The 46,708-nt window shown below is 68.6% G+C and carries 41 protein-coding genes and 1 tRNA gene (1 of these 42 cut by a window edge); 26 read left to right on the forward strand and 16 right to left on the reverse strand.

Annotation, left to right across the window (positions count from 1 at the left end; translation table 11 throughout):
• From OXR08_RS01310 to OXR08_RS01325, 4 genes are all read right to left on the reverse strand, one after another.
• Nucleotides 1-310, reverse strand: partial view of a polysaccharide biosynthesis tyrosine autokinase gene (locus tag OXR08_RS01310; RefSeq protein ID WP_267347270.1) — the beginning only. The gene continues 1,880 nt to the left of window position 1, outside the view; only the first 310 of its 2,190 coding nucleotides appear in the window; the start codon lies at nucleotides 308-310; its stop codon lies off the left edge, out of view.
• Nucleotides 311-316: 6 nt separating this feature from the next.
• The gene (locus OXR08_RS01315; protein WP_112381486.1) at nucleotides 317-1,177 is read right to left on the reverse strand and encodes a UTP--glucose-1-phosphate uridylyltransferase; all 861 of its coding nucleotides are present in this window, start codon (nucleotides 1,175-1,177) and stop codon (nucleotides 317-319) included.
• Nucleotides 1,178-1,421: 244 nt separating this feature from the next.
• Nucleotides 1,422-2,360, reverse strand: coding sequence for a hypothetical protein (locus OXR08_RS01320; RefSeq protein ID WP_267347271.1), 939 nt, complete (start codon nucleotides 2,358-2,360; stop codon nucleotides 1,422-1,424).
• 63 nt (nucleotides 2,361-2,423) lie between these two features.
• Entirely contained in the window at nucleotides 2,424-3,737 is a 1,314-nt protein-coding gene (locus OXR08_RS01325) for an aldehyde dehydrogenase family protein (protein WP_267347272.1), read from the reverse strand.
• A gap of 316 nt (nucleotides 3,738-4,053) precedes the next feature.
• Here OXR08_RS01325 and OXR08_RS01330 point away from each other — a divergent pair, with 316 nt between their 5' ends.
• From OXR08_RS01330 to OXR08_RS01345, 4 genes are all read left to right on the forward strand, one after another.
• Nucleotides 4,054-5,406 carry a UDP-glucose/GDP-mannose dehydrogenase family protein gene (locus tag OXR08_RS01330; RefSeq protein WP_112381483.1) on the forward strand — a complete coding sequence of 451 codons (1,353 nt, stop codon included), beginning with the start codon at nucleotides 4,054-4,056 and terminating at the stop codon, nucleotides 5,404-5,406.
• Entirely contained in the window at nucleotides 5,403-6,410 is a 1,008-nt protein-coding gene (locus tag OXR08_RS01335; protein ID WP_267347273.1) for an SDR family NAD(P)-dependent oxidoreductase, read from the forward strand. The genes OXR08_RS01330 and OXR08_RS01335 overlap by 4 nt, the downstream gene beginning before the upstream one ends.
• Before the next feature lie 63 nt (nucleotides 6,411-6,473).
• Nucleotides 6,474-7,676 (forward strand): glycosyltransferase family 4 protein, encoded by a 1,203-nt coding sequence (locus tag OXR08_RS01340; protein ID WP_267347274.1) that lies wholly within the window; start codon nucleotides 6,474-6,476, stop codon nucleotides 7,674-7,676.
• Between the two features lie 535 nt (nucleotides 7,677-8,211).
• A complete protein-coding gene (locus tag OXR08_RS01345; protein ID WP_267347302.1) occupies nucleotides 8,212-8,409 on the forward strand; it encodes a Flp family type IVb pilin in 198 nt (65 codons plus the stop codon).
• A 135-nt stretch (nucleotides 8,410-8,544) separates the two neighbouring features.
• Here the strand turns inward: OXR08_RS01345 and OXR08_RS01350 are convergent, their stop codons facing one another.
• Nucleotides 8,545-8,832: a hypothetical protein gene (locus OXR08_RS01350; RefSeq protein ID WP_267347275.1), complete on the reverse strand. Its 288-nt coding sequence runs from the start codon at nucleotides 8,830-8,832 to the stop codon at nucleotides 8,545-8,547.
• 249 nt (nucleotides 8,833-9,081) lie between these two features.
• On the opposite strand from OXR08_RS01350, the gene OXR08_RS01355 reads away from it, so the two are divergent.
• From OXR08_RS01355 to OXR08_RS01370, 4 genes are all read left to right on the forward strand, one after another.
• Complete coding sequence (locus tag OXR08_RS01355; RefSeq protein ID WP_267347276.1) at nucleotides 9,082-11,277, forward strand: calcium-binding protein; 2,196 nt, start codon at nucleotides 9,082-9,084, stop codon at nucleotides 11,275-11,277.
• Between the two features lie 144 nt (nucleotides 11,278-11,421).
• A complete protein-coding gene (locus tag OXR08_RS01360) occupies nucleotides 11,422-12,615 on the forward strand; it encodes a glycosyltransferase (protein ID WP_267347277.1) in 1,194 nt (397 codons plus the stop codon).
• Nucleotides 12,612-13,172 carry a polysaccharide biosynthesis/export family protein gene (locus OXR08_RS01365; RefSeq protein ID WP_112381478.1) on the forward strand — a complete coding sequence of 187 codons (561 nt, stop codon included), beginning with the start codon at nucleotides 12,612-12,614 and terminating at the stop codon, nucleotides 13,170-13,172. Before OXR08_RS01360 ends, OXR08_RS01365 begins: the two co-directional genes overlap by 4 nt.
• Nucleotides 13,172-13,891 (forward strand): hexapeptide transferase, encoded by a 720-nt coding sequence (locus OXR08_RS01370; protein WP_267347278.1) that lies wholly within the window; start codon nucleotides 13,172-13,174, stop codon nucleotides 13,889-13,891. The genes OXR08_RS01365 and OXR08_RS01370 overlap by 1 nt, the downstream gene beginning before the upstream one ends.
• A gap of 137 nt (nucleotides 13,892-14,028) precedes the next feature.
• On the opposite strand, the gene OXR08_RS01375 is transcribed toward OXR08_RS01370, so the two are convergent.
• The 5 genes from OXR08_RS01375 to OXR08_RS01395 are packed head-to-tail and all read right to left on the reverse strand — an operon-like array spanning nucleotide 14,029 to nucleotide 22,984.
• Complete coding sequence (locus OXR08_RS01375; protein ID WP_267347279.1) at nucleotides 14,029-18,954, reverse strand: calcium-binding protein; 4,926 nt, start codon at nucleotides 18,952-18,954, stop codon at nucleotides 14,029-14,031.
• A 13-nt stretch (nucleotides 18,955-18,967) separates the two neighbouring features.
• A complete protein-coding gene (locus OXR08_RS01380) occupies nucleotides 18,968-20,260 on the reverse strand; it encodes an outer membrane beta-barrel protein (protein ID WP_267347280.1) in 1,293 nt (430 codons plus the stop codon).
• Entirely contained in the window at nucleotides 20,257-21,150 is an 894-nt protein-coding gene (locus OXR08_RS01385) for an endonuclease/exonuclease/phosphatase family protein (RefSeq protein WP_267347303.1), read from the reverse strand. Before OXR08_RS01385 ends, OXR08_RS01380 begins: the two co-directional genes overlap by 4 nt.
• Nucleotides 21,151-21,155: 5 nt before the next feature.
• The gene (locus OXR08_RS01390; protein ID WP_346731883.1) at nucleotides 21,156-22,115 is read right to left on the reverse strand and encodes a glycosyltransferase family A protein; all 960 of its coding nucleotides are present in this window, start codon (nucleotides 22,113-22,115) and stop codon (nucleotides 21,156-21,158) included.
• Nucleotides 22,115-22,984: a glycosyltransferase family A protein gene (locus OXR08_RS01395; RefSeq protein WP_267347281.1), complete on the reverse strand. Its 870-nt coding sequence runs from the start codon at nucleotides 22,982-22,984 to the stop codon at nucleotides 22,115-22,117. Before OXR08_RS01395 ends, OXR08_RS01390 begins: the two co-directional genes overlap by 1 nt.
• Nucleotides 22,985-23,213: 229 nt before the next feature.
• Here OXR08_RS01395 and OXR08_RS01400 point away from each other — a divergent pair, with 229 nt between their 5' ends.
• The 4 genes from OXR08_RS01400 to OXR08_RS01415 all read left to right on the forward strand — a co-directional run bounded on the left by OXR08_RS01400 (nucleotide 23,214) and on the right by OXR08_RS01415 (nucleotide 28,342).
• Complete coding sequence (locus OXR08_RS01400; RefSeq protein ID WP_235903852.1) at nucleotides 23,214-23,972, forward strand: glycosyltransferase family 25 protein; 759 nt, start codon at nucleotides 23,214-23,216, stop codon at nucleotides 23,970-23,972.
• Nucleotides 23,962-25,455: an oligosaccharide flippase family protein gene (locus OXR08_RS01405; RefSeq protein WP_267347282.1), complete on the forward strand. Its 1,494-nt coding sequence runs from the start codon at nucleotides 23,962-23,964 to the stop codon at nucleotides 25,453-25,455. Before OXR08_RS01400 ends, OXR08_RS01405 begins: the two co-directional genes overlap by 11 nt.
• On the forward strand, nucleotides 25,452-26,468 hold the full coding sequence (locus OXR08_RS01410) for a polysaccharide pyruvyl transferase family protein (protein ID WP_267347283.1): 1,017 nt from the start codon (nucleotides 25,452-25,454) through the stop codon (nucleotides 26,466-26,468). The genes OXR08_RS01405 and OXR08_RS01410 overlap by 4 nt, the downstream gene beginning before the upstream one ends.
• A 92-nt stretch (nucleotides 26,469-26,560) precedes the next feature.
• On the forward strand, nucleotides 26,561-28,342 hold the full coding sequence (locus tag OXR08_RS01415; protein WP_267347284.1) for a methyl-accepting chemotaxis protein: 1,782 nt from the start codon (nucleotides 26,561-26,563) through the stop codon (nucleotides 28,340-28,342).
• A 51-nt stretch (nucleotides 28,343-28,393) separates the two neighbouring features.
• Here OXR08_RS01415 and OXR08_RS01420 read toward each other — a convergent pair whose 3' ends face one another.
• Nucleotides 28,394-29,128: a Crp/Fnr family transcriptional regulator gene (locus OXR08_RS01420; RefSeq protein WP_267347285.1), complete on the reverse strand. Its 735-nt coding sequence runs from the start codon at nucleotides 29,126-29,128 to the stop codon at nucleotides 28,394-28,396.
• A gap of 259 nt (nucleotides 29,129-29,387) precedes the next feature.
• Between OXR08_RS01420 and OXR08_RS01425 the strand changes: the two genes are divergently transcribed.
• From OXR08_RS01425 to OXR08_RS01480, 12 genes are all read left to right on the forward strand, one after another.
• Nucleotides 29,388-30,461 (forward strand): catalase family protein, encoded by a 1,074-nt coding sequence (locus OXR08_RS01425; RefSeq protein WP_267347286.1) that lies wholly within the window; start codon nucleotides 29,388-29,390, stop codon nucleotides 30,459-30,461.
• 164 nt (nucleotides 30,462-30,625) lie between these two features.
• On the forward strand, nucleotides 30,626-30,985 hold the full coding sequence (locus OXR08_RS01430) for a hypothetical protein (protein WP_267347287.1): 360 nt from the start codon (nucleotides 30,626-30,628) through the stop codon (nucleotides 30,983-30,985).
• Between the two features lie 331 nt (nucleotides 30,986-31,316).
• Nucleotides 31,317-32,693 (forward strand): methyl-accepting chemotaxis protein, encoded by a 1,377-nt coding sequence (locus OXR08_RS01435; RefSeq protein WP_267347288.1) that lies wholly within the window; start codon nucleotides 31,317-31,319, stop codon nucleotides 32,691-32,693.
• 47 nt (nucleotides 32,694-32,740) lie between these two features.
• Complete coding sequence (locus OXR08_RS01440) at nucleotides 32,741-33,001, forward strand: STAS domain-containing protein (protein ID WP_267347289.1); 261 nt, start codon at nucleotides 32,741-32,743, stop codon at nucleotides 32,999-33,001.
• A 16-nt stretch (nucleotides 33,002-33,017) separates the two neighbouring features.
• Nucleotides 33,018-35,219, forward strand: a complete 2,202-nt coding sequence (locus OXR08_RS01445; RefSeq protein ID WP_267347290.1) for a chemotaxis protein CheA — start codon at nucleotides 33,018-33,020, stop codon at nucleotides 35,217-35,219.
• Nucleotides 35,216-36,067 carry a protein-glutamate O-methyltransferase CheR gene (locus tag OXR08_RS01450; RefSeq protein WP_267347291.1) on the forward strand — a complete coding sequence of 284 codons (852 nt, stop codon included), beginning with the start codon at nucleotides 35,216-35,218 and terminating at the stop codon, nucleotides 36,065-36,067. Before OXR08_RS01445 ends, OXR08_RS01450 begins: the two co-directional genes overlap by 4 nt.
• Nucleotides 36,064-37,074 carry a chemotaxis response regulator protein-glutamate methylesterase gene (locus OXR08_RS01455; protein WP_276589293.1) on the forward strand — a complete coding sequence of 337 codons (1,011 nt, stop codon included), beginning with the start codon at nucleotides 36,064-36,066 and terminating at the stop codon, nucleotides 37,072-37,074. The genes OXR08_RS01450 and OXR08_RS01455 overlap by 4 nt, the downstream gene beginning before the upstream one ends.
• On the forward strand, nucleotides 37,071-37,646 hold the full coding sequence (locus OXR08_RS01460; RefSeq protein WP_240313378.1) for a chemotaxis protein CheD: 576 nt from the start codon (nucleotides 37,071-37,073) through the stop codon (nucleotides 37,644-37,646). Before OXR08_RS01455 ends, OXR08_RS01460 begins: the two co-directional genes overlap by 4 nt.
• 14 nt (nucleotides 37,647-37,660) lie before the next feature.
• Nucleotides 37,661-38,026, forward strand: a complete 366-nt coding sequence (locus tag OXR08_RS01465; RefSeq protein ID WP_112381462.1) for a response regulator — start codon at nucleotides 37,661-37,663, stop codon at nucleotides 38,024-38,026.
• A gap of 23 nt (nucleotides 38,027-38,049) precedes the next feature.
• Entirely contained in the window at nucleotides 38,050-38,484 is a 435-nt protein-coding gene (locus OXR08_RS01470; protein WP_112381461.1) for a chemotaxis protein CheW, read from the forward strand.
• A 44-nt stretch (nucleotides 38,485-38,528) separates the two neighbouring features.
• Nucleotides 38,529-39,548, forward strand: coding sequence for a chemotaxis protein CheB (locus OXR08_RS01475; protein WP_267347293.1), 1,020 nt, complete (start codon nucleotides 38,529-38,531; stop codon nucleotides 39,546-39,548).
• Entirely contained in the window at nucleotides 39,541-39,804 is a 264-nt protein-coding gene (locus OXR08_RS01480; protein ID WP_267347294.1) for a hypothetical protein, read from the forward strand. Before OXR08_RS01475 ends, OXR08_RS01480 begins: the two co-directional genes overlap by 8 nt.
• A 221-nt stretch (nucleotides 39,805-40,025) precedes the next feature.
• On the opposite strand, the gene gloA is transcribed toward OXR08_RS01480, so the two are convergent.
• The 5 genes from gloA to OXR08_RS01505 all read right to left on the reverse strand — a co-directional run bounded on the left by gloA (nucleotide 40,026) and on the right by OXR08_RS01505 (nucleotide 45,772).
• Nucleotides 40,026-40,541, reverse strand: a complete 516-nt coding sequence (gloA, locus tag OXR08_RS01485; protein WP_267347295.1) for a lactoylglutathione lyase — start codon at nucleotides 40,539-40,541, stop codon at nucleotides 40,026-40,028.
• A gap of 11 nt (nucleotides 40,542-40,552) precedes the next feature.
• On the reverse strand, nucleotides 40,553-41,935 hold the full coding sequence (locus tag OXR08_RS01490) for an efflux transporter outer membrane subunit (RefSeq protein WP_267347296.1): 1,383 nt from the start codon (nucleotides 41,933-41,935) through the stop codon (nucleotides 40,553-40,555).
• Entirely contained in the window at nucleotides 41,932-43,092 is a 1,161-nt protein-coding gene (locus tag OXR08_RS01495; RefSeq protein WP_149681147.1) for an HlyD family secretion protein, read from the reverse strand. The genes OXR08_RS01490 and OXR08_RS01495 overlap by 4 nt, the downstream gene beginning before the upstream one ends.
• Entirely contained in the window at nucleotides 43,089-44,750 is a 1,662-nt protein-coding gene (locus OXR08_RS01500) for an MFS transporter (RefSeq protein WP_112381455.1), read from the reverse strand. Before OXR08_RS01500 ends, OXR08_RS01495 begins: the two co-directional genes overlap by 4 nt.
• Before the next feature lie 128 nt (nucleotides 44,751-44,878).
• Entirely contained in the window at nucleotides 44,879-45,772 is an 894-nt protein-coding gene (locus OXR08_RS01505) for a peptidylprolyl isomerase (protein WP_346731884.1), read from the reverse strand.
• A gap of 56 nt (nucleotides 45,773-45,828) precedes the next feature.
• Here OXR08_RS01505 and OXR08_RS01510 point away from each other — a divergent pair.
• Nucleotides 45,829-45,919 (forward strand) — tRNA-Ser (locus OXR08_RS01510).
• Nucleotides 45,920-46,083: 164 nt separating this feature from the next.
• Nucleotides 46,084-46,708 (forward strand): FAD-dependent oxidoreductase (locus OXR08_RS01515; protein ID WP_267347297.1); only part of this gene is annotated, 625 nt, incomplete at its 3' end.

The raw sequence follows: 46,708 nt of genomic DNA on the forward strand, positions 1-46,708 counted from the left end.
GCAGGATCTGCACCTCGGTATCCACCGCCGCCGAGTCGGGATCGACCGTGGGGGTGATCGCATCGACGTTGATGACCTTTTCACGGCTGCGATCCAGCGCCACCTGCGCGGTGGCGGTGTAGCGCGGCTCCGCCGTCAGATAGGCGGCGGTGGCAAGGACGATGGCCGCCAGCACCGAGGCTGCGATCACCATCCAGCGGCGCCGGATGATGCCGAAGATGCGATGCAGGTCGATCAGCGCGGCCCGATCCACCTGCGGATCGGGGGCGTCGTGGCGGGGACCCTGGGGCCGGCGGACCATCGCGTCCATGGGGACTTACGCCGCCGTCGCCATGAAGGCGCGGACCGCAGGCGCGATATCCGGCCGCTGTAGTGCCAGCGCGATCGTCGCGGTCACGAAACCGGCCTTGTCGCCGCAGTCATAGCGCGTGCCGCGAAAGGTGACGCCGTGAAATGCCTGTTGCCCGATCAGGCGGGCGAGCGCGTCGGTCAGCTGGATCTCGCCGCCCGCACCCTCTTCCTGGCCGGCGAGGATGTCCATGACCTCGGGCTGGAGGATGTAGCGGCCGATGACGCCGAGATTGGAGGGCGCATCGGCGGGGGCGGGCTTTTCGACCAGCCCCTTCACCTCCGTCACCGCGCCGAAGCGCTCGCCCGGCGTGACGATGCCGTATTTGGCGGTATCCTGGGGTGCGACCTCCTCGGTGCAGATCAGGTTGCCGCCGCGTTCGTTATAGGCCTCCACCATCTGCTTCAGGCAGCCGGGGCGACCGACCATGAGATCGTCGGGGAGCAGCACCGCGAACGGCTCGTCGCCGACGACGCGGCGGGCGCACCAGACGGCGTGGCCGAGGCCGAGCGGTTCCTGTTGCCGGATGACGGTGATGTCGCCGGGCGAGATGCGGGTATCGTCCAGCACGCCAAGCGACTTGCCGCGGCGGCTCATCGTTTCCTCAAGCTCGAAGGCATGGTCGAAATGATCCTCGATCATCCCCTTGCCGCGGCTGGTGACGAAGATGAACTGTTCGATCCCCGCCTCGCGCGCCTCGTCCACCGCATATTGGATCAGCGGGCGATCGACGACGGGCAGCATCTCCTTGGGCATCGACTTGGTCGCGGGCAGGAAGCGCGTTCCCATTCCGCCGATCGGGAAGACCGCCTTGCGTAGCTTTCGCATGTTCCACCCTCTTCATGATTGCGCCGTGCCCGAGCGCGGGGGCGCGGGGGCACGGGCGGGAAACCAGCGTCGGAAACGGGGAGATGACTGACGCGGACACCGGGCCGGATCGGCGCGCGGCAACCGCTCTTCATGCCATGTCCTCGTCTGACACGGCCATGCTGCGCCGCTGCGCTGCATCGCAGCAAGATGCCGGCGTTGAACTGTGTGCAAAGCGCGCCCGGAAGAATAATCTTCAGGTAATTCAAAGGCGAGGCGGCGCACCGGCAAATTGAATGCCACCGGCGACACCGGCTTTACCCTGACGACGGACCAGTGGCGTGCCCTTTGGCACCTGGATATCATGCGTGCCGATGACGAGGCGGACCGGTCCGTCATGCACGTCGAAAATGGGGTACCCCGTCGTGCTGCGCACCACCAGATGGTCGATACGGATCACCGGCGGCTCGGCACCGGGCGACTTGGTGCCCATCAGCATGAAGTGGACGGTGTCGCCGATGCCGCCGGTCTTGCGCGGTTCGATGCTGGTCAGCCGGGTGGCATGGATGCTGGACCACAGCCGGTAGTTGCGCGCGTTGCGCCCGCTGACGCAGTCGTCGAGCAGGGTTTCGGTCGATTTCAGGTCGAAGCCGCCATCGCTATTGTCCCAGGCGGCGCATTTGCGGAAGATCAGCCGGGCATTGCCCCGTTCCGACGAGAAGCCGTCGCCGTTCCAGTAGCGCTTCTCGCCACGCTGCCAGCAGAAGCCGCGCATCGTGCAGCGTTCAAGCCGGAAATCATGCGCTTCGCCCATGAAGGCGATGCCGACGGGCAGGTCGTGCGCGCCGGTGGTGCGGATGCCGCTGGCCTGCACATCCTCGAACACGCCGTGATGGCTGTTGTAACGGATCCGCGCGAAGCTGCGCGTCAGGCCGGTGGCGCGGGCGCCGCGGACGTGGAGGCCGACGCAATCGGCGCGCGCATCGCGGCTGATGGCGCCGTTTTCGATGACGCGGTAGCCGCCGGTGACCGCGATATCCTCGATCCGGACATTGCTGACGGGATCGCGAAAGACGAACAGGCCGTTGCCGACATCGCTGGCGTGGGTGCCGACGAACCGCTGGCCGGAGCGGACGATATAAACGGGTTCGCCGTCCGCCATGATGCGGGGACCGGAGCTGCGGCGAAGGACCGGATCGGGCATGACTGGCGCCTCATCATGGCATAGCCGTGCGATGCCAGTGGCTTGCGCCGAGCCGTGGATGGATCAGGGCAGGGCGGGCTGGCCCCCGAACCCCATATCCTCGCGCGCGCGCGCGATATCCAGAAGCGGCGGGCGGCAGACGCGGCGGGTCTGGCTCATCCGGCGGAATGCCGCCTCGCCATGCTCGCCCGCCAGCGTCAGGCCGACGGCGGCAGCGACGCGGCCGGGCAGGGCGGGGCCGTTGATCGCGATCGCCGACGATATGGTGCGCGCGAGCACCTGCTGCCGCTCGGCGGCGTCGCGGCCGAAATAGCAGATGGCGAGGGGCTGGCGCCTTTGCGTCTCGGCGATCGCCTCGTCGATCGGGGCATAGTTGCGCATCGGCAGGACGGGGCCGGCAATCTCCTCGCGCAGGATCGCCATGTCGTCGCTGGCATGGCGGACGATGTGGAGCGGCGCGCGGCCCGCGCGGGGGGCGGGCACGGTCAGCACGTCGCCGCCGCGGGCGCGGGCGTCCGCCAGCAGCGCATCGATGCGGGCGTTCTCCGCCGGGGTGAGCCGGCTGTCGCCGGCCTGGTCGCCGATGCGCGGGAACAGGTGGGCGGCGGCCCGGAACAGCCAGTTGCCGACCATCTCCTCCTGTTCCGCCGGCACGAGCAGGTAATCGGGGGTGAGCGGCACGCGGCCGGCCCGGACCAGCTTGGCCGCGACGATGCGCTCGGCCGCGCGGGCGAAATCGGTGGAGCGGCCGAGGATCACCGGCGTCTTGCCCGACCGGTGGATGGTGACGGCGTCGGTGCCGTCATGCCCGGCGCCATGATCGTGCCGACTCGCCGGGCTGCTGACCACCAGCCGGTCGAAGCGCATCGCGGCAAAGGCGTCGGCACCGGCGGCAATGGTCAGTTCGGCCGGGTCGAAGGCGGTTGCGACCGCCGCCGCGACCCGTTGCGCCAGATGCGGCGTGGCCGGGTCGAACCGGATCACGACGCGGTTGCCCGCCGCCAGCGCACCGGCAAGCAGGCCCATGGTGCGGCTGAGCGGCAGCGTATGCGAGGCGGCGAGGCCGACCACCCCCAAAGGCTGATAGGCGATATAGTCGTCGCCGCGCGTCATCCGGCCAAGCCAGCCGCGGGCACGCGCGGGGCGCATCCAATCGCCGACCGAGCGTGCGGCATCCCGCAGCGTGGCGAGGGCGGGCGCGACATCGGCGTGCAGCGCGGCGGTGACGTCGGGGTGGCGGCCATCGGCGACCAGCGCATGGCACAAGGCCTCCGCCTGTCCCTCCACGATGGCGGCGGCACGGGCGAGCCGGTCCTGTCGCATGGCCAGCGACACGGGCAATTCGGCAAGAAATGCAGCACGTTGTGCAAGGGTCATGATGGAGGCCGACGAGAGTGCACGCTTCTTTTACCTTAACGGCCGAACGAGGCAACATCGGGACGAGCCGTTGCACATCCTTGCCATGTTGCGTCGCAACGTTCATCTTCCCGCAAGGATTACTCCGCCGGGTTGTTGCTGACCCGGAGGTCAATAGTGTGGTTGCGTTCTCAACATCTTGAGTAATTGAGTAAAAACTTCGTTTCGCCGCCGGATTCACTCGGCTCGAAGCTACTACGTTGACGGTACGGCCCGGCACGCCGACTGTTCGCAAGCGCAGCAGAGAATACCATCTCCGAACGAGGGAGCAGACGATATGCGGATCGTGATGATCGGATCGGGTTATGTGGGCCTGGTGTCCGGCGCGTGCTTTGCCGATTTCGGCCACGACGTGGTGTGCGTCGACAAGGACGCGGCCAAGATCATGAAGCTGAAGGCCGGTGGCATTCCCATCTACGAGCCCGGCCTGGAGGATCTGGTATCCAAGAACGTGGCGGCGGGCCGGTTGTCCTTCACCACCGAACTGGCCGCCCCGGTGGCGGCGGCGGACGTGGTGTTCATCGGTGTCGGCACCCCCAGCCGCCGCGGTGACGGCCATGCCGACCTGTCCTATGTCTATGCCGCGGCGCGCGAGATCGCCGGCGCGCTGGACGGCTTCACCGTGATCGTCACCAAGTCGACCGTGCCGGTCGGCACCGGCGACGAGGTGGAGCGGATCATCCGCGAGGTGAACCCGGTCGCCGAGTTCGCCGTCGCCTCCAACCCCGAATTCCTGCGCGAAGGTGCGGCGATCGAGGACTTCAAGCGGCCCGACCGCATCGTCATCGGCATCGAGGACGAGCGCGCACGCGGACCGATGGAGGAGGTGTACCGCCCCCTCTATCTGAACAAGGCACCGGTGCTGTTCACGCGTCGCCGGACCAGCGAACTGATCAAGTACGCCGCCAACGCGTTCCTGGCGATGAAGATCACCTTCATCAACGAGATCGCCGACCTGTGTGAAAAGGTCGGCGCGGACGTGCAGGACATCAGCCGCGGCATCGGGCTGGACAACCGGATCGGGTCCAAATTCCTCCATGCCGGCCCCGGCTATGGCGGATCGTGCTTCCCCAAGGATACACTGGCCCTGATGAAGACCGCGCAGGACCACGAATCGCCGGTGCGCCTGATCGAGGCGACGGTGGCGATCAACGACCGCCGCAAGCGGGCCATGGCGCGCAAGGTGCTGAACGCGCTGGACGGCGACGTGCGCGGCAAGACGATCGGCGTGCTGGGCCTGACCTTCAAGCCCAACACCGACGACATGCGCGATGCGCCGTCGCTGTCGATCATCCAGGCGCTGCAGGATGCCGGCGCCACGGTGCGCGCCTATGATCCCGAGGGGATGGAGGCCGCGGCGACGATGCTGACCGGCGTCGAATATGGCCGTTCCGCCTATGACGTGGCCGAAGGCGCGTCGGCGGTGGTGCTGGTGACCGAATGGGACGCGTTTCGCGCGCTCGACTTCAAGCGGCTGAAGGAGGTCATGGCCGAGCCGGTGCTGGTCGACCTGCGCAACGTCTATCCGCCCAAGCAGATGGAGGCGCTCGGCATCCGCTATTCCAGCGTCGGGCGGCCGAGCGACAGCGAACTGGCCCGCGACGCCGAAGAGACGCTGGCAGCGGCATGACGAACCCCATCCTCGTCACGGGCGCGGCAGGCTTTGTCGGCCACGCGGTCTGCGAACGCCTCCTCGCACGCGGCGAGGCGGTGATCGGCCTCGACAATTTCAACAGCTATTACGAGGTCGCGCTGAAACAGGCGCGGGCCGCGCGGCTGGAGGGCCGTGCAGGGTTCGAAATGGTGCGCGGCGACGTGTCCGACCCGGACACGGTGTCGGCGCTCGTCAGGCGGCACGGCATCCGCCGCATCGTCCACCTGGCGGCACAGGCGGGCGTCCGGTACAGCCTGGAGAACCCGTTCGCCTATGAACAGAGCAACCTGAAGGGGCATCTGGCGATCCTGGAGGCGGCGCGCCATGCGCCGGATTTCGAGCATCTCGTCTATGCCTCGTCCAGCTCAGTTTACGGCGACCGGCCGATCGGCGGCGAGGGTTTCCGCGAGGATGAGCCGTGCACCGCGCCCGTCTCGCTCTATGCCGCGACCAAGCGGTCGTGCGAACTGATGAGCCAGTCCTACGCCAAGCTTTACGGTTTTCCGCAGAGCGGGTTGCGCTTCTTCACCGTCTATGGCCCCTGGGGCCGGCCGGACATGGCCTATTTCGGCTTTACCCGAAAGATATTGGCGGGCGAGCCGATCGAGGTGTTCGGCGAGGGGAAGATGGCACGCGACTTCACCTATATCGACGACATCGTCGACGGGGTGGTGGGCGTGCTGGACCGGCCGGCGGCGCGCGGTGAGAACCGGCTGCTCAACATCGGCGACTGCAATCCGGTCGGCCTGATGGAGATGATCGCCACGCTGGAGAATGCGCTCGGCGTGCCGGCGATCAAGCAGATGCGGCCGATGCAGCCGGGCGACGTGACCGCGACCTATGCCGACATCTCGGCGATCGCGGCGCTGACCGGGTACAGTCCCAAGGTGCCGCTGGCGCAAGGGATCGCCCGCTTCGCCGACTGGTATCTGAACACCTATGATCGTTGGGAAAGGCCGCCGGTGGCTGCCGTCGCCTGATCCCCGAACAATGCAATCTGGGGGCAGGTGCGATGGGGCGGGAACCGATGCAGGAGTTTGACCATGGTGCAGCGTGCAAGCGCGCATAGCGGTGATGCGACCGAACCGACGATCTGCGTGACGGGCCTGCGTGGCTTCCCGAACGTGATGGGCGGGGTGGAAAGCCATTGCGAGGAATTGCTGCCGCGGATCAAGGCGTTGTGGCCGGCGCACACCTCCGTCGTGCTGGGGCGCGCCGGATATCTGCCCGAGAAGCGCAGCGTGTTCAAAGGCGTGGAGATGGTCGGCGTGCCGTGCCCGCGCCAGAAGCATCTCGAAGCGATATTGGCGACGCTGGTCGCGGTCGTCATGGCATGGCGGCAGGGTGCCAGCCTCGTGCATATCCATGCGATCGGGCCGGGGCTGATGGCGCCGCTGGCGCGCCTGCTGGGCCTGCGCGTGGTGGTGACGCATCACGGCACCGATTATCACCGGGCCAAATGGGGCATCGTCGCCAAAACGGCCTTGCGTTTCGGCGAGTGGCTGGCGCTGACCTTTGCGCACCGGATCATCGCGGTGTCGCCGTCGCTGGCGCGGCAGTTGCGCGAAACCTTTCCGGCGCGGGCCGACGACATCCATTATATCCCCAACGGCGCGCCCGAACTGCCGCGTGATGCGGACCCGAAGCTGGTGCTGGAGCGGCTGGGCATCGACGGGCCGTTCCTGCTGGCGGTGGGCAGGCTGGTGCCCGAAAAGGGGCTGCACGACCTGATCGAGGCGTTCGAGCGGTCGTCCTGTACGGCCAAGCTGGTGATCGTCGGCGCGGCGGATCATCAGGACCAGTATGCGAAGTCGCTGCTGGCCCGCGCGGGCGAGCGGGTGGTGTTCGCCGGCGTCCAGTCTCGCGCCACGCTGCGATGCCTGTACGAGCGGTGCACCCTGTTCGTCATGCCCTCCTATCACGAAGGCCTGCCGATCGCCGCGCTGGAGGCGGCGAGTTGCGGGGCCAAGATGCTGCTGAGCGATATTCCGGCGTGCCGGGATATCGAGCTGTCGGCGCGCAACTATTTCCCGACCGGCGACGTGGATGTGCTGACCGAGCGGCTGAGCGAGGATTGCGGTCCGCTGGCGATCGACCATGGCCAGATCCGGCGCCGCTTTTCATGGGACAAGGCGGCGCAGGAGACGATGACGGTATACCGGGCCGCGCTGAGCGCCGATGCCGAGCCGAACGCAGCCCCCGAGGCGGCGCGGGCCGAATGGGATGAGCGCCCCGCACGGACCTGAGTATCGGCGCGGTGTGGTCTTGGGCGTGACTATCGCATGCCCTTTTTTAATCGTGCCGGAATGCCGGAGATTGCTCGGCTCTAGCCGAGGCGGTTGATATTCGGGCAGGCGGTCAAGATACGGCCGTATAATGTCATGCCATTGCAGGCACATGGTTTGCCCGCACGACGATCACGCATAAATATTTGCGGTAAATGCAGAAATTCATCGGATTTAATAGCTCCGGCCTCGACCCTGAAGTCGAGACCGGAGCCTGTGATGTTTCCCGCTTTGGAAGCAAGGGAGAATCGATGCTATGCAAGCAGTCCATGGCTGGCAAGGCTGGTCGTGCCTAGAAAAGAAAAATATAGTTTTGCAAGATAATAGCTAGTCTTATCAGCAAATTGTACTCAACGTAAAAGAGCTAAGTATTCCAAATAAATGCCGTGTCCTGTGCTTTTATGTTTCTCTTAACTGGCCGGGAATAGACGAGTCATCGCTTTCCGGGGGTTTCCGGCCAAGCTGAATGCTGATGATCTTGAAACTGGAGCCAGACATGCAAGCACTTCGTGCTATTCTGAATAACAACAAGGGTGCGACGGCTATCGAATATGGCCTGATTGCTGCCCTGATTGCCGTTGCCGCGATCGCCGCGATGACGTCACTGGGTACCAATCTCAATAATACCTTCAACAAGGTGAGCACCAACCTTGTTGCAAACCCCGCGTCAACCACGCCTGCGAAGAAGCCCTAACTTATCTAGCCTAATCCTAAACAAGGATAGATATACTTGGTTCGGGCGCCGGGTGAAAACATCACGGCGCCCGTATTGCTTGGTTATGATATAGTTGGTTTGCCCTTTTGACAGCGCGAACGGCCGTGGCGGTATTCATTGCCAACGATGCTGGGATTTAAAATATTGGCATATCATCTCGTGATCGCCCGGGTTCATCGGCCCTTCGATACGCAGCTCGTCCGCGACGATCACAACGCGTGCAATTCTGGGCCGCCATGCATTTTCCGCTAATACCCAACTGCGTACGCGCCATCCCCCCTGATCTGGCATGATATCGAACGGCGGGCGTGCGTCCGTGATCGCTGCGGTCGCATCAGTATCGAGCGTCACACTACCGGTGAGCGCAACGCTGCCGGCGAGCAGCGTACGGCGGTTCATCATTGCGGCCTCCACGATCCATATAGGTTAACGCGTTGAAATCCATGCGCATATACTCGCCCGAAAGAGCTATGATCTAGATCAGGCTTCGGGGGTGGGCAGCAGTGTCATCGCGCATCGGCAACGAGCGCGCCATGGGGCCGCGGCTGACCGGCTTGTCCGCGCGACCGATCGCCAGAACAGAACAGCAGCATCGAGCGGCGGCGGGACGAGCCTTTCATGTCTCATGCACGCACGGGGTCTGTTGAAGTCATGGCTAATTTCTACGTCTCGCCGACCGGGGCCGGCGACAGGAGCGGCAAGGATATCGCCAACGCCGCATCGATCGGATCGATGAACACGCTGATCGGCAAGGCCGGCCCGGGCGGGCAGGTGCTGATGATCGCGGACCAGGGGGCCTATAAGCCCGCCGGCATCATCGGCATTTCCAAGGGAGGCGCCGATGGTGCGCCGGTGACGATCCGCGGGATCGATTCCAAGGGCGCGGCGATGGAAGCGCATATCGTGGGTACGCGCGATACGAGCTGGACCGCAGGCGATGCGCAAGGGGCCGAGATCTTCAAGCTGGGCGCCGGTGCCAGCCATCTGGTGTTCGAGGATCTGCAGATCGACCATGCCGGCACCGCATTCCGGGTGACCGCGGATATCGCGAACCTGACCATCCAGCGGGTGGACGCGGCCAATGTCGGTCGCTTCTTCGAAAATCTGGCGAGCGGATCGAGCGCGACCGCGACGATCGCGGGGCTGACGATTCGCGATGTCGATGTGACGGGCTTCTCGCGCACCGCGATCCGCCTGCAATATGACACGCATGACGTGGACGTGGCGGGCGTCACCATCGATATGGCCGGGCAGACGGGGGACGGCATGCCGGCCGGCATCCATCTGGACGGCACCGTGCACGGGGTGACGGTGCGCGGGGTGACGGTGGAGAATGTGCTGAGCACCACCGGCGGCTATCTGAACGGCGACGGCTTTGCGTCGGAGCGCGGCGTGTACGACGTGGCGTTCATCGACACGGTGGCGCGCGGCAACAGCGATGGCGGCTATGATCTGAAGTCGGAGAACACCACGCTGCTGCGTACCCTGTCGGAGGAGAATGGGCGCAACTACCGGCTATGGGGATCGGCGACGCTGACCGATGCGGTGGGGCGCAATCCGGTGTGGCGCGGGGGATCGTCGGAGCAGAACCAGCTGTGGCTGGACAGCGCGGCCAAGGTGACGGTGAACGGCGGCAGTTTCGAGGATGCGGGATCGCGCACCAAGGTGATCTCGTCCACCGGGCAACTGGTGCTGAAGGACGTGGCGATCACGCATTCGGATCTGGCGACGGTGATGACCAAGGCGAGCGAGGCGGGGCTGTCCGGCTGGGACAGCGTGACCGAGAGGGTGGTCGCCGATGCCGGCCCTGCCTCGGCGGGGCGGACGACCTTCGAGCCGGCGCACGGCGCGGTGGTCGCGCCGCCGCCCCCGGTTGCTGACGCTCTGGTCGGCACGCTGGGCGGCGATGTGTTCCGGATCGATCATGATGGCGACCGCATCACCGAAGGGGCCGGTGGCGGGCATGACCGGGTGGAGGTGACGCTAAATGCCTACACACTGGGCGCGAATCTGGAGGATATGGCGCGGATTGGCGGGGGGGCGTTTGCGGGTACGGGCAATGCGCTGGCCAATGTGCTGACCGGGGGAGCGGGCGACGACCGGTTGAGCGGGCTGGACGGCAATGATGTGCTGGAAGGGGGCGAGGGACGGGACACGTTGCTGGGCGGCAATGGGGTCGACGTACTGAACGGGGGGAGAGGCGACGATGTGCTGACCGGCGGGTGGCAGGGGGATACGCTGGCCGGCGGGGCGGATGACGACGTGCTGATCGGCGATGTCGACTGGGTGAACGGCAAGGGGGCGAACGACGCGCTGGACGGCGGAACGGGAGACGACCGGGTGATGGGCGATGCCGTGACGCTGTATGGCAGCGGCAAGGGGGGTAATGATCAGGTGGAGGGCGGCGCAGGGAACGACGTGCTGTTCGGCGATGCGGTCACGATGAAGGACAAGGCGGCGGGCGGCGCGGACGTGCTGAGCGGTGGCGACGGCGACGACTGGCTGTACGGCGACGCGCAGTTCTGGACGGCGGGCACGAAGGGCGGCGCGGACCGGCTGGACGGCGGCGCCGGTGACGATCACCTGATCGGCGGGGGCGGCGACGACCGGCTGACCGGCGGCGCGGGGGCGGACTGGTTCGTCTTCGCGCCGGGATCGGGCAAGGACGTGGTGACCGACTTCGTGCACGGCGATGGCGACCGCATCGACCTGGCGGCGTTCCACACCGGTTTCGACCGGTTGCATTGGACCGATACCGCCGATGGCGTGCGCCTGACCCTGGGCGGCGACACCGTGCTGTTGCAGGGGGTGCACACGCTGACCGCTGGAGACCTGTTCTTCGGTTGAGCTGCAACCCCTTGGGATCGATGGCGATTAGGTGAACCGCCCCGTTGCGGCGGTGGAACGGGTTGGCCGTGGTGCACCGCAGCATCGGCGCGTGATAGGCTTGCAAGATCGGCGGCCCCGGGGCCCCGCTTGCGAGGAGGCACGATGCCGGAAAAGAAACGGGTCCTGTTCGTCATCAACTCGCTGGCCGGGGGCGGGGCGGAGCGGGTGCTGACCACGCTGCTTGCCGGGTCGACCGCCTGGGCGGAACGCTACGACCTGCATCTGGCGCTGCTGGATGACGATCCGCGTGTGTACGGCGTGCCCGACTGGGTGCGGGTGACGCAGCTCGATGCGCGGCATGGATTGAAGGCGAGCCTGACGCAGCTTCGTGCGGCGGTGGGGCGGATCGATCCGGCGGTGTCGTTGAGCTTCCTGACCCGCGCCAACGTCGCCAACGCCTTTGCGATGGCGGGCCGGCGGCGGCCATGGCTGATCAGCGAGCGGGTGAATACCTCGGCCCATCTGGGGCGGGGCGCGGGCGCGCTGGCGGCGCGGGCGATGGTGCGGCTGTCCTATCCGCGGGCGCAGCATGTGATCGCGGTGTCCGACGGAGTGGCGGACGATCTGGTCGCCAACTTCGGGGTGAGGCGCGACCGGGTATCGGCGATCGCCAACCCGGTGGATCACGACACGATCCTGGCGCGCGCAGGCGAGGCGCCGGGCTTCGTCCCCGCCGGGCCCTATGTGGTCGCGGTCGGGCGGCTGATGCCGAACAAGAATTTCGCGATGCTGCTGGAGGCCTATGCCCGCGCCGCCATTCCGGCACGGCTGGTGATCCTGGGCGAAGGGCCGGAGCGCGCGGCCCTGGAGGCACAGGCCGCGCGGCTGGGCATCGCCGACCGGGTGGACATGCCCGGCTTCGTCGACAATCCGTTCGCGATCCTGGCGCGCGCAGAGATGTTCGCGTTGCCGTCCAATGCGGAAGGGTTCCCCAACGGGCTGGTCGAGGCGATGGCGTGCGGGTTGCCCGTGGTGGCGACCAACTGCGCGTCCGGGCCGTCCGAGATCCTGGCGAACCGCGCGCGGAGCGCGGTGACGGGGCCAATGGACGTGCCCGCCGGCGCGCTGGTGCCGACCGACGATGCGGCGGCCTTCGGTGCGGCCTTGCAGGCGGTGTTCGCCGAGCCGCGGCGGCGTGCGGCGGGTGCGGCGGCGCGGACGCGGTCGCAGGATTACGGCGTGGCGCAGGCGACGGCGCGCTACTGGGCGCGGATCGAGGCGGCACTGGTGCCGCGCGGACGGCCGGTGCCCGCCCCCTCTGGAGAAATGATCTTGCGTTCGGGAGTGTCGCGATGACGCGTGCGATGGTGATGATGGCGGCGGCGCTGATGATGCTGCCGGCCTGTTCGGGACAGCGGCCGGTGGCGGGGGCGGGCACCGCGCCGCCGCCCGCAACCGCCTTCACCCTGTCGCCGGGCGACAAGGTGAAGATCGCCACCTATGGCGAGGCGTCGCTGACCGGGGATTACGAGGTTTCGCCGGCGGGCACGATCGCCTTTCCATTGATCGGCGACGTGAAGGCCGCGGGGCTGGGGCCGGAGGCCCTGTCGCAGGCGATCCAGGCGCGATTGAAGGCGGGATACCTGCTGGAGCCCAAGGTGTCGGTGCAGGTCGCCAGCTATCGCCCGATCTACATCCTGGGCGAGGTGAAGAAGCCGGGCGAATATCCCTTCACCCAGGGGCTGACGATCCGTGGCGCCGTCGCCAAGGCGGACGGCTTCACCTACCGCGCGAACGAGAAGCGCGTGTTCCTGAAGCGCGCGGGTGACGCCGGGGAGACCATCTATCCGCTGTCCGCCGACTTCCCCGTGTTGCCGGGCGACACCATCCGTTTTGCAGAAAGGTATTTCTGATGAACGCGACGATAGGCACGCTGGACCGCGATGTCGTGCTGGGTACGCCAGCCGGGGCGGTGGACAGCAACGAGACGGGCAAGCCGCACAATCGCGGGTGCATCGTCAGCTTCGCCAAGCTGCGCGCGGTGCTGGCCGCGGACCTGTACCGCTATGCGGGGCGCACGTCGGCGGGCGCGTTCGCGAAGCATTACCTGTTCACGCCGGGGTTCAAATATACCGTGCTGATGCGCACCGCCGGCTGGCTGCGGCTGAAGCCGGCCAAGGCGCTGGGCCTGTATCCGCTGGCCAAGCTGATGCTGCTGCGCGCGCGGTACAAATACGGCTTTGCGATTCCCGAATATACCGAGATCGGGCCGGGGCTGTTCCTGAACCGGTTCGGCGGCTTCTACTTTCACGGCGACGCGAAGGTGGGCAGCAACGTCAACGTGACGCACGGCGTGGTGCTGGGCTTCATGAACCGGGGGCGCGGCGCGGGCGCGCCGGTGGTGGGTGACCGGACATTCATCGGGTCGGGCGCCAAGATCATCGGCGGACTGGCGATCGGCGCGGATGCCGCGGTCGGCGCGAATGCGGTGGTGACCAAGGACGTGCCGGAGCGCGGCGTGGTCGGCGGGATACCGGCCAAGCTTTTGTCTGATCAGGGGTCGGAGGGGTATATCAACCGGATGGCGCCCGCCGCGATGCTGGCGCGGTGCGAGGGGGCGTTTCGGGGGTAGGGGCGGCCAAGCAGCGTTGCACTGTTTGGCGGCCCCTCACCCGCCAGCATCAGGTCGTCCATGCTCCCGGCATGGACTAAACAGCGCGGGGCGCTGTTTACCTGATGCTCCCCGTAGGGGAGAGGGGCTTTACAGGCTTACCCAAAGAAGAGGTCGCCCTGAGTCAGCGTCGATACGCCGCGCAGGAAGATGGTGTCGGTGTCGCTTAGCGATATCGTCAGGCCGGCAGACGATACGGTGTAGTTCAAGGTATCGAAGCTCAAGCCGTGGCCGCTGAGGTCGATCACGTCGCCATCGCTGCGCGTGAAGTCGGTGATCGTGTCGCGGCCGAAGCTGCCGGCGAAGACGAAGCGGTCGGCCCCGGTGCCGCCGGTCAGCGTATCGGCGCCGCCGCGCGATCCCGCCGCCATGGTGACCGCGTCGCCATACAGGATGTCGTCGCCCGCGCCGCCGTCGAGCGTGTCCCCGCCACCGATCGCGCCGGTGGCAAAGGTCTCGCCATCGCCGATCAGCACGTCGTTGCCCGCACCTCCCGTCAACCGGTCGTCCGCGCCGCGGCCCGAGGCGGTAAAGGCGGTGCCGTCGCCGACCAGCCAGTCGTCGCCGTCGCCACCGTCCAGCACGTCCTTGGCGGCCAGCGAGGATATCCAGTCGGTATCGCCGATCAGCCGGTCGTTGCCCGCGCCCCCATAGAGACGATCGGCCTGCTGGCCGCCCATCAGCCAGTCGTCGCCGGCGTCGCCGTATAGCGCATCCTCGTTCTTGCCGCCGTCGAGCCGGTCCTGGCCGTCGCCGCCGTACAACGTATCATTGCCATCGTCGCCGAACAGCGTGTCGTTGCCGGCCGCGCCCGACAGGATGTTGGCGGCGGCGCTGCCGTTCAGCATGTCGGACTGCGCGCCGCCGGTGGCGTTTTCGATGCTGACCAGCCGGTCCCCCTCCGCATCGCCGCCGCTGGCGGTGGCATAGCGCAGGTTGATCGTGACGGCACCGAGCGAGCCGGTATAGTCGGCGGTGTCGAGGCCGGTGCCGCCGTCGAGCAGGTCGGCACCGGCCGCGCCGCGCAGGATGTCGTTGCCGGCGCCACCGGACAGCGTATCGCCGCCGGTACGGCCGACGATCAGGTTGTTTTCGGCGTTGCCGGTCAGGGTGGCCGCGACGGTGCCGGTATAGACCAGCTCCTCGACATGGTCGGGGAGCAGATAGGTGGCCGCCGCCGTGCGCACCCGGTCGGTGCCGCCGCCGGCCAGTTCGATCACCTGATCGCCGGCCTCGTAGACGACATATTGGTCGTTGCCGGCGCCGCCGGTCATGATGTCGTTGCCCGCACCGCCATCGAGCAGGTCGTCGCCGGCGCCGCCGACCAGCGTGTCGTTGCCGCCGCGCCCGTAGAGCGTGTCGGCGACCAGCGGATCGTCGTTGCCGGTGATGGCGTCGGCATAGTTGGAGCCGACCACGGTTTCGATGCCAAAGAGCCGGTCGCCCTCCGCCTCGCCGCCGGTGTTGACATTGGTCTGCAGGTTGACGGTGATCGCGGACGACTTGGTGTAATCCGCCTGGTCGCGACCGCCGCCGCCGACGAGCAGGTCCGCGCCGAGGCCGCCGACCAGCTTGTCGTCCCCGTCCAGCCCATACAGCGCATCGTCGCCGGTGCTGCCATAGATCGCATTGTCGAGGGCGTTGCCGATGCCGGTGAAGCTGCCCCATGCGGTGTAGCTGAGATCCTCGACATGGTCGGCCAGCGTCAGCGCGTTGAGCGTGGTGCGGACGATATCGGTGCCGCCGCCCTCTGCCTCCATCACCTGGTCTTCGGGTGCATCGACGACATAGGCGTCGTTGCCGGCGCCGCCGATCATGACATCGGCACCCGCCCCGCCATCCAGCGTGTCGTTGCCGGCGCCGCCCTCCAGTCGGTTGGCGCCCGCGTCGCCGACCAGCGTGTCGGCAAGGGCGCTGCCGATCACCGCCTCCATTCCGGTCAGGCTGTCGCCGGCCGCGTCGCCGCCCATGTGGACGTTGGTGGCGAGATTGATGCGCACCGCCGCCGTGCTGGCGCTGTAATCGGCGGTGTCGAAGCCGGCGCCCCCGTTCAGCAGGTCGGCGCCGCCGCCGCCGGTGAACCACTGGTCGTTGGCATCGCCGGTCAGCGTGTCGGCGAACTGCGTGCCGATGAAGCGTTCGATGCCGGAGAAGCGGTCGCCTGCCGCCTCGCCACCGGTACTGGTGCCGGTGGCGAGGTCGATGGCGATGGCGACGGCGTTGCGCGAATAGTCGACGGTATCGAAGCCGGCGCCGCCGATCAGCGTGTCCGCGCCGGCGCCGCCATCCAGCAGGTCGTCGCCGTCGCGCCCGTCGATCAGGTCGTCGCCGTCGCCACCGTGCAGCGCGTCGGCGCCGAGGCCGCCCGCCAGCGCGTCGGCGAAGACCGAGCCGCGGACCGCCTCGATACCGACCAGCCGGTCGCCCTGCGCATCGCCGCCGCCTTGCGTGTCGAGCGCGAGGTCGATCTGCACCGCGGTGGCGGCGGTGCCGTAATCGGCGGTGTCGAAGCCGTCGCCGCCGTCGAGCAGATCGGCACCGGCGCCGCCGGTCAGCGTGTTGGCACCGGCATCGCCGTAGAGCGCGTCGTCGTGCGCGGAACCGATCAGGTCCTCGATCCCGACCAGCGTATCGCCATCCGAGGCGGTGCCGGTGCGCAGGTCGACGGTCATGCCGGCGGCGCTGTCCGAATAGTCGGCGGTGTCGCGGCCGGCACCGCCATCCAGCCGGTCGGCGCCGCCGCGCCCGGCAAGGCGATCGTCGCCCCCGCCGCCGAACAGCGCATTGTCGAACGCGTCGCCGGCCAGCAGATCGGTGCCGGCGGTGCCGATCACATTCTCGATGCCCGCAAGCGTGTCGCCATCGCCGCCGGTGCCGGTGGCGAGATCGACGGTGACGGCGGCATCGCTGCTGTAATCCACCGTGTCGATGCCGTCGCCACCGGTGATCCTGTCCGCGCCGGCGCCGCCGACAAACCAGTTGGCGCCCGCGTCGCCGGTGAGCGTGTCGGCGAAGGCGGAGCCGACAAGCCGCTCGATGCCAAGGAGACGGTCGCCTTCGGCATCGCCGCCAAGGCCGGTGCCGGCGGACAGGTCGACGGCGACGCCGGTCAAGCTGTCTGAATAGTCGGCGGTGTCGAGGCCGTCGCCGCCGATCAGCGTGTCGGCGCCGGCCCCGCCGACCAGCATGTCGTCGCCGCCGCGCCCGTCGATCAGGTCGTCGCCACCCGCGCCGTCCAGCGTGTCGCCGCCGGCCCCGCCGAGCAGCGCATCGCCAAAGGCGGAGCCGGCGATCGCCTCGATCCCCAGAAGCGTGTCGCCGGCCGCATCGCCGCCGGTGGCGGTGCCGGTGGCAAGGTCGATCGCGATGGCGGCCGCGCTGTCGCGGTATTCCGCCAGGTCGTAGCCGGCACCCCCGTCCAGAAGGTCGGCGCCGGCACCGCCAGCCAGGATGTCGTCCCCTGCGCCGCCCGACAGCCGGTCGTCGCCGGCGTTGCCATGGAGGCGGTTGGCGGCGGCGTCGCCAGTCAGGGTGTCGGCGAATGCGGAGCCCTCCACATCCTCGAACCCGTCATACAGGTCGCCGTAAGCATCGCCGCCGCGGGCCGACAGGTGCGACAGGTCGATAATTACGCCGGCCGCGCTGCCAGCATAGCTCAGCCGATCGCGGCCGGCGCCGCCGACCAGAATGTCCTCGCCCGCGCCACCCTCGATCACGTCGTCGCCGGCATCGCCGACCAGCATGTCGTCGCCCGCGCCGCCGTCGATCCGGTCGTCTCCTGCCCCACCCAGTGCCATGTCGTCGCCGTCGCCGGTGGACAGGGTGTCGGCGGTGGCGGTGCCGGTGACGAGGTCGGCAGCGGGGGTGCCGGTAGCGGCCGGGGCGCGGGAGTCGGTTTGGGTCAGGGTGGCGCCGGTGCCGCGCTTGACCAGGGTGGAGCCGGGGCCCGTGGAGAGGCCGGCATCGAGGACGGTCAGGCGGCCGCCCCGCTCGGCGAGGTTGAAGACGGTGGGGGAGCCGGGATCGCCGATCAGCGCGCCGTCGATGGAGGCGCTGGCGTTCGCGCCGAGCCAGACATGCTCGCGATTGCCGCCGGGGGTGGGGGCGCCGGCGTCGAGGCTGACGATGTCGCTTAGTTGCGCATTCGTGCCCCAGAGGCGGATGTTGCGCCCGTTGCCCGAGACGATCGCGCCGTCGACGACGATGTTGTCGGTCTTGAGGTCGAGGCCGCCGTCGGAGTTGCCGGTGGCGATGATGTCGCGAAGGGAGATGTTGTAGGTGCCGCGTTCGGTGGCGAAGCCGTCGCCGTTGCGATAGTCGTTCACCGTGTCGAGGGCGTTGCGCATCGCGACGCGCTCCACCGTCACGTCGTGCGCGGTTCCGTCGAGATGGAGGCCGATGGCGAAATTGTCGCCGTCCTGAAACCCGCTGTCGGCGCGGACATCCTGGATGAGGATGTTGGAACTGTCATACTGGACGCGGATCGCGCCCTTGGAATAGCCGGCGATGTCGACGTCGCGGATGGTGAGCGTATCGATCGTCGCGCTGGTGTTCGCGCCCGAGGCGATGTCGTCGAAGAAGCGCGCGACGTTGGTGGCGGCGATCCCCTGCACGGTCAGGTCGGCGATGTCAGCACCGACGCGAAAGGCGGTACCGACATTGTCGAAGGCGAGGTCGCGGAAGACGAGATGGTCGGCTCCGTCCAGCAGGCGCATCACCTCCTCGCCACTGGGGTTGGCGGGGTCGAAGGGGGCGGGGCGGCTGCCGGTGATGGTGGCGTCCATCGGATTGCCCGCCGAGTCGACGCCGCGAATGGTGACGGGCAGCCCTTCGCGGCCGCCCGCGACGATGGACAGCGCATCGGCGGGCGCGGTGTAGGCGCCCTGGTCCGCGATCAGCCGCACCTCGCCACCGGGGCCGGCGGCGGCGATCAGCTTGGGCAGGTCGGCGAGCGTGGCGGCGTCGGCGGCGCTCGATCCGTTGCCCGAACCGCTGCCCGTGGGCGAGATGTAGAGTACCGGCATGCCCGTTATCCTCTTATAATCCCAGGAAGGTTACCCCCACGGAGATGCGATTGTCGGCGAAGTTGCGGCCGGCGTTGAGGCCGCTGCTCGATTGGGTGCGGCGTTGCACGTCGGCACGCAGTTGCAGGCGGTGGTTGACCGAATAGGTGGCGCTGGTGCGCAGCGTCCAGCGGTCGTCGTCCCGCTCGATGCCCGAAAAGTCGCGCTTTTCCAGCTCGGCCCCGGCGGACAGGATCAGGCTGCGCAGCAATTCGTAATCGGCGCGCAGCGACGAGGTGGTCTTCAGATAGGCGGTGGCGCCGATGATCCCCGTCTCGCTGACGCTGCGATCGACCGCGCCGGTAATCGTAACCAGCGAGGACAGGAAATAGGCCAGCTCGCCGCGGATCAGGAAGCCCGAGACGTCCTGGAAGAAGGGATCGTCGTAATCCTGTTGCAGATAGCCGGCGCGCAGCGAGCCGCGCATCTTGCGGCCCAGTTCGAAGCTGGAGCCGGCGGCGAGTTCCCAGCCGGTGGAGCTGCGCGCAGGCACGGGGCCGAGGCGGGTGCGGTAATCGCGGACATTGTACGATCCGGCGATGAACAGCGCGACGCTGGGGTTCAGCGCATATTCGCCGATGCCGGTGCCGGTATAGGTGGTGCGGTCGCGGAAATCCTGGTCGACCACGTCGCCCAGCGTGTTCACCTCGTCGCGGTAGTCGCGCCGCTCGATGCTGCCGATCCCCTGGAGGCGCAGGCGGTTGAAGCTGCGGGTATAGGCGGCGGTCCCCTCCGTCACGGTGAAGCGGACGGGGCGGATCACCTGTTCGGGACTGTCGGGCGAGACGCGTTCCTGAAGAAAACGGCCATGCGCCAGCGACAGGTTCAGCCGGTTGTCGCGGCTGATCGTGTAGTTCGCCGAGGCGCCGAGATTATACTGGGTGGCGTTTTCGGTGGTGCGGTCGGCGTAGCGGAGCAGGTCGAGCTCGCCCGACAGGTTGAGGCGCAGCGTTTCCGATGGCCGCGTGACCGAGACGCGCGGGCGGATGCGGACATAGGCGTCGCCGATCTCGCGCCCGGACGGCTGCGCGTAGATATTGTCGTCATAGCCCGCGCCGATCGCGACGCGGGGCAGCACCTCCAGCGCGCCGATGCGCGCGGGCTGGGGCGTATATTCGGGGTGATTGCGCTCCAGCACGCTGGTGTTGCGATCACGGCCGAAGGGATTTTCGGCGGCGACCGAGCCGAGCCCGTCGGTGGCGTCGGACTGCTGCGCGTGCGCGGGCACCGCGACCGCGATGCAGGATAGGGCGAGCCAGCGCTTCATCGGCGGCCGATCCGAACCAGCAGGGGATAATGGTCCGAGCCGGTGGCGGGCAGGCGGCGGGCATCGGCGAGGCCCCAGTCGGGCCCGGCATAAAGATGGTCGATGGCCAGCACCGGCACCGGGCGGCGCCAGCTCGCCAGGCTGCGGGTGAAGCGGGTGAGGGGGGCCAGCGCGGCATCCTGTTCCCGCATCGCGGCGGCCCAGGGGGTGAGGTTCATGTCGCCCGCGACGATCCAGTCGTCATGCGGCACCCCGGCCAGGGCCAGCGCGAGTTCGGCGCGGCGCTTCGCCTGTTCGGGGCCGGGATGCACGTAATGGAGGGTGGCGACGGTGAAGGCGGGGGCGCCCGGCGGCTGGATGCGCGCCCAGAGCAGCGGCGGGCCGAAGCTGTGGCCGGCATGATCCTTCAGGAAATAGTCGCGTTCGCCGATCGGCCAGCGCGACAGGATGGCGAGTTCGCAATCGGCCGGGCAATCGGTGGCGTAGGGCAGGCTCTGGCGCAGGGCGGCGAGCATCGGGCGGAAGGTGCCGTTCGCCTCCTGCAACAGCACCACGTCCGGATGCGCATCGAGGATCGTCTGCGCGGTTTCGGCCGGATCGGGATTGTCGTGCCAGACATTGTGGGTGACGATGCGGACCTGTGCCGCGCGGGCCGCGGGGATGGGGCGCGTCCATTCGGGCAGCACTGCGACCCCGACCGGGATCAGCGCCAGTACCGACAGGGCAAGGGCGGCGCGGGTGCGGGCCAGCAGCAGGCCGAGCAGCACCGCCACCCCGAAGAGCGGCATGAACGACGCGAAGGTGTCGAGCGCGACCACCCAACGGCCGGCAAAGGCGATGCAGGCGGCCAGCAGGCCAGCCGCGACCAGCAGCAGCCCGATCAAACGCATGATCCTCACGCGCGGGCGAGCAACCGGTTGCGCAGCGCATGGCCGCCCTGGCGAAGTCCGGCGGGCAGGTGGCGCGCCGCCAGCACCAGTCCGGCGGTCCTCCACCCCTCCGGCAGGCAAAGGTCGCCAAGTCCGATGTCGATCCGGCCGGGCGTCTTCATCGCATAACGCGCGTAATGGGCGATTTCCTGATTCACCAGGCGGCGGAGCAGCGCGACCTCATGCGCGGGGGCCATGCGCATCAGGCGGTGCGCGGTTTCCACCAGACAGGGAACGCCCAGGGTGGTGGTCGACTTGCTGACCTTGTTTTCCGAATCGCGGTGGAAGGTCGCGCTGGGGGTGGGATCGTAGCGCAGGGGGCCACGCGCGACGACGCGCAGCCACAGATCCTTGTCGCCGCCGCGGACCGCCCGCCCGTCCGGGAACAGCCCGGCGGCGATCAGCGCGTCGCGGCGGATGGCGATCGCCCCGGTCCACATCGGACATTCGCGCACCGCCAGCCAGGCCGACAGGAAGCCGGCGAGATCGAGCGTCACGGGCGCATGGAGCGCGGGGGCGATCTTCTGCGGCTGGCTGCGCGTGTCGAAGACATGGTCGAAGCGGGTGGCGGCGGCATGCGCCTCCGGCGCGTCGGCGATGCAGGTGGCGAGCGACGCCAGGTGGTTCGGCGCCCACAGGTCGTCGGCATCGAGAAAGGCGATCCAGTCGCCGGTCGCCGCCTCTATGCCCATGTTGCGGCCGGCATAGCCGCCGGGGCCGGGGCGGGCGAGATCGAGCAGGCGGATGCGCGGATCGGCAATGGCGGCGACGATGCCGCGGCCGCCGTCGGTCGATCCGTTGTCGACGACGATCACTTCGTGCGGGGCATGAGCCTGCGCGAACACGCTGTCGATCGAGGCGCGGACATGGCTGGCCTTATTGAACAAGGGCATGACCACAGAAAAGCGGGGGGAGGGCATGGTCATCAGTCGCGCGCCGCCTTGCGACCGGCGGCGAGCGCCAGATATTCGCTGGTGGCGATGCCGGCCAGTTCCAGCGTCAATTTCATCACCGCGGCGCGGCGCTTCAGCGACAGGCCGGGCGAGATCGCGGCGCGGCGCAGGCGGCGGGCGGTATCGACCGCGGTGACGCCGAGCACGCGGGCAAGACGCGGGGTTGCGCGGGTACGGTCCCAGCGGCCGCCGCTGAGGCGCTGGCGCTTGCGCACCAGTTCGGCGCGGCTGGCGCGCACCGGATGGCGCACGATCATCGCGGGGGTGTAGATGAGCGGGCGCCCGGCGGCCTTGATGCGCAGCGCCATCTGGCGGTCGCCGCCCGACTTCACCCCGGCATCGAAGCCGCCGAGTTCGCGCAGCAGCGCGGTTTCGCTCGCCCAGTTGGCGGTGGCGCAATTGCCGCGCGCGGCATGCGCCTGCGGGAAGCTGAACAGGCGTTCGTAGTCGCCGAACACCTCGCCCTCCTGCTCGCCTTCGTCGAACAGTTCGATCCGGCCGGCGAGGACGCCAAAGCCGGGATTGGCGGCGGCGGCCTCCAGCACGCGGACCAGCCAGTCGGGATCGGGAACGCAATCGGCATCGGTAAAGGCGGTGATGGGTGCCCGCACATGGGCCAGCGCGGTGTTGCGCGCGGCATAGGAACCGGGGGTCGGCTCCTCCAGCACGGTGACGTTCGCATAACCGCGCGCGATGTCGGCGGTGCCGTCGGTCGAGCCATTGTCGACGACGATGATGTCGAAGCGCTCGCGCGGCAGCGTCTGGCGCTCCAGCGCGTCCAGGCAGCGGCCGAGGATGGTGCGGCCGTTCCAAACGGGAATGACAACAGCGACTTGGGACATGCGGATGGGTGCCTTGTTTCGCAATCGTTCCGTCGCACCATCCGCCGCTGGCGTCGCGCGTCAACCTTATGCTGCGACTGCGAAGACGAAGCGCCCGACGATCGCGGTGACCCGAACGGGCACGGACTTCGCGGCCGCATCATTCGCAGCTACCAAGAAAAGGCCAACCAATCCCGCGTGTTGCAAGGACGTGAACCTTGCACCGCCCAAGAGCAGGAGGTGCCGGACCTTGGGCCAAGCCTTGCCCGAATCGGCCAACACGGCCGAGATCGTCGTGGTATCTCTGGCATCGGCCGATGTTCGGCGTGCCGGCTTTGCCGCGCGTGCCGATACATGTTTGCCGTGGCGCTTCTTCGATGCGTGCACCGGGCTTGCGCCGGGCATGACGCTGGACGAACTGGCGGTCGCGCGCGCCAAGGGGCGGGCGATGACCGGCGGCGAAATCGGTTGCTATGCCAGCCACTGGTCGATCTGGCAGGACATGGTGGCGCGTGGCGTACACCAAGCCATCGTGCTGGAGGACGATGTGGTGGTCGACTGGCGCTATCTGGAGCGGCTGGCGGCGACCGACCTGCATGCACAGGGCATCGATTATCTGCGGCTCTACGCCAAGCGGCCGACCTGGAGCCGGCCGGTGCACAAGGATTTCCTGCAACATTCGCGCACCGTGGTGGAGCTGATCGGGCTGGCCTACGGTACGCAGGGCTATGCGATCACGCTGGCGGGCGCGAAGCGGCTGGTGGAGCATTGCCGCACCGTGCGTCGGCCGATCGACGATGCGATGGACCGGTCCTGGGCGCATGGCCTGCCCAATCTGGCGCTGTTCCCGGCCCCGATCCTGGAGGCGACGGTGGCGTCCGACATCGGCGCGGCGCGGTTCCAGCCGAAAATGGACCCGGCCTATCACTCGCTGCGCCAGAAGACGTGGCGGCATGTCGAGCGGGCGCGGATGCGGCTGCTGAAGGCGAGGCGCGGTCTTGGCCAGTGATGGCGCCAGCCAGGGGGGCGTCCGCTTCGACGCGACGCTGCGCAAGCGCAGTCGCAGTTCCATTTCGTGGACGGTCACGCGCTTCCTGTCGGATCAGGTCTTCTCGTTCATCGTCTTCGTCGCGCTGGCGCGGCTGTTGTCGCGCGCGGATATCGGCGCCTTCTCGGTCATGGCGTTCACCGCCGAGGCGTTCCGGATCGTCGCCACCGCCGGGCTGGTCCAGACGATCGCGCGGCGGGGCGATCTGTCACCGGGGTTTCTGGACACCATCTACCGCTCGCAACAGGCATTTTCCTTTGCGTCGGCGGTAACGATCGCGCTGCTGGCGCGGCCGATCGCCGAGTGGATGGACGCGCCGGGGATCGCGCTGCCGCTGGCGGTGATGAGCCTGGTGCTGCCGATCTCGTCGTTCGGGGGGACGCACATGGCGTTGCGGCTGCGCGAGTTCGGGCATCGCACCACCGCGATCCGCTCGGTGATCGGCGGGCTGCTGGGGGGCGGGTGCGCGATCGTGGCGGCGCTGATGGGCGCGGGGCTGTGGGCGCTGGTGATCCAGCGGCTGGTGACCGAGATGGTCGGCGTGGTGCTGGCGCGCACCTCCTATGACTGGAAACCGGGCTGGGCGTTCGAGTGGCCCGAGTTGCGCGCCAATCTCGCGCTGAACGGCAGTCTGATCTATGTGCAGCTCGTCTTTCTCGCCACCGTGCGGGTGCAGGAGATGGCGATCGGCGCGGGGATCGGGCTGGCGGCGGTCGGCATCTATCGCACCGCGTGGCGGACGGTGGAGCTGATCGGGCGCGGGGCGATCCAGCCGTTCACGCAGGTGGCGGTGCAGACGCTGTCGCGGGTCCGGCACGATCCCGTCGAACTGCGCCGTGCCTACCAATGGATGATCGGGCAGGCCTCCGCGCTGTCCTTTCCCGCGCTGGTCGGCTTCGGGTCGCTGGCGCCGCTGGCGGTGCCCACCGTATTCGGCGACAAATGGGTGGAGGCGGGGCAACTGGCGCAGATCTTCGCGTTCATGGCCTTGCCCTTCACGCTCAACTTCTTCGCCTCGCCGTCGCTCAGCGCGCTGGGCCAGTCGCGCAGCCTGATCTGGCTGTCGACGACGCAACTGGTGCTGGGGCTGGTGCTGACGCTGATGGCGCTGCCCTTCGGCCTGTTCGCGGTTGCCGTCTCCTATGTGGTGCGCGCCTATCTGACCGTGCCGCTCCAGGTGTGGCTGCTGGCGCGGGCGTCGGGCATCCGGCCGGCGCACAGCATCCGGGCGATCGCGGCGCCGCTGGCCGCGTCCACCATCATGGGGCTGTTGCTTGCCATCGTGATGCGGATGACGGCCGGGCTGCTGCACGGCTGGGCGGCGCTCCTGTTTCTCACCGCACTCGGCGCGCTCGTCTATGCCGCCGTGCTGATCGGCCTGTCGCCCCTGTGGCGCGGGCGTCTTCAATCCACCGTTCACCGCTTGCGAAAGGGCCGGGCATGACCGTTTCCCCCCAATCTGCCGATCACATCGTCGCCGAACTCGGCCGCCGCTTTGCCGGGACGGTGGACGCCATACTGCCGCCGGGCGACATCGCGCTGGTCGATTATCCCGACCATAGCAATGTCGGCGACAGCGCGATCTGGCTGGGCGAGATGGCGTATCTGCGCGAGCGGAACCGGCTGCCGGCCTATTATTCGGCGATGAACGACCTGGACGATGCGGCGCTGGCCCGCGCGATCGGCGACGGGCCGATCCTGATCCATGGCGGCGGCAATCTGGGCACGTTGTGGCCCAAGCACGAGCAACTGCGCATCCATCTGCTCAACACGCATCGCAACCGGCCGATCGTGCAGATGCCGCAGTCGATCCATTATGCCGATCCCGCCGCGGCCAAGCCGCTGGCCGATGCGATCCGCGCGCATGGCCGCTTCACGCTGCTGGTGCGCGACCAGAAGTCGCTGGCGTTCGCGCGCGCGCATTTCGACTGCCCGGTGCATCTGTGCCCGGATGCCGCGCTGATGCTGGGGCGGCAGCGGCGGGCGGCGGCCAAGGTGCCGGTCTTCGGCCTGTTGCGGACCGATCACGAGCGCGCGGCAGGCGCGGATGCAGCGCCGGCGGGAGCAATGATCGACGACTGGTTGATCGAGGACCCGGCACAGCTGCGCTACCTGCGCCTGTCGCTGAAACTGTCGCGGCTGGTGATGCGCGATCCGATGGCGATGCGCGCGCTGCGCCAGCGGCGGCTGGCGGAATGGCGGCTGAAGCGCGGGCTGGCGATGCTGGCGCAGGGGCAGGTGGTGGTGACCGACCGGCTGCACGCGCATATCCTGTCGCTGCTGCTGGATATCCCGCATGTCCTGCTCGACAACAGCTATGGCAAGGTCGCCGGGTTCGCCGACCAGTGGACGGCCGGCTATGCCGGGTTGATGCGTGCCGAAACGCGCGCCGCCGCGTTCGACCGCGCCTTTGCCCATGAACAGGCACCCGCAGGACGCCGCGTCGCGGGCGGATGACGCCGGTCATGCAATTTTAACGACGTTCGGACGGCAAGCCTTAAACCTCCTCACCGCAGTCGTGAAAACGATTTCAGTGAGGTGATTCCGCCGTGTTCAATCATTTGCGTATTCCCGGCAAGCTGCTTGCCTGTTTTTCCGTGCTGGTCCTGGCGATGCTGTGCCTGGCCGGATTGTCGATGAGCAGGCTGAGCACGATGAACGCGGTTGCGCAGGAGATGGGCGGCGACCGGCGCGAGCAACTGGATGCGATCGCGGTCATCAACGCCTCGACCGCCACCTACCGCGCCAATGTGTCGCAGCATCTGCTCGCGCGCAGTGCCGCGGACAAGGCGCAGGCGCAGGAGCGGCTCGACGGGCTGAAGGCCAAGGTGCAGGACCGGCTGGACTGGCTGCGCCCGCGCATGGCGACACCCGAACTCCGCCGCGCGCTGGATCATTTCGCGGACCGGTGGGAGGCATATCGGACGCGGGCCGAGCGCACCGCAGTGGCGTCGAACGCCGACAACTATGATGCGGCGCTGGCCTTTTTCCGGGCGGCGGGGCCGTATTTCGTGACCGCGAACGCGGCGGCGGATGCGATGCGGCAGGAGCAGGTGCGGGTGATCGATGCGCGTCTGGCGGAGGCGGCGCAGACCTATGCGACGAGCCGGGCGATCATGGTGGGCACGGTGGTGGCGGTGCTGGCGCTGACGCTGGTGATGCTGCTGGCGCTGGTGCGGTCGATCGCGCGGCCGGTGGCGGCGATGACCGGCACGCTGGCGCGGCTGGCGGCGGGCGACCGGTCGGTGGAGATCCCGGCCACGACGGCGCGCGACGAGATCGGCGACATGACGCAGGCGGCGGCGACGCTGAGGGATCAGCTGGCGGCGGCGGACCGGGCGCGCGAAAGCCAGGCGCAGGAGATCGTCGGAAGTATCGGCGCGGGGCTGGAATCGCTGGCGGGCGGCGACCTGACGGCGCGGGTGTCCGCCGAGCTGACCGGTCCGTTTGCCAAGTTGAAGATCGATTTCAACCGGGCGATGGAGGCGGTGGAGGAGACGGTGTGCGCGCTGGGGCGTGTGTCGGGGGGCGTGCGGGTGGCGTCGGGGGAGATCCGGTCGGCGTCGGAAAACCTGTCGCAACGCACGGAGCAGCAGGCGGCGAGCCTGGAGCAGACGGCGGCGTCTATGGACGAGATCACTGTTACGGTGCGGGCGACGGCCGAGGGGGCGGCGCGGGTACGGGCCGAGGTGGAGGATGCGCAGCGCGCCGCCGAGCAGGGCGGCGAGGTGGTGCGCGAGGCGGTCACCGCGATGGGCGGGATCGAGCGGGCCAGCCACGAGATTTCCGAGATCATCTCGGTCATCGACGGGATCGCGTTCCAGACCAACCTTTTGGCGCTGAACGCCGGTGTGGAGGCGGCGCGCGCGGGTGACGCCGGCAAGGGCTTTGCCGTGGTCGCATCCGAGGTACGCGCGCTGGCGCAGCGATCGGCGGATGCGGCCAAGGACGTGAAGACGCGGATCGGGGCGAGCGGCGAGCAGGTGGAGGCCGGGGTGGCACTGGTCCGCTCCTCCGGTCAGTCGCTGGTGCAGATCATCGAGCGGATCGGCACGATCAGCACGCTGACCGAGACGATCGCGGCATCCGCGCAGCAGCAGGCGCTGGGTCTGGCGCAGGTGAACACCGCGGTCGGCGAGATGGACAGCATGACGCAGCAGAATGCCGCGATGGTGGAGGAAAGCACCGCCGCCGCGCGCAGCCTGGCGGCGGAGGCGGACGAGCTGGCGCATCATGTCGGGCGGTTCCAGACGCGCAGCGAGCCGGGCGCGGAGATCGCCGTGTTGGCGGAGCGTGCGACCCCGCGGCTGCGCGTCGCCGCCCGTCGCTGAGGGGCGGTGCCGCCCCGGAATCCGCCCCGGCGGATTTCGGGGGGAGGCCGTTCAGTCCTGTGACGCGCCCAGGACGAGGCGGCGATATTCGCGTTCGGGCGGGCCATAGGTGTCGCCGGCCAGTTCGGCGAGCTTGGCCCGGTCGCGCACCACGACGCGGCCGCGCAGGCCGCGTACCGCCTGTTCGGCCTCCAGCCGGTGCAGCGCGTCGGTCACGCTGGACCGGCGCACGCCGAGCATCAGGCGAAACTCCTCATGCGTCAGGCAGATCTCGTCACCGCTGACCCGGTCGTGATAAAGCAGGATCCAGCGTGCCATGCGACGCTCGACCGGATGGATGAGCGAGGACACGATGGTCCGGCCCATCTGCGTCATGAACACGGTGACGAAGCGGAGCAGGGCGGCGCGCAGCGAAGGGTGATCCTCGATCGCGGCAAGGAGGCGATCGGCGTCGATGCGCAACGCCGTGCCCTTTTCGGCGCGCATCACGACATCGTGCAGCCAGCGGTCGTCGCCCAGGAGAAGCGGCCAGCCGACAAACCCCTCCGCCCCGACAAGGCCGACGGCGAGGCGACGATCCCCCTCCGTCCGGTCGAGCACCGCGGCGATCCCCGCCTCCGGAAACCAGATCGTGTCGATCGACGTGCCCGCGTCGGCAACGTCGTCGTCCACCGCGAAGGATACGCGTTCCAGATAGGGCGCGATCGCCATGAAATCGGATGGGTCGAGCGAACGCAGAAGCGTATTGCCAACCTGATCCTGCTGCATCGCGCGTTCCGCGAACATATTCGTCGCGTGCGCAAAACCGTCTGTCGTCCCCCGGTGCATGATCCCTGCCTATGACCTGTCGCGGATGCAAATCCAGAGAATGAACGCACGACTTGGCATTTCGACCGATACCGTACCGAAACTAGGCCGATATTCCGCCGGTTTGCGAGAACACAACAACACTTGGGCGTCGGCTGCGACGGCAGACCCGCCTGTGTTGCAAACGACACGGCGACGCCCGGTGGCGGAACCGTTCCGTTGTTGCAGGAGAACCGCCATGACTGCCGCCGCCATCCGCTACACCCCCGACATCGAAGACGTGCAGCCCGACGAGCGCGAGACGATCGCGCAATTGAACGACACGTTCGACGTGATCCTGGAGCGGACCGCCGAGGATTATGGCCATGCGGTGCGGTCGGTGCATGCCAAGTCGCACGGCATCCTGGAGGGTGAGCTGATCGTCGACGACGGCCTGCCGCCCGAACTGGCGCAAGGGCTGTTCGCGACGCCGGGGCGCCACAAGGCATGGCTTCGCATGTCGACCAACGCCGGCGACATCCTGCCCGATGCGATCAGCCTGCCCCGCGGGCTGGCGGTGAAGATCACGGGCGTGGAGGGCGAGCGCCTGCCGGGGGCCGAGGGCGACACGCAGGATTTCGTGATGGTCAACGGCACGGTGTTCCAGGCGAAGACCGCCGACAAGTTCCTGGGCAATCTGAAGATGCTGGCCAAGACCACCGACCGGATGGAGGGCACCAAGAAGGTGATGTCCGCCGTGCTGCGCGGTGTGCACAACGCGCTGGAAGCGGTGGGCATCGAGAGCCCGGCGGTCGACTCGCTGGGCGGCGCGCCCAATGTCGATCCGCTGGGCGAGACCTATTACAGCGTCACCCCGTTCCGCTACGGCGACCATGTCGCCAAGTTCAGCATTGCCCCGGTCGCGCCCGCGCTGACCAGCCGGACGGGTGCGATTATCCCGGTCGACGGGCGCGAGGATGCGATCCGCGAGGATGTGCAGGCCGAGATGTGGGACATCGATGCCGAATGGGAGTTCCGGGTCCAGTTGTGCCGCGACCTGGAGCGCCAGCCGATCGAAGATCCGACGGTGGAATGGGACGAAAGCGAGGCGCCCTTCATGCGCGTCGGCGTCATCCGTGCCGCACCGCAGGACAGTTGGGATGCGGGCCGGGTCCAGGCGGTGAACGAGGAAATGCGTTTCAGCGTGTGGACCGGCATCACCGCGCACCAGCCGCTGGGCAACATCAACCGTGCCCGGCGCGAACCATATCGCCACTCGGCGGATTTCCGGGCGCGCTCCAATGGCTGTCCCTATCACGAACCGACCGCGTGATCGGAGGCCCCATGCGCAGGACGGCGGCGACGTGCGCGCCGTCCCGCATGGCGGGCCGTTCGTCGTATCGGTGGATCGGCGCTCCGCTCGATAGCCAAAGGCGCGTTGACGGGGCGGTTGACGGCTGTTACTGACAATCATTCTCATAAAGAGAGCGATTGCGCATGTACGATCTGATCGACCGTCCCGTCCGCGAACTGCCGGCCTTTGAAGCGGCCGTGCTGGCCCGGACCCGCCGCTGGGTCCATGCCCTGACGGTGGCCGGTGCCGTGATCGAGCCCGAGGACGACGCCTTCGGCATGGCGATGCGGGCGCTGGATAGCGGATCGCAGGACATGCTGGTCATCGAGCGTCCCTGCCACGACATGGTGAGCGAGACAGAGGCGGTGCTGCTCGGCCTGTGGCGGCTGGTGCGGGCCGACCGCATCGGCATTGCCGGCGCGGTCGCCACGGGGCTGACCGATGTCCATGCCGGGCGGGTGATGGTGGCGGCCATGGCACGGGCGATTCCCGCAATCGGGTGATTCGCGAAAACGGGGGCTGTTTCAGGGGCTTGTAAGAATCCGACCGATTTTTTTCAGAAATATTTCGCTGCGCGCGAAGAGCCGCATGCTGACCCCGGGCACCCAATCAACCCCATTTCGGTACGTTTTCCAACATTTATAGCCGGAATGTCGATAATTCCGATCCGGCCGCGTTAACGAACCATGTACGGCCGATAGGGTCGATCTTTACCATCCAAGCCTAATTCCGACGGGCAACGCGCTCGGCTCGGGGAGGGAACGGTCAGCGCTCCTTTAAGGAGTTACCCTAATGATTGGATGGTTTACCACGAATGCCCCGATCCGAACAAAGATGCGGATCCTTACCATCATCTACGGTACCCTGGCGGCAACCTCGCTGGCGCTGATCGCATTTCGCGACGCGCTGGGCGCGCCGACCGCGATCGCGATGGGCGCCGGCGTCACCGCGCTGACCCTGTTGATCGCGTGGGTGACGGGCCGGGCGGTCGTGGTCCCCTATGTCGCGACCGTGGTGCGCATGGAGGGGCTGGCCGCCGGCGATCTGGATGCGCCGATCGCCTATACCGACCACCGCGACTGCGTCGGCCGGATGACGAAGGCGATGGCGGTGTTTCGCGACAATGCGGTGGCGGTCTCCGAAGCGCGCGCCGCGCAGGAGATCGTGGTCACCGCGCTCGGCACCGGGCTGGAGAACCTGGCGGCCGGCGACCTGAGCCGGCCGATCCCGACCGTCTTTCCGGCGGATTACGAGAAGCTGCGCCGGGATTATAACAACGCGCTGCATGCGCTGAGCGGAACGCTGAGCGCCGTTACCCGGTCGATGGACGGTATCCGCACCGCATCGTCCGAGGTCAGCACCGCCTCCGACGACCTGTCGCACCGCACCGAGCAGCAGGCGGCCAGCCTGGAGGAAACCGCAGCGTCGATGGAGGAGATCACCACCACCGTGCGCGAGGCCGCCGATGGTGCGTCGCGGGTCAACGGGGTGGTCGATGCCGCCAAGTCCGAAGCCGAGGAAAGCGGCCGCATCGTGCGCGAGGCGGTGTCGGCGATGGGCGGGATCGAGCGGGCCAGCCAGGAAATCTCGGAGATCATCTCGGTCATCGACGGCATCGCGTTCCAGACCAACCTGCTGGCGCTGAACGCCGGCGTGGAAGCGGCGCGCGCGGGCGACGCCGGCAAGGGTTTCGCGGTGGTCGCCTCCGAAGTGCGTGCGCTGGCGCAGCGCTCCGCCGATGCGGCCAAGGACGTGAAGACCCGCATCCTGACCAGTTCGGAGCAGGTGGGCAACGGCGTGACGCTGGTCAACCGCACCGGCCAGTCGCTGGAGCGCATCGTCGCGCGCATCGGCGAGATCAGCACGCTCGTGTCGCAGATCGCCGCATCGGCGGCGCAGCAGGCGCTGGGGCTGTCGCAGGTGAACACCGCGGTCGGCGAGATGGACAATGTGACGCAGCAGAATGCGGCGATGGTGGAGCAGTCGAGCGCGGCGGCGCGCTCGCTGGCGAACGAGGCGGACGAACTGGCGCGGCAGGTGGCGCGGTTCCGCCTCTCCGACACCGGCGAGGCGGAGGCGCCGCGCATGCCGGTAAGCGCCCCGGCGCCGCGTGCCCCGGCACCGACGCGGGTGGTGGCGCGCCGTGCGGCCACCCATGGATCGCTGGCGCTGGCGGTCGAGCCGGACGCGGACGACTGGTCGAATTTTTAACGCCTGCCGCCGTACATCGTCTCGCTCGTTAAAGGAAAACCCCTCGCATGACGCGTCTTGCGCTGCCCTCTACCCTGGACCTCGCCGCCGCCACGTCGTTGCTCGACACGCTGCGCAGCGCGACGGACGACATCGTGCTGGACGCCGGCGGGGTGGAGCGCATCGGCGTCGCCGGCATCCAGTTGCTGTTGAGTGCGCAAGGGACCGCCGATGGCGGGGGCCACATGCTGACCATCGAGGCGCCGAGCGAAGCCTTTTGCACCGCCATCCGCATCGCGGGCGCCGACGCGCTCCTTGCCGACCGCTGATCCAGGACCCGTTTCCATGCAGCTCGACGAAATCCAGGCCATCTTCTTCCAGGAATGCGAGGAAGGACTGGCCGTCATCGAAACCGACCTGGCCGACCTGCGCGACGGTGCGCCGTCGGACGAGACGATCAACACCATCTTTCGCGCGGTGCACTCGATCAAGGGTGGCGCGGGGGCGTTCGGTTTCGACGCCCTGCAGGGCTTTTCGCACCAGCTGGAGACGGTACTGGACCTGTTGCGCACCGGCGAGTTGACGCCGGAGCCGGACCTGGTCGCGTTGCTGTTCGCGGCGTTCGACGGGCTGACCGATCACGTATCCTGTGCGCAAGGCGGCGGCGGCGCGCCCGACGATGCGGCGTTGATCGCGCGCCTGACCGCGGCGGCCGGCCGCGCGGGTACGGCCCATGATGTCGCCGAACCGGAGGCGGCGCCGGAGCCGGTGGTGGTCGCGGAGGTGGTGGGCGATGCCTTCGACCTGGACGCGCTGCTCGCCGATATCGGGCTGGGCGATCCGCCGGCGGCGGCGACGGCGGGGGGGGCGATCCCGTGGCGGGTACGCTTCGTGCCGGGGCGCGGGGCGTTCGACAATGGCGGCGACCCGCTGCCGTTGCTGCGCGAACTGGATGCGCTGGGCGGCCGGGTGGTGGCGATCGACCGGAGCGGCCTGCCGTCGCTGGACAGCCTGAGCGTCGACGAATGCTATCTGGGCTGGACGCTGAGCGTGCCGGGCGAGGTGGCGCGCGACGATATCGCCGCGATCTTCGACTTCGTGTCGGACCAGGCCGAACTGGAGATCGTGGCCGAAGGGGACGATGCGCCGCTGCTGATCGCGGAACCGGTGGCCGAGCCGGTGGAGGAGGATCTGCTGGCCGCCGTGCTGGCGATGGTCGAGCCGGCCCAGATAGCCGAACTCCCGCAGGCGGAGCCGCAGCCGGTGGTGGTGCCGCCCGTCGTCGCCGAGGAGCCGGTCGTGATCGCGGCGGTGGTGGAGGATGGTGCCAACCGTCCCGCCGCCGGCGCGGCGGCTGCCGCCGCCGCCGGGGGGGCGACGATCCGGGTGGAGCTGGAGAAGCTGGACCGGCTGGTCAATCTGGTCGGCGAGCTGGTGATCACCCAGGCGATGCTGGCGCAGCGGCTGTCGATCCACGGCGTCGGCGCGATCGACGAGCTGTCCGACCTGGATCACCTGACCCGCGAATTGCAGGACAGCGCGATGTCGATCCGCGCGCAGCCGGTCAAGTCGGTGTTCAGCCGCGTGCCGCGCATCATCCGCGAACTGGAGGCGAGCACGGGCAAGCGCGTCCGCCTGGAGGTGGAGGGCGAGATGACCGAGGTCGACAAGACCGTGGTCGAGCGCATCGGCGAGCCCCTGACCCACATGATCCGCAATGCGGTCGACCACGGGCTGGAGACGCCCGACGAGCGCGTCGCGGCGGGCAAGCCGGCGGAAGGCGTGGTGCGGCTGGCGGCCGAGCATCGGTCGGGGCGGATCGTGATCTCGGTATCCGACGACGGGCGCGGGATCGACCGCGCGCGGGTGCGGGCCAAGGCGGTGGAGCGCGGCATCGTCGCGGCCGACGCCAACCTGTCCGACGAGGAGATCGAGAATTTGATCTTCGCCCCCGGATTTTCCACGGCCGCGACGATTTCGAACATTTCCGGGCGCGGTGTCGGCATGGATGTGGTGCGCCGCAACGTGCAGGCGCTGGGCGGGCGGATCGGGATCAGCTCGAAATTCGGGCTGGGATCGACCTTCACGCTGACGCTGCCGCTGACGCTGGCGATCCTGGACGGGATGGTGGTGAGCGTGGGCGGGCAGACCTATGTCATACCGCTGGCGCATGTGGTGGAGAGCCTGCGCCCGCGCGACGGCGAGGTGCGCGGCCTGGGGCCGGGGGCGGGCGTGCTGGACGTGCGTGGCACGTACCTGCCGATCCTGCCGATCGGGCGGCTGCTGAACGTGGCGGATGCGTGCGTGGACCCGACCAATGCGGTGCTGGTGGTGGTGGAAACCGATGCCGGCCAGTCGATCCTGATGGTCGACGGCATCCAGGACCAGCGGCAGGTGGTGGTCAAGAGCCTGGAGGCGAACTACGCGCCGGTGGCCGGGCTTGCCGGCGCGACGGTGCTGGGTGACGGGCGCGTCGCCCTGATCCTGGACGTCGAGACGCTGGTCCAGCGGCACCGTTCCGAAACGCCGCGGGCGCTGGCCGCATGAGCGCCGCCGCTGCGCCCATGCAGGGCGAATTCCACCTGAGCGACGGCGATTACGAGACGATCGCACGCATGGCGCATGCCCATGCCGGCATCATGCTGGGCACGGGCAAGCGGCAGCTGGTCTATTCGCGGCTCGCCAAGCAGGTGCGGCGTCGCGGGATGGCCGATTTCGCCGATTACGTCGCACTGCTCCGCAACGATGCCGATGCACGGCGCGAGGCGATCTTCGCGCTGACCACCAACCACACCAAGTTCTTTCGCGAAGACCATCACTTCACCCACTTTGCCGAGCATGTGCGGCCGGACCTGCTGGCCCGGTCGGAGCGGGGCACCCCGGTGCGGCTGTGGTCCGCCGCCTGTTCGAGCGGCGAGGAGCCCTATACGCTGGCGATGACGCTGCTGGGTGAGGACCGGGCGGGCGGGGGCCGTATCGCGCAGCGCGACATCGCGATCCTGGCGACCGATCTGGCGCCGCATGTGATCGCGACCGCCAAGGCCGGGCGCTATCCGGCGGAAATGGCGCGCGACATTCCCGACCGCTTCCGCCGCACCTGGGTGAAGCCGGTCGGCGACGAGATCGCCATGGCGCCGGAACTGCAGCGCGTGATCGCCTACAAGCACCTCAACCTGCTGGAATCCTGGCCGATGCGGGGGCGGTTCGACGTGATCTTCTGTCGCAACGTCATGATCTACTTCGACGAGCCGACCAAGGCGCGGCTGCTGGAACGCTTTGCGGGTCTGATCCCGGCGGGGGGGTATATGTATATCGGCCATTCGGAACGGTTGATCGGCCCGGCCGCGACGATGTTCGATTCGGTCGGCCACACCATCTATCGGAGGCGCGGCTGATGACCCGCGTGCTGGTGGTGGACGATTCGGCGACGATGCGCGGGCTGGTGCGCATGATGCTGGCCAAGGACCCCGAGATCACCGTGGTCGGCGAGGCGGGCGATGCGCAGGAGGCGCGCGCCAAGATCAAGGCGCTGAACCCCGACGTGGTGACGCTGGACATCGAGATGCCGGGGATGAACGGCCTGGATTTCCTGGACAAGATCATGGCGCTCAGGCCGATGCCGGTGGTGATCGTGTCGACATTGACCGAAAAGGGGGCGAGCGCCACGGTGCGCGCGCTGGCGGCCGGTGCGTTCGATTGCTTCCCCAAGCCCGCCTCGATCGCGGCGGTGCGCGACGATGCGACGCTGGCGCGGATCGTGCGCGCGGCGGGGCGCTCGCCGGTGCGGCGTGGACCGGTCGCGGCTCCGGCGATCGCGGCGCTGGCCCGTGGCGGTACGCCCGGCGGATTGATCGCGATCGGCGCATCGACCGGGGGTGTCGAGACGCTGCTGCGCGTGATCGGCGGCTTTCCGGCGGACTGCCCGCCGACGGTGATCGTGCAGCACATGCCCGCGCTGTTCACCGCCAGCTTTGCCGACCGGCTGAACCGTTTCTGCCCGCCACAGGTGGAGGAAGCGCGCAGCGGCACGATCCTGAAGCCCGGCCATGTCTATCTGGCGCCGGGCGGCGAGCAGCATATGGAGGTGGTGGGCGCGACCATGCCGCGCATCCGGCTGTATGAGGGGCCGACGGTCAGCGGGCACCGGCCATCGGTGGACGTGCTGTTCCGGTCGGTGGCCAGGCTGGGACGGCCGGCGGTGGGCGTGCTGCTGACCGGCATGGGGGCGGACGGCGCGGCGGGCCTGCTGGAGATGCGGCAGGCAGGCGCGCGGACCATCGGGCAGGACGAGGCGACCAGTGTCGTCTACGGCATGCCCGCGGTCGCCCATTCGCTGGGCGCGGTGGAGCGGCAATTGCCGGTGCAGCGCATCGCCGCATCGGTGATGGAGATGGCGGCATGACGCCTGCCGCCGGGCGTACCGCGATGCTGCGCGCCGATGGCTTTCGCCATGTCAGCGTGGTGCAGGGCGAGCGCGGCGTTTCCGCCGATCCGCAGGTGCTGTTCGCGACGGTGCTGGGCAGTTGCGTCGCGGCGTGCCTGTACGATCCGGACGCGAAGGTGGGGGGGATCAACCATTTCCTGCTGGCCGAGCCACAGCCCGGCCAGGTGGTCGATGCGACCGCGGCGCAGCGTTACGGCGTGCATGCAATGGAATTGCTGATCAACGACATGCTGCGCCAGGGGGCGCGGCGCGACCGGCTGCGCGCGCATCTCTATGGGGGCGCGAACCTGCATCAGGGGATGCGGCCGATCGGCACCGCCAATGCGGAGTTCGCGGTCCGCTTCCTGCAACAGGACCGCATCCCGCTGATCGTGCGCGACCTGGGGGGCCATGCCGCGCGGCGGGTGGAGTTCCAGGCGGCGCTGGGCCGATCGCGCGCCAAGATCGTGCGTGATGCGCCGCCCGAGGCCCCGGTCCGCGCCCGTCCCGTGTTCCAGCCTGCCGCCAGCGGCGACGTTGAACTGTTTTGAAGGATTTAGAGAGCATGACCAGAACCATCATGACCGTGGACGACTCCCCCAGCATGCGTGCGCTGCTGCGCCATGCACTGTCCGGCGAAGGCTATCAGATCGCCGCCGCCGAGGACGGGGTGGACGCGCTGGAGCGAATCGACGCGGCCGCGCCCGACCTGGTCATCACCGACATCAACATGCCGCGCATGGACGGGTTCGGCCTGATCGAGCAGCTGCGCGGCCACCCGCGCTGGAACGGCGTGCCGATCCTGGTGCTGACCACCGAATTTTCCGACGAGAAGAAGGCGCGGGCGCGCGCCGCCGGTGCGACCGGATGGATCGTCAAGCCCTTCGACCCCGCCAAATTGTCCGCGGCCGTGCGCCGCGTGCTCATCTGACCGACCCGCAAAGGACGTTATTCATGGCCCGTCAGCTCATCACCTTCGAACTCGGCGACCAGTCGCTGGGCATCGACATCATGGCGATCCGCGAGATCCGTGCCTGGTCGCCGGCGACCCCGCTGCCCAACGTGCCGGCGCATGTGCGCGGCGTGGTGAACCTGCGCGGCGTGGTGCTGCCGGTGCTGGACCTGCGCATGCGGATGGGCTGGGGCCTGACCGATCCGACCGCACGCCACGTCATCATCGTGGTGCGCATCGGCGAGCAGTTGCAGGGCGTGATCGTCGATGCGGTGAACGATATCGTGACGATCAACCCGGATGACATGCAGCCGCTGCCCGATGTCGGCACCATGCAGGCGGCGGGCCTGCTGGAAGGGCTGGCCACGGTGGAGGATCGCATGATCCTGGTGCTGGACCTGGAGCGGCTGGCGCCGCCGATGGCCGACGCCGCCTGATTTCCTACCCGTACCCCGCGTATCTGTTTCAAAGGAATGCCGACATGGCCAAGGCCAAAGTTCTAGTCGTCGACGATTCGTTGACCATGCGTGCGCTGGTCGCCGGCATGCTGGAGAAGGACAAGAACATCGAGATCGTCGGGTTGGCCGACGGGGCCGCAGAGGCGCGGCAAATGGTGCGCGACCTGAAGCCCACGGTGATGACGCTGGACGTCGAGATGCCGGGGATGAGCGGGATCGAGTATCTGGCGGAGATCATGGAAACCGCGCCGATGCCGGTCATCATGTTCTCGACATTGACCGCCAAGGGGGCGGACAGTTCGATCGAGGCGCTGCGGCTGGGGGCGCTGGACTGTTACCCCAAGCCGACGCGCGCGACGCCGGACGAGGTGCAGAAGGCGATCGGGCAGCTGGCGAAGACGGTGAAGGAGGCGCCGGCGCGGTTCCGGGCGCTGAATGACGGGGCCAAGAAGCCGTCGGCGAAGGCGGCGACGGATGCGCCGTTCAACTGGAACGGCAAGCTGCTGGCGGTCGGCGCCGATGTGGGCAGCACCAAGCCGCTGTTCGACCTGTTGGGCGACATTCCCAAGGACGGACCGCCCGCGCTGGTGGTGCAGCATATGCGCGACGAGCTGGCGGACGGGATGATCGCCAAGCTGTCCGCGGCGCTGGGGCCGCGGGTGGTGGAGGCGAGCGATGGGCTGAAGCTGGAGCGCGGCATGATCGTGGTGGCGCGGCCGGGCACGCATCATGTGTATGTCGACCGCTGGCCCGACGGCGTGGTGCGGATGCTGGACAAGCCCCCCTTTGCCGGACACCGGCCGTCCATCTCGCTGATGATGGCGACGATTGCCAAGACGGCGGCGGAGCAGACGGTGGCGGTGCTGCTGGCCGAGGGCGAGGACGGCGTGGCGGGCGTGCAGGCGATCCGGGCTGCGCGCGGCTATGCGATCGCGCCGGCGGGCGACGGATCGGGCGGGCTGGAGATCGGTCGCGGCATGGCGGTGCAGCCGATCAAGGCGGGCGCGATCAGCGAAACCGTATTGGGCCTGTGCCGTGGCTGATTTCGGCGGCCCCGTCGCGCACGGCCTGGCGCAGGAACTGGACGCGGCGCGCGGGGTGCTGGAGGCGCTGGCGACGGCGCTTTGCCTGGACCCGTTGGTGTTCGAGCGCCACGGGGCGGCTTTGCAGGAGTTCGACCGGTTGGGGCAGGTGATCGGCGAGGTGGCCGGGGTTTTGCGGCATTCCGGGCCGGTCGATGGGGCTCTGGCGGGGGTTCGGCTGGATGCGGTGAAGGATCGTCTTCACGCGGTTATTTAGTTCACGCGAAGACGCGAAGACGCGAAGAGAAGAAGGGGTTCACGCGGAGGCGCGGAGGCCCGGAGAGGGTGCGTCGGCCGCACCCGCGCGTGACGTTTCGGCCGGGAGACAAGCCCTCGCCCGTAATGGAGAGTGAGCCTTCGGCTCGCGGAACATCTCCGCGCCTCCGCGTGAACAAAACCTTCTTCTTTCTCTTCGCGGCTTCGCGTCTTCGCGTGAAATCAGCTTTGCGCGACCACGGTGGGCGTCATGCCGGCCGGGGACAGGATTTCGATCCAGTAGCCGTCGGGATCGGTGATGAAGGCGATGTCCTTCATCGTGCCGTCCTGCGGGCGTTTCTTGAAGGGGGCGCCCAGTTCCTCGAAACGGGCACAGGCGGCGGACACGTCGGGGACGCTGATGCCGATATGGCCGAAGCCGCGCGGATCGGTGTTGCCGCTGTGATAGCCGGCGAAGTCCGCATCGTCCTCGGTGCCCCAATTGTGGGTCAGCTCCAGCGTGGTTTCGCGGGTGAAGAGGAAGCGGGCGCGCTCGGCGGGGTCGGCCGGGATCGTCTCGCCCTCGGCCAGATAAGCGAGAAAGAAGAGCGAGAACTTCATGTCCGCGAAATCGAGCTGCTGGATCAGCGTCATGCCGAGCACGCCCTGGTAGAAGGGGAGCGACGCCTTGGGATCGCGGATGCGCAGCATCGTCTGGTTGAGGGCGAAACCCTCTGTGCCGGCGGGGCGGGTGGTCATGGGCGGGCCTCTCAACGGGTGGTGGCGGCGATGTCGGCGGGGGTCCAGCCGCCGCCCATTGCCTGATAAAGGCCGGCATAGGCGGTCAGGCGATCGGCCTGCGCCTGGGCCAGCGACAATTCGGCGGACAGGAGACCGCGCTGCGCGTCCAGTTGTTCCAGATAGCTGGAATAGCCGGCGCGGTAGCGGTTCGACGCGATGCGCAGCGCATCGGCCAGTGCGGCGCGCTGGCGATCCAGCGCCACCACCTGCTCGCCAGCGCGCTGCACCCCGGCGAGGCTGTCGTTGACCTCGCGAAAGGCGACCAGCGCGGTGCGGCGATAGGCGAAGGCGGCCTGGTCGCGGCGGGCGGTGGCGGCGTCGGCCTGGGCGCGGAGGCGGCCGGCATCGAAGATCGGCGACAGGATGCTGGCGCCGAGCGAGAAGACGCCGACCGGATGGTCGAGCGCGGTGGACAGGACGAGGCCGGCCGAGCCGGTGAGGCCGAGGCTGGGGAGCATGGCGGCGCGCTGGCTGTCCAGCGTGCGGTCGGCGGCGACCAGCGTCTGTTCGGCCTGAAACAGATCGGGCCGTCGGCGCAGCAGATCGGCGGGCAGGCCATCCGGAATGGGTGGCTGCGCGATGCGATCGATCGGCAGGCCGCGCGCAATGGGGCCGGGGGCATCGCCGATCAGCTGCGAGAGCGCGTTTTCCTGCCGGGTGACGGCAAGCTGCGCGGCCGAGACGAGCTGTTCGGTGGCGCGGTATTCGCTTTCGGCCTGACGCAGTTCAAGGCGCGAGGTGTAGCCGGTGTCGGCGCGGCGGCGGGCGATGCGCAGCGCATCGGCGCGCGCGACCAGCGTTTCGCGGGCGATGAGCAGGCGGTGGTCGAGCGCGCGCAGGGTGACGTAGCTGGTGGCCACCCCGGCGGCGAGCGCCAGGCGAACGGTGTCCTCAGCCGCCTCCGTCGCGAGCAGGCTGGCGCGCGCGGCATCCTCGGCACGGGCGAGACGGCCGAACAGGTCGAAATCGTAGCTGGCCTGAAGCAGCGGTTGCGAGCCGATATTGGTGGCGCCGACGCCCAGCGCGCTGACCGAGCGGGCATCGGTAAGGGGCACGCCGCCGGTGAGCGACGGAGCCCGCTGCGCCTGCGCGAGCCGGGCCTGTGCGCGCGCTTCCTCGACGCGGGCGGCGGCGCTGCCGATATCGGGGCTGTTGGCGAGTGCACGGGCGACAAGCGCGGTGAGGACGGGATCGCCGAACCCCTGCCACCAGTCGGCGCGGATCGGCGTGCCGGGGCCGAGCGCGGTGCGCCATGCCGGCGGCGGCGCGATCGTGGCGGCAGCCGGCGCCGGCGGACGCGGGCCGATGCAGCCGGCGAGCAGCAGGGACAGGGCGAGCGCGGCTATCCTCACGGGAGGCGTGGCCCCTGCGAGACATCGACACGCGCCTGCACCGACATGCCGGGGCGCAGGCGCGCGCCCAGCGACTGGCCGGGATCGACGCGGATGCGCACCGCGATGCGCTGCGGCACCTTGGTGAAGTTGCCGGTCGCGTTGTCCGCCTTGAGCACCGCAAATTCGGAGCCGGCGGCGGGCGAAATGCGCTCCACCCGGCCGGTTAGGCGGGCATTGCCCAGCGCATCGACGGTGAAGGAGGCGGGCTGGCCGACGATCATGCGGGCGGTCTGCGCTTCCTTGAAATTGGCGATCACCCAGGTTTCGGGGGGCACGAGGAACAGGAGTTGCGACCCGGCGGTCACGTACTGGCCGACGCGCACCCCGACCTCGGACAGGCGACCGCCTTCCGGCGCGCGGATCAGGGTGTTGGACAGGTCGATCTGCGCCAGTCGCCGGGCGGCGACCGCACCGGCGACCCCGGCCTGTTGCCCGCCGCGCCCGACCTCCACGGTGCGGACGTCCTGGCGGGCGATCTCGGCGGCGGCCTGCGCCTGGCGCACCGCAGCCTGCGCCTGACGGAGCGCGGCAAGCGTCTGGTCACGCTCCCGCAGGGATACCGAGCCGTCGGTGACGAGATCGTTGACGCGCGCCATGTCCGCCTCCGCGCGCATCAACTGGGCACGGGCATTTTCCACCGCGGCTCCTTGCGCGGCGAGATTGGCGGCGCGCGAGCGTTCGGATTGCTGGCTGTTGGCGAGCGTCGCCTGATTGGCGGCGACCTGTGCCTCGGCCTGTTCGACGCGCTGGCGGTAGATGCGGTCGTCGATGCGGACCAGCGGCTGGCCGGCGGCGACCTGCTCGAAATCGCGGACCAGCACCTGCGACACATAGCCGCTGACCTGTGGCGCGATCACGGTGGTGCGGCCACGGACATAGGCGTTGTCGGTGGATTCATAGCCGCTGGTGAAGGGCGGCAGGCGCCATGCGGCCAGCACGACCGCGATGCCGGCGACGACGAGCAGGATGATGAACAGCAGCGAGCGCCGGCCGCCGGTGGGCGGTCGCCAGCCGGACGGCGTAGGCGGGGGCGGTGGCGCGGCGGCCTGCGCCTCCGCGATCGCTTCCTCGGTGCGGGGGGTGGGAGAGACGGGCGGCGTACGGGCGTCGGTCATGATGCGGTTCCGGTTCGGCGCATACGCCGGTTGCGGCGCCAGAGCAGCCAGCCGAGGTACAGCGTGGTCAGAGCAGCCAAACCCGCGATCAGCCGGAAAGTGTCGTTATAGGCGCGCACATTCGCCTCGCGCGTGGCGGCCTGCGACAAAAGGGCGGCGCCCTCCGCGCGTTGCAGCGCCGGATCGGCGATGACGCGGCCGACGCTGCTGCCGCCCGCGGCGATACGCTGCGACACGATGGGGTTGGTGGGGTCGACCTCCTGCACGATGGCGGCGCTGTGCGCCTTTTCGCGGATCGTCTGGAAGGTGCCGAGAAAGGCGGTGCCGCCGAGCGCGCCGATCGAGTTCAGCATGCCGAACAGCGCCACGAAGCTGATGACGTGACCGGCACCCTGTTGCAGCGCGCGGGTCATGCCGAACAGCAGCGAGGGACCGATGAAGAAGGTGGCCGAAAAGGCGATCAGCGCCTGCGTCACGTAGAATTGCTGCGGCCGGGTGAGGTTGGTCGAGAAACTGTCGGCATAGGCGGCGACCGCGACGAGCGCGATGGCGAACATCACGGGATGGGTCAGCCGCTGCACGTCCAGCGTCACCGCGCTGGCGACGACGCCGGCGACCGAGGCGAGGACGATGATCGCGAACAGCGTGCCGAACTGGTCGTTATTCTGCCCCAGCGTGGTGAGCAGCCCGACCGCGCCGAACGTCTGTTCGGACAGGGCGATGCGCATCATGATGGTGACGATCGCAAAGCGGATGATGTCGGCCGAGCCCAGCCAGCGGGTGTTGAGCAGCGGATTGGCGCGATAATGTTCGAGCAGCAGCGCACCCGCCAGCAGCGGGATGGCGGCGGCCAGCGCCCAGCCGATCCACGGCGCCTGCGTCCACCAGACGATGCGCCCCTGACCCAGCACCGCGCAAAGCAGGCCGATGGCCGGCGCGTAAAGCGCGAAGGTCAGGAAATCGAGGGGCTCGAACGCCTTCTGCCGCTCGGTCGGGGGCAGGCGCAGCCAGCTTACCGCGGCCATGCTGAGCAGGGCCAGCCCCAGTTCGAACAGGTACAAGGTGCGCCACTGCGACATGGCGAGCAGTTCCGGTGAGAACAGCCGGGCCATCGGCGTCGCGCATTGCGGCACGCCGATGCCCAGGACGATCGCCTTCAGCCGCCAGCGCGCGGGCAGCGCCTGCATCATGTAATACAGGCACAGCGACGACAGTGCGGCGGCGGCCATGCCGCTGGCGGCGCGCACCGCGATTGCCGACCAGAAGCCGTGGACGAACAGGTGCGCAAAGGTGAGCAGCACATAGATGCCGACAAAGATCAGCGCGAAGGGCCTGAGCCCGAATTGCTGGCGGAACTTGATGAGCAGCAGGTTGATCGACGCGTTGGTCATCACATAGACGGTGGGAAGCCATGCGATCTCGGTGGGATCGAAGCCGAGCGCACCCTGTAGCTGCGCGGTGTTGGCGGAGACGAGGGCATTGCCCAGCCCGCCGGTCAGCCCGACCAGCACCGCGATCAGCGCATAGGCCCAGCGGCGTGCCAGCGGATGATCGGGACTGCCCGGCGATCCGGGAATGGCAGGGCGTTCGTGGGGGGCGAACTGCCACTCCTCCTCGCGCAGGAAGGTGCGCAGCCGCCCGATCGTGCCGATGCTCATCGGGCAGGGGGCGGCGCGGGGACGGAGCGATCGGGTGCGGGCACGATATCCCCAGAAAGGGCAGGCAGATAGGCCTGCTTAGCGCGGCGCGGCACGGGCGACCAGCATGTGGATCATGCCGCAAGGCATCAGGGCGCGGGGCGGACGGGGGGCAGCGCGGCGCAGATGTCCACCCCGCCGGCGGGCACGGTGAAGAAGGCGTTGTTGCGGTTCTCCCGCTCGCGAACCCAGGCGGCGAAACGGGGATTGGCGGTGGCGCGGTACTGGAAATGCGGGCGCATCGCTGCGGGCAGGTCGCTGGCGAGGCGGGCGGAGACGATCGGGCTGCGCTCCCCTTCGGTCTTGTAGAAGCCGAGATCGCCGGTGCCGCGCGGCAGGGTGGTCAACGCCTCCATGCCCTCCACCACGCGGCCGACGACCGCGATGTTGCGGTCGAGCGCGCGCGGGCTGTGGCCGATAAGGGTGTAAAGCTCCGCGCCGCTGCCCGTGCTGGGCGCCAGGTCGCGCGCGACGCCGACCATGGCATAGCAGTGCGGCAGCCATTGCCGGGTGGCGTCGCCGGCGAGCGGCCAGCCATCGGCGGAGTAGCCCGCCCAGGCGGCATAGGGGTCGGGCCGCGACAGACGCTGCGCGGGCGCGGTGCGGTTCTGCACATATTCGGGCGGCGGGTTGGCGACGATGCCGGGGGGCAGCGGCTTCTTCTCGGTAGCATCGCCCCACTGCGCGACGTAATTCTCCTGCACGCGGTAGACGCTGGTGCCCTGGTCCCACCAGTGCGCGCGGGCCAGCGCGCGGATATTGGCCACGTGCACCGGTGCCGCCTGCGGCGCCAGCCGCACCACGACGCGGCGGCCGTTCGCCAGCGAGAAGACGAGCAGCTCGTCATCGGGAATGGCGACCCAGTCCTGTGCCTGCGCGTCCGCCGGGCCGGGCGGGGCAGGCATGGTCTGGATGGCGGCGGCAAGGGCGAGGAGGATCGCAAGCATGGCGCCAAGCGTGCCCGAGCGACGATATGCACGCAAGCGCTTGCGCGAACCGCCGGACCGCTTTAGGGGCCCCGTCTCCAGGCTTTACCTGCGGAGCGGTGGCCGAGTGGTCGAAGGCGCTCGCCTGGAAAGTGAGTATACGCCAAAAGCGTATCGAGGGTTCGAATCCCTCCCGCTCCGCCATTTCCTCATTTCCGATACCGGGCAGCAGGCGCCGCGAACGCCCCGGCTCTGCGCAGGCTCCCACCATTATCCGCAATAGCCGGGAACACCTCGCCTGGGTGCATCGTCCAGATGCGCGATTGGCGTAGGCTGACGGGATCGGGTGTTGCTGGTGGCGAGGGGGTATGGCCGGGGCAGGGGCGTATGACGTCATCGTCGTCGGCAGCGGGGCCGGTGGGGGGACGATCGCCCATCGCCTGACGCACGAAGGCATGCGCGTCCTGTTGATCGAGGAGGGGCGCTGGCTGCAGCCGGGTGCGCACAGCCGCTACATCCGCCATGTCCATCCCGACCGGACGCAGCCGATCGCCTGTGTCGGCGGGCAGACCAAATTCTACGGCGCGGCGCTTTACCGGCTGCGCGAGGCCGATTTCGAGGCGGTGGCGCATGAGGCGGGCGTGTCGCCGGCCTGGCCGATCCTGTACGACGATCTGGAGCCTTATTACGATCAGGCCGAGCGGCTGTACCGCGTGCACGGCGCGACCGAGGCCGATCCGACCGAGCCGCCGCATGCGCGCGCCTATCCTCACGGCGCGATCGCGGCGCATCCGCGCATCGGCGGGCTGGTGGAGCAGCTGGCGGCGACCGGCCTGCATCCTGCGCCCATTCCGCGGGCGCTGGACCGGCGGGACGGCCTGGGCGCGTGCCGGATGTGCCCTGCCTGCGATGCGCATCAATGCGGCTTCGATGCGAAGATGGATGCGGAGACCGCGGCGATCCGCCCGGCGATGGGGACGGGCCGGTTGACGG

Source organism: Sphingomonas sp. GM_Shp_2 (assembly GCF_026540875.1).
Lineage (GTDB): Bacteria > Pseudomonadota > Alphaproteobacteria > Sphingomonadales > Sphingomonadaceae > Sphingomonas > Sphingomonas carotinifaciens.

Coding starts and splice junctions, on each gene's coding strand:
- OXR08_RS01380 (WP_267347280.1), bottom strand. CDS start 20,260: ATGAAGCGCTGGCTCGCCCTATCCTGCATCGCGGTCGCGGTGCCCGCG.
- OXR08_RS01345 (WP_267347302.1), top strand. CDS start 8,212: ATGCAAGCACTTCGTGCTATTCTGAATAACAACAAGGGTGCGACGGCT.
- OXR08_RS01450 (WP_267347291.1), top strand. CDS start 35,216: ATGAGCGCCGCCGCTGCGCCCATGCAGGGCGAATTCCACCTGAGCGAC.
- OXR08_RS01390 (WP_346731883.1), bottom strand. CDS start 22,115: ATGACCATGCCCTCCCCCCGCTTTTCTGTGGTCATGCCCTTGTTCAAT.
- OXR08_RS01420 (WP_267347285.1), bottom strand. CDS start 29,128: ATGTTCGCGGAACGCGCGATGCAGCAGGATCAGGTTGGCAATACGCTT.
- OXR08_RS01360 (WP_267347277.1), top strand. CDS start 11,422: ATGCCGGAAAAGAAACGGGTCCTGTTCGTCATCAACTCGCTGGCCGGG.
- OXR08_RS01355 (WP_267347276.1), top strand. CDS start 9,082: ATGGCTAATTTCTACGTCTCGCCGACCGGGGCCGGCGACAGGAGCGGC.
- OXR08_RS01395 (WP_267347281.1), bottom strand. CDS start 22,984: ATGTCCCAAGTCGCTGTTGTCATTCCCGTTTGGAACGGCCGCACCATC.
- OXR08_RS01495 (WP_149681147.1), bottom strand. CDS start 43,092: ATGACCGACGCCCGTACGCCGCCCGTCTCTCCCACCCCCCGCACCGAG.
- OXR08_RS01430 (WP_267347287.1), top strand. CDS start 30,626: ATGTACGATCTGATCGACCGTCCCGTCCGCGAACTGCCGGCCTTTGAA.
- OXR08_RS01335 (WP_267347273.1), top strand. CDS start 5,403: ATGACGAACCCCATCCTCGTCACGGGCGCGGCAGGCTTTGTCGGCCAC.
- OXR08_RS01365 (WP_112381478.1), top strand. CDS start 12,612: ATGACGCGTGCGATGGTGATGATGGCGGCGGCGCTGATGATGCTGCCG.
- OXR08_RS01475 (WP_267347293.1), top strand. CDS start 38,529: ATGGCCAAGGCCAAAGTTCTAGTCGTCGACGATTCGTTGACCATGCGT.
- OXR08_RS01340 (WP_267347274.1), top strand. CDS start 6,474: ATGGTGCAGCGTGCAAGCGCGCATAGCGGTGATGCGACCGAACCGACG.
- OXR08_RS01435 (WP_267347288.1), top strand. CDS start 31,317: ATGCGGATCCTTACCATCATCTACGGTACCCTGGCGGCAACCTCGCTG.
- OXR08_RS01375 (WP_267347279.1), bottom strand. CDS start 18,954: ATGCCGGTACTCTACATCTCGCCCACGGGCAGCGGTTCGGGCAACGGA.
- OXR08_RS01440 (WP_267347289.1), top strand. CDS start 32,741: ATGACGCGTCTTGCGCTGCCCTCTACCCTGGACCTCGCCGCCGCCACG.
- OXR08_RS01370 (WP_267347278.1), top strand. CDS start 13,172: ATGAACGCGACGATAGGCACGCTGGACCGCGATGTCGTGCTGGGTACG.
- OXR08_RS01315 (WP_112381486.1), bottom strand. CDS start 1,177: ATGCGAAAGCTACGCAAGGCGGTCTTCCCGATCGGCGGAATGGGAACG.
- OXR08_RS01500 (WP_112381455.1), bottom strand. CDS start 44,750: ATGAGCATCGGCACGATCGGGCGGCTGCGCACCTTCCTGCGCGAGGAG.
- OXR08_RS01470 (WP_112381461.1), top strand. CDS start 38,050: ATGGCCCGTCAGCTCATCACCTTCGAACTCGGCGACCAGTCGCTGGGC.
- gloA (WP_267347295.1), bottom strand. CDS start 40,541: ATGACCACCCGCCCCGCCGGCACAGAGGGTTTCGCCCTCAACCAGACG.
- OXR08_RS01350 (WP_267347275.1), bottom strand. CDS start 8,832: ATGATGAACCGCCGTACGCTGCTCGCCGGCAGCGTTGCGCTCACCGGT.
- OXR08_RS01320 (WP_267347271.1), bottom strand. CDS start 2,360: ATGCCCGATCCGGTCCTTCGCCGCAGCTCCGGTCCCCGCATCATGGCG.
- OXR08_RS01330 (WP_112381483.1), top strand. CDS start 4,054: ATGCGGATCGTGATGATCGGATCGGGTTATGTGGGCCTGGTGTCCGGC.
- OXR08_RS01460 (WP_240313378.1), top strand. CDS start 37,071: ATGACGCCTGCCGCCGGGCGTACCGCGATGCTGCGCGCCGATGGCTTT.
- OXR08_RS01465 (WP_112381462.1), top strand. CDS start 37,661: ATGACCAGAACCATCATGACCGTGGACGACTCCCCCAGCATGCGTGCG.
- OXR08_RS01445 (WP_267347290.1), top strand. CDS start 33,018: ATGCAGCTCGACGAAATCCAGGCCATCTTCTTCCAGGAATGCGAGGAA.
- OXR08_RS01385 (WP_267347303.1), bottom strand. CDS start 21,150: ATGCGTTTGATCGGGCTGCTGCTGGTCGCGGCTGGCCTGCTGGCCGCC.
- OXR08_RS01425 (WP_267347286.1), top strand. CDS start 29,388: ATGACTGCCGCCGCCATCCGCTACACCCCCGACATCGAAGACGTGCAG.
- OXR08_RS01410 (WP_267347283.1), top strand. CDS start 25,452: ATGACCGTTTCCCCCCAATCTGCCGATCACATCGTCGCCGAACTCGGC.
- OXR08_RS01325 (WP_267347272.1), bottom strand. CDS start 3,737: ATGACCCTTGCACAACGTGCTGCATTTCTTGCCGAATTGCCCGTGTCG.